Origin of the sequence: Gloeomargarita sp. SKYB120, assembly GCA_025062155.1 — a bacterium.
Classification (GTDB): domain Bacteria; phylum Cyanobacteriota; class Cyanobacteriia; order Gloeomargaritales; family Gloeomargaritaceae; genus Gloeomargarita.
This window is the reverse complement of record JANXAM010000006.1, coordinates 1-57,100: the sequence shown is the minus strand read 5'-3', so window position 1 is coordinate 57,100 and position 57,100 is coordinate 1. Positions and strand designations below refer to the sequence as shown.

The window sequence follows — 57,100 nt, the reverse complement described above, 5'->3', positions numbered from 1 at the left end:
GTAGTGTACCTGAAAACTGTCTCGCTCGTAGGCAATGAGGTGGATCGGCGGCCCAACAGAGATATTGGATTTCATTGTGGAATCAATGGATAGCAGGGCACATTTGGCGGCGGCTGCGAGCGGCGTTTCGTAGGTGAGGGTGCGGTCTAGAATGGGTTTGCCATATTTGGTTTCCCCAATTTGCAAGAAAGGGGTTTCTGGTGTGGCGTGGATGCAGTTGCCTTGGGGATAAATAAGGAATAGTTGTGGTTCATCGCCCTGAATTTGCCCCCCCACCAAAAAGTTGCATTGAAAATCAATATGGTCCCGCTCTAGCCAGGGCCGATTTTCCTCCTGTAATTTGCGAAGTTTTCTCCCGATATACGTCGCAATTTCGTACATGCAGCCAATTGTATGCAGGTTCTCTGGGTGTTGTTGATGAATATCCTGGCGCAGTTGGGCCACCACCGCCTGGGTAATGCCAAGATTACCGGACGTGCAGAGAAATAAAACGCGCTGGCCAGGTAGAGAGAAATCAAACAGTTTCCGATAGGTGGAAATGTAGTCCACACCGGCATGAGTACGGGAATCGGCAGCCATCACCAATCCGTACCGCGTCAAGATGCCTAGGCAGTAGGTCATGGTTCTGAGGTAGTCAGTTGTTGTTTGAGTTTTTGGATTTGGTCCCGGTAGATGGCCGCTTGTTCAAATTCTAAATTGCGAGCTGCTTCACGCATTTTTTGCTCGAGTTCCTGGATATAGGCGGGGATGTCGCTGGCCTCTAGGGAGGTCACCCGGTAGTCCGCCGGGCTTTCCTTGGCTTGAATCCGCCGAGAAAACTCCAGGGTTTGCAAGATGCGGTTGGCGGGTTTCCGACGAATGGGTTGCGGCGTTATACCATGCGCTTGATTGTAAGCAATCTGTTTCTGCCGGCGCCGCTGGGTTTCCTGAATTGCTCGCTGCATACTTTCGGTGATGATGTCGGCGTATAAAATGGCCTGTCCATTCACATGTCGCGCGGCTCGCCCAATGGTTTGAATCAAGGACCGCTCGGAGCGCAAGAACCCTTCCTTATCTGCGTCTAAGATGGCGACGAGCGAGACTTCTGGTAAATCCAATCCCTCCCGCAGCAAGTTCACCCCCACAATGACATCACATTCATCCGCCCGCAGTCCCTGCAGGATTTCAATGCGACCAATCGCGTCAATTTCCGAGTGCAGGTATTGCACCCGCAACCCCTGCTCTTGCCAGTAGCTAGTTAAATCCTCCGCCATGCGTTTGGTCAGGGTGGTCACCAGCACCTTTTCGCCCCGTTCGACACGCCGGTAGATTTCCCCCGTCAAATCTTCCACCTGGTTGACCGTCGGACGCACCGAAATGTCCGGGTCCAGCACCCCGGTGGGACGGATGATCAGCTCCACCACCTGCTCGGACACCTCCAGTTCCCAATCCCCCGGCGTGGCCGACACAAAAATACACTGGTTCACCTTGGCCCAAAATTCATCGGCTTTGAGGGGGCGGTTATCGGCAGCGCTCGGCAAGCGAAATCCATGTTCAATTAAGACTCGTTTGCGGGATTGATCCCCCTCATACATCCCCCGCAATTGGGGCACAGTGACGTGGGACTCGTCCACAATCAGCAGCCAATCCTCCGGGAAGTAATCCACCAGGCATTCCGGGGGCGAACCCGCTGGCCGGCCCGCTAAATGACGCGAATAATTTTCAACCCCATTGCAGTAGCCCACGGTGCGCAGGAGTTCCAGGTCGTAGCGGGTGCGTTGTTTGAGCCGCTGCGCTTCCAGGAGTTTGCCTTCCGCTTCCAACTCCGCCAAGCGTTCTTCCAGCTCTTGCTCAATCGCCCGGCAAGCTCGCTCCAATTGTTCCGCCGGTGTCACAAAGTGGCGCGCCGGATAAATGTTAATGGCCTGCACCGATTCTAAAACCGCGCCGGTGAGGGGGTCGCGCAGTTCAATTCGCTCGATTTCATCGCCCCAGAATTCCACCCGAATGACGCGGTCTTCGTAAGCGGGCCCAATTTCTAGGACATCGCCCCGCAAGCGGAATCGGCCCCGTCCCAGTTCCACATCGTTGCGGTCGTATTGGATATTGACCAGCGCCTGGGCGACTTGCACCGGTTCCGCTGTTAATCCCACCTCCAAATGCACAGCAGCATTCAAGTATTCACTGGGAATTCCTAGCCCGTAGATACAACTAATCGAAGCCACGACAATTACGTCCCGCCGTTCAAAGAGCGACCGGGTGGCCGAATGCCGCAGCATATCAATTTCGTCATTGATGGAGGCGCTTTTGGCGATGTAGGTGTCGGTGACGGGGATATAGGCCTCTGGCTGGTAGTAGTCGTAATAACTGATGAAGTATTCGACGGCGTTGTGGGGGAAAAATTCCCGCAACTCATTGCACAGTTGGGCCGCTAGGGTTTTGTTGTGGGCCAGCACCAGGGTTGGTCGTCCCACCTGGGCAATGACATTGGCCATCACAAAAGTTTTGCCCGTACCCGTAGCCCCCAGCAGGGTTTGGTAGCGGTAGCCCGCCTGCACCCCCCGCACCAGTTGTTCAATCGCCTGGGGCTGGTCCCCTGTGGGGGCAAAGGGTGCGTGCAGTTGAAAAAGGCGGCTCATGCGGGTTCAAGAGGGGCCATGGTCAGACCGGCACGTTTGAGTTGTTCATGGTAGAGTTCCGCCGGTTCCTGAGGACCGACCCACACCACTGCCTGACCTTCGTAATGCACTTGGTTGGTGAGTTCCCAGGCACGGTCGGGCGTCATGGCCGGGATGTACTGCATCAGGCAACGGGCCACGTGCTCGAAGGTGTTCACATTGTCATTGAGGACAATCACCTTGTAGTTGGGATAGTGCTTGGTGGTGGCTTGACTCCCTTTTTCCAGAAGCGTTTGCGAAGCCATAGGTAACTCCCCACTCATGCAGTAAACATTCTGGTTCTAGTATAAAAATCGGCGGCCCTGAGCGATGGGGGAACAGCCGGTCGCTAAACTAACTATAGAGTCATGACCCGATGCCAGACAGCGGTGGAGTTGGAACTGAGCTGGGAAGATTTGACCACGGGAACGCTGCAAAAGCGGCGGGTCAGGGTGCCGGTGATTTTTGGGCGAGATGAACAGGCCATGCGGGCGGCTCTCCAAGAGCCAGGAACGCTGGTGGTCCTTTCCCACAAGCAGGTCTCCCGCTGTCATGCCCTGATCCTGGCGCGGGAAGATGGCTTAGAACTCGTGGACAAAAGCACCAACGGCACCTTTTTAAATGGGCAGCATTGCTTGGGCACCAACCGGCGGGTTCAACACGGCGACCGTCTCCAGATTGGCCCCTACAAAATTTACCTCAGCGCACTGGATCAAGCGCCAACGACGCCCCCATCCCTCACCGACAGAACGGCGGTCGTACCAGGGGTGTACCACGACTCTCTAACGGGCTTACCCAACCGCAATATGCTGATGTCCCTGTTGCAGACGATGCAGGAGCGGCTGCCAGTGGAAACCTCGCTGCTGTTTGCCGTGGTGCATCTGGATATTGACCGCCTGCAACAGGTCAACGACAGCCTGGGCTACCGCATGGGGGATAAGTTACTGGCGGCGGTGGCCCGGCAATTACGGCAACGACTGGCTCCTGGCGATACTGCGGCGCGGTTGGAGGGAGATGAATTTGCCCTGATTCTGGAAAGCATTACATCGCCCGAGGAAGCGCTGGCGCGGTTAGAGGCGATTCAAAAGGACCTGCACACCCCCTTCGAGTTGGAAAACCAGGAAGTGTTTATTACGGTGAGCATGGGGGTTGCCTGGAGCTATCTGCCGGTGCAACAGCCGGAGGACTGGTTGCGGTTTGCTCGCGCGGCCACCCAGAAAGCCAAACAACTGGGGCGAGGACGTCTGGAGATTTTTCGCCCGGGGATGGAAAACTCAGGCCAGCGCCTGCGGTTGGAGACGGACCTGAGCCGTGCTATCGAACGGGGGGAATTGTCCCTGCGCTATCAACCCATCGTCGCACTGACTAGCGGGCAGATTGTCGGGTTTGAGGCGTTGGTGCGCTGGCACCACCCCCAAGCGGGTGCCGTTCCCTCCGACCAATTGATTGCCCTGGCAGAGGAAACCGGTTTGATTGCCTCGATTGGGCTGTGGGTGTTGCGGACAGCCTGTGCTCAGTTATGTCGGTGGCACCAGCAGTTTCCCGACTTGCGTCCCTTGACCGTCAGTGTGAACGTCTCCAGTAAGCAATTTCTGCAGGCGGATTTGGTGACCCAGATTACCCAGGTGTTGCAGGAAACGGGTTTGCCGGGAAATCACCTGAAGTTAGAACTCACCGAAAGCCTGATTATGGAGGACATCGAGACCGTCACCACCATGCTCTCGCAACTGCGGGACTTGGGGTTGCAGATTTTGATGGACGACTTTGGCACGGGCTATTCCAACCTGAACCGGCTACGCACCCTGCCGATTGACATGGTCAAGATTGATAAATCCTTTATCCAAGCGGCTGATGCGGACGCCTGGACTTTTGTGCAGGGCATGGTGGGGCTGGCCCATGCCATGGGGAAAGCAGTGGTGGTCGAGGGCGTGGAAACCCAGGAGCAGTTGCGTCAGTTGCGGCTCATGAATTGTGCTTTTGGGCAAGGGTATTTGTTCTCGCCGCCGCTAGAGGTTGCTCAAGTGGAAAAACTCCTGCAACAGCCGCCCCGCTGGTAGGTGGGATGGGACGTTCCTGGTGGATTGGGTTTGGCGTGGTCGCGCTGCCAACGAGTCCAACCCCGACCTGGCATGACCAAGGCAAGTTCCTGTTTTTTGGGCCGTCAACCGCCCTGTGCTGGAGTCCATCGCAACGCTACGTCGTCGTCGGAGAAACCACTGGTGAGTGCTCCCTAGCAACCATTGCCAACGGCTGGGAACAGCACGGAATTAGCCTTCTCAACTCCATCACTGCGTTTTTCGCCCTAGTCGTATGGGACCGGCAAGACCAAGTGCTGTACTTGTGTCGGGATGGGGTGGGCGGTCGGACATTGTACTACACCCACCAGGGGCGCGTAACCTGGATTGCGCCGCGCCTAAAAACCCTGCGGCCCTATCACAGCGGGGAAATCAACCTCGTGGCGTTGCGGGATTATCTATGCTGTGCGTTTGTGCCGGGTAGCCAGACGCTATGGCAAGAAGTGCAGGAGCTGCGACCGGGAACCGTTTTGCGTCTCCCCCAAAAGGAAACGAGCATCTTTTGGCAACCCGAATCGCGGGTTCCCCCGACAGCAGATGCCCGGGATGTGGAGCGTTACGGAGAGGAGTTGCTGGAGCTTTTGCAGCAGGTTGTGCAAGAAAAATTAATGGGCCACGACAAGGTGGGGATTTTTCTTTCGGGGGGAATTGATTCCAGTGCTGTCACCGCCTTAAGCGCTCAACTTCATAGCGGCAAGGTGATTTGTTATTCGATTCACTTCGGTTCGGAAGTACCCAATGAACTGTTCTTTTCTCGCCTGGTGGCGCAGCAGTACGGGCTAGAGCATCGCCCGTTGGAAATTTCTTTCCGGGAGATGTGGGACTACTTGCCGGAAACAATGGCCGAGTTAGATGACCCGATTGGCGACCCGTTAACCGTGCCCAATCTACGACTGGCCAGATTTGCCAAGTCCTCCGTTTCTTTGATTTTGAACGGTGAAGGAGGCGACCCCTGTTTTGGCGGTCCGAAAAACCAGCCCATGTTACTCAGTCAGGTTTACGGCGGTTCTCTCGTGAGTCACTACGCCCGTTCCTTCCAAAAGTGTTTTGACGACTTGTCCCAATTACTCAAACCAGATGTTTGGGCTGAAGTTAAAAATGCTCCGTTCTTTTTCGCCGATGACTTGCACAGAGATATGGAGTTGCTACAGCGTTTGTTTTTGATCAACATCAAATTCAAGGGTGCTGACCACATCCTAACCAAAGTGAATAACTTGTTGGGAGCGGTGGGGTTAGAAGGAAGGTCGCCCTTATTTGACCGGCGCGTGGTGGATTTTAGCCTGCGGATTCCGGTGGGATGTAAGGTTGCGGGCGCCGAAGAAAAAGCGGTGCTCAAACGCGCCATGCAATCCCTATTGCCACCGGAGATCATTCACCGTCCAAAAAGCGGGATGATGGTGCCGGTACAACTAGGGTTTCAGAAGTATTGGAACCGGCAGGCTAGGGATTTATTGTTGGGAAAACATGCAGCTATTTCCGCCTACCTGCAGCCCCATCTCATCCAGTCATGGTTGGACTATCAAGGCGACCCCTGGCGACGCTACGGTGTGAAGCTATGGTTACTAGCAAGCCTAGAACTCTGGCTTCAACAACATCGCTCATTTCAACCAAACGTATCAACGACATAAATCCCACTATCACCCAAAGCGATTAAGGGCTCGTCCTCCTCAACCCTGCTCACCTGCAGAGTGAGTTGGATACTGCGGCTTAGCAGGTTGATAATCTGCTCAGGTCTGAAAAACTCAAGGGGAATGTAATTGCCGGCGTAAAGCCATCGCTGCTCAGCCGGGGTTAACGTGTCTCGAATCTCTTTAGCCAAGGTCAAAAAATCCCGCTGCATCTCATCACTCGATAAACAGAAAATTGGTCGTCGCGCTGACAGAACCTGGCGGGGAGAAATCCCAGCATCAATCACCGTCACATTTTGCTGCCCAAACCAGCGGGGGTTCTGTTTAACCCGATGCACTGTGCGTATTCCCTCCGGGCTACAGTCATGCAAGACAAAGACCTTGAGATCAGGATTGCGTTTGGCCATCGTCATCACTGTATCAAAGATGCTGGACGGATAGCCTTTGATACTGACAACGCCACTGTTGTATTCAAAGTGAAAGTTATTCGCCAGAAGCATTTTGGCAATGTCGTCACTCTGGCAAACAATCAACCGGTCAAAGCTGTAGTTGGTCACATCGGCTGCTGGCAAGGCAGTGGCAAAATCATTTTTCGTAGCCCTTGGCAGTAACTTATCCAGCGGCCCATGCGCTCTTGTCCAGCGGTCAATAAGAGAGTTGAATAGTTCCTGGGTTAGGGACGGCGGTGCTTCGGGTGTATTAGGAATCCGTCTGGCTTGCCATGAACCTAAACTTATAGCACCAACACCAAAAATCATTAGAACAACCATCAAAAACCACTGTTGCATATTCGCACCGCCGGAAATAAGCAAAATAAACCCAAGGGCTATGAGACAATAGGCATAAGCCAGTCGGTCGCGACGGGAATGCTTCAGGTCCTGACTGGCAAACCACAGGCCTATGAAGTGAGAAGCTGCATATACTGGATAGATTGCATATACTAGAAAATCGAAGTTGAAATGGCCTAGAAAAGCAATTACAGATAAGATAATCAGAAGTGGTCCAAGGAGAATAAAAAATGAAATAATCCAAACAATGACAAAGAGAAATTCGGGTACCTTATCACGCCTTTCCTTTAACCGGCACAGCTCATAGTACAGTTGCTTTTTTGTGAAACACAGAGCACCATTAGCTGAGAGTTTCCCTATCACTCGCTGAAACGCCAGGTCAGTTAGCCGGAAATTCAACGGCATATCAGTTGGCTCAAAGGCAAAGGGCGTTCCGCACTGCTTGCACCGGCCCTGATTAGCCTGGCGGTCGCGCAGGTTATTGTTTGTTCCGCAGTTAATACAACGCATAAGCCTGCTCCATATTGCACTGGTTGGATAAAAGAACGCTGTAGTCTTCCCGCTCTCGAATCAAGAAATGGTGTTCACCTTTGACTAAAACTTCAGCGGGTTTTGGACGATGAAGAAAATGAGACGCCATTGCATATCCATAGGCCCCTACATCCAAAATGGCTAACCGGTCTCCAATTTCCAGGGGAGGCAATGCCATGTTTCTTCCTAAGTAATCCCGTGAGTAGGTCGTATTTCCACACACATCCGTTGGGAGAGTCACACCGTTTTTGTTCAGGGTAATGATCTGGCGATAGTCGCCATAGACACTCGGAGCAGTCAGGTTAGCAATGGTCGTATCTACCCCAACAATTTGCTTTTCTCCCTGGTATTTGACGGATACAACCGTGGTAAGTAAGACGCCGCAGCCAGCTATCACATTGCGTCCTGGCTCAAGAATAAGATGAATTCCTGTCCCGTTGAGTGCTTGTGATAGCGCCTGTCCAAACGCTTGCCAGTCAAATACCACCTTGCCGTGCCGGTAGGGGTACCCAAAACCTCCACCAAAGTCCAGGTATTTCCAGTCAGGTAAGCTTCTTCCTATCTCTAGTAGCTGATCAATGACGGCAATGAATGCTTGGGTAGCATTTGTCCCTGTACCTCGATAAAAGTGCAATCCTTGGATAGAACGGTTGTACCGACGCGCAATCGCAACGGCTTCGGGAAACTCATGGGGTTGCACACCAATGCGGCTGTCACCCGTCAGTGGGGGATGATTTAAACGTAGCCCTAATTGCAGACAGGGGACGTCTTTAGCCAATTCACAGAGCTGTTGCACCTGGGCAACGCTGTCTAAGTTGAAAGTCGTTACACCCCAGGCCAACACCTGTTGCATATCGGCGGGGCTAAGATTGCTGCCGCTATAGACAATTTGTTCAGGCAAAAAACCGGCCTTTAGTCCTAGATAAATATCACCTGGTGTATTGGCATGAATACTCCAGCCCGCCCGTCGCACCAGTTGCAAAAGTGCTAAACTACCATTGGTCACGGCAGCAAAGCAGTAGGTCGTTGGCTTATAGCCCACCTGCTGGGGAATGCGCTGGAGCATTTGCCAAAAATGTTCAGCGTCATAGACGTATAAGGGTGACCCGTAGATATCGAGCAGTTTTAGGAGTAACTCGGTGTTCATCATATGGAGTCTCTCCAGCAGCGATATAAACCTGTACGACGCCAGAACTCGTAAGGGAGCACAAAGGGATGCCACCAGCTATTTCCCTGGCGAATCTCGCCCAATTGAGAGCGCCAACATTGCCAAGCCAAAAGCAGCCATAAAATTTCCCCGATGCGTCGTTTGCGCAACTCACTTCCCAAGCCACCAAAGGCCACCCTGGCTGCTAAATCCGGTCGCCAAATTCCTTCTGCTTCTAGGCGTTTAGGATTTAACCACTGCCCCAAATCGCGCCACAAAGGTCCCAAACACCATTGAGTCAAGGGCACACCCATCCCCCGTTTTTCTCGCCAGACCACTTCTGCCGGCAACCAAGGTTCAACCGCTCGTTTCAAAATGTACTTTTCACAGGCCCCCCGCAAGAATAGTTCTGCCTTGACCGTAAAGGCCCATTTCGCCAAGTGTTCATCGCAGAAAGGAGAGCGCAAGCGCAACCCCAATGCCAGGGCAAGGTTGGTTGCACGGGGATGGATATTTTGCGCACCTTTGAGCATCAACGTTGCCCGTCGCAAGCGAGCCAAAAATGAACCCTTTCCGGCTAGGGCATCCTGTAAGCAATCGCCCGGATACCAATGTTTAACTTGTTGCCAAAAGGAAGGCGCGAAAACTGCTGGGCCGTAGCCCCACAAACGATGGAAGGTTTGGAGATACTGGTCAACAAAAGACACAGGCTGGTTCTGATAAACGTAGGCGGCAATTAGAGGTTTATTTGTCCAGCCAGCAAATAACTGGTCACCCCCTTCGCCATTGAATAAGACTTCGCACTCTTGTCGCGCCGTTTGATACAGCAACCATAGGGGAATACAAACGCCATCGCCATAGGGTAAATCGAGCGCTTTGGTTGCGGCACTGAGCGACTGCTTGACACGGCGGGGTGAGCATTCAACCTTGACCAAGGGAATCTGCAAATGCTGGGCGACTTTTTGGGCATAGGCCATTTCAGAAATGCCGTATGAACCGAAATCTAACGTGTAAGCGCGGACTTTAAGGCCGGCGCGCTTTAGCAGCACCGCAATGGTGGAGGAATCTAAGCCCCCCGATAACAAAATTCCCACCGTTTTCTGGTGGAGGTCACAGGTCTGGCGGGCAACGGCTTCTTCGAGCAGGTCTCGCAACTCCTGAACGGCAATGGCTTCATCAGCTAAAGGGTCAGCCTGCTCGTGCCAATCAGCCAACACGGGAGACGCTTTTTGGCTGGTCAACTTTCCCGCTTCCCACGTGTATTGCCAGCCGGCTTCGATGGCTCGAATGGATTTGTAAGGGGTCCACGGCGTTGGCACGTAAGAAAAGCAGGCATAGCCATAGACAGCTAAGGGGTCTATTTCAGGGGTGACCAAGGGTGTCAACCAGCGCCAGCGTGTCGCAAACCAAAGACCTTTCTCGCCCTGATACCAGTACAAGGTGACCCGTCCAAAGGGATGCCGCCCCAGTGTTAAAGTGGTGCCTGTTGCGTTTGCCCACGCCTCACCGCCGGTTTGGACGATGCCTTGGCCTGCGTCTAGACCAATGGATTGCACCTGCAGGAGCCGCCAGGCATGGTCAGGCTGCTTTGCCAGCAGGTCCTGGAGGTCGGCACCCCAAGCCCCGAGGAAGCCTGCTGGACTAACGGCCACCTGCATCACCGGACTTCAAAGGAAGTGGTCGAGACTAGCCGATCTTTGACATACATCCTGACCGTCCAGAGGCCGGTGGCATCCGCCGTGCTCAGCCGGTACCGGCAACGGGTATTCCAAAGTGGAGTGCTAATTTGTTTGGTTTGATAACGATTCTGGTGAACGACCGTGCCTTGGGGATTGACCCAATCACAAGCCATCGGGAGTTTTTGACCAACGGGCGCATTCACCAACGTGACCCGATAGACCACCTCGCTGGGGCGCATCACCACCTGCACAGGTTGCTCGGGCCGTTGCGCTAGGGTCACTTGGGCGGCTTGGCTGCGGACGTTGGCAATCAGGCTTTCCTTTCGTCGTTCAAGGTAAACATAGCCCCCAATGGCCACAGCCAAAAATAACGCAACGCCGCCCACAACCAGCCGGTTTAGCAATTGCTGCTGCTTGGCCGCCTGGCGACGTCGGATTTGGAGCAGGGCTTCTTCTAATAGGTCATCGGGCAGATTGAGTTCCCTGAGAATTTCCCTAGCCTGGGCAAGGCCAATGGTATCGAGCTGGCGGTCTGCAATACGCTGCACTTCGGCAATGAGCTGGTTCAACTGCTCGCGAGTGAGGCGCTCGGTCATACCGCGCTATCCTTGCAGACAGCCAGCTTCAGACTAGCCAGGAGCTAGGGGTTCTGTCAAGGTCAGGAACCAGGGAATTACAGCTTGCCGGCTAGGGGTTCCTGAGCGACCTTCCCTAACCCCTCGATCTGGAGCAACGATTGCCAATCCGCCATCAGTTGACCGTTTTGGGGTTGGGATTGGCGCAGGTCCAGCAGGGCCGCCAGGGTTTCGTGCCACAAACCGGCGCTGGCATAAATGTAGGGATGCTCATTGCGGGGCACACGCTGGAGTTGCTGTTGGAAGGACGCCGGTAGGGCTACCCGCTGCACCGACCCCCGCACATACAAGTCAGCAGTCCGGTCCTGCGGGTCACAGACCACCGAGAAATACCACTGGTAAAGTTCACCCACCTGCAACGCTGGGGCATTCTCCGGTAAATCCAAGCGCACAATCCCGCTTTGCTGGGCGCGACCGGTGTAGGTGAAAACTTCAGCGCCACGACTATCCATCAGGACAAACTCCACGGTGCGACCTTCGACCGGGGGCAAGTAGAAGAAGAAACTGGGACGTGCCGCCGCCGTGAGCCCTAGATGCCTGGTTGGGATCAGAGCCGTCAGGGGTTTACTGCTCACAGGACAAACGGCCCCGCGCGTCGCTCCGCCTTCCCGATTGCCAGGTAATCCCGCCGCTGGTGGCACAAATCCGGTGACGGTCACCGTGGGGGATGCCGTAGGACGCCGCCGGCTCCACTCCAACAGTCGTCCGACCCAGTCTTGTAAAGGATTGGCCAGCACCGGCGTAGCGGTCAGGGTAAGAGCACAGGTAGTCGCCAGGAACAAGGAACGGAAGCGAGCCATGATGACAAGACTCCTCTGGGACATACGGTACGAAGGAAAAGCTGGAAGAAATGTTCCGGCCTACATCCTAGGGTAGTTGAGCGCCAGAGCAGCTTGGGTGACCGCCGCAGGCGTCCAGCTGTGATCCCACGCACCGGACGCTTAGGATAGAACTGCTGTCTCGAGATGTCTCCCTGTGATTGAACGCTACACGTTGCCGGCAATGGGCCAGCTCTGGACGGATGAATACAAGTTCCACACCTGGTTGCAGGTGGAGTTGGCCGTGTGTGAAGCCCAGACAACCCTGGGACGAATTCCCCCCGAGGTCATGGACCATATCCGCGCTCACGCCCGGTTCGACCCGGCCCGCATCCGCGAAATCGAACAAACGGTGCGCCACGATGTCATCGCGTTTCTGACCAATCTCAACGAATACTTGGGGGACGCAGGGCGGTACGTGCATCTAGGGTTGACCAGTTCCGACGTGCTGGACACGGGCCTGGCGCTGCAATTGGTGGCTAGTTTGGAAGTGCTGCTAACCCAACTAGAACAACTCATCCAAGCGGTGCGCACCCAGGCGCAACACCATCGCTACACAGTCATGGTGGGCCGCTCCCACGGGATTCATGCCGAACCGATTACCTTTGGGTTTAAGTTGGCAGGGTGGCTGGCGGAACTGCTGCGGCACCGGGAACGCCTGACGCGCCTGCGCAGCCAGGTGGCCGTCGGGAAAATTTCGGGAGCAGTCGGCACCTATGCCCACCTTGACCCGCAAGTGGAGGTCCTGGCCTGCCAGCGCTTGGGGTTGACGCCCGATACCGCTGCCACCCAGGTCATCAGCCGCGACCGCCATGCGGAATACCTGCAGGTCTTGGCCCTGGTAGGGGCTTCAATTGAACGGTTTGCCGTGGAAATCCGCCACTTGCAGCGCACGGAAGTCCTGGAAGTTGAGGAATACTTCGCACCGGGACAGAAGGGGTCGTCTGCAATGCCCCACAAACGGAATCCCGTGCGCTCGGAGCGGTTGACGGGTCTGGCGCGCTTATTGCGGGGCTATGCCACCGCTGGCTTGGAAAACGTCGCTCTCTGGCATGAGCGGGACATTTCCCACAGCGCGGTGGAACGGGTAGCCCTGGCCGACGCCAGCATTGTCCTGCACTTTATGTTGGTGGAGTTGACAGACCTCGTGCAAACCTTGCAGGTGTATCCGGATAACATGCGCCGGAATCTCTACCGCTTTGGGGGTGTCATTTTCAGTCAGCCCGTGATGCTGGCTTTGGTGGACAAAGGCATGACCCGCGAAGAAGCTTACGCTCTGGTACAACGCCTGGCTCACCACGCCTGGAACCGAGAAGACGGAAACTTTCGGGCACTGGTAGAGCAAGACGAAACGGTGAAGCAGTACTTGTCACCCCAGGAAATCGCCGCCTGTTTTGACCCCACCGCCCATCTCCAGCACCTAGAGACCATCTACCAACGCTTGAACATCTAGCCTTTGGGTTTGGCTTGGTGGGGCAACCCCCAACCCAGCTTCTGCCGTAAGACATGGAAAAACTCAGGGGGACGCAGCCGCACAAACCGGGCCATGTACGGAGACCGCTGGATGGTCACATGATACCCCGGCTGGACGTAACACCCAGCGTTGCCATCGGCCACTAGCACCAGGCGGGATGCGTTGGCAGCCCAGATGTGGACCGTCTCCCGGTCGTTAAACACCAGCGCTCGCGATGCCAGGGAATGGGGACAGATAGGAATCAACAACAACGCCGCCACACCGGGCGCTAGGACGGGTCCCCCCGCCGACAGGGCGTAGGCTGTCGAACCGGTCGGGGTTGAGACGATTACACCGTCTGCCGGAATGTCCACCACTGCATGACATCCCACCTGCACCTCAAAGTGACAGAGTTTCGCCAGGGGTTCCCGGTGCAGCACCACCTCATTCAGGGCCAGGGCTTCCCAGATGCGGGTATCCCCTTCCCACACCTGCACCAACAACGTGATGCGCTCTTCGACCTGGTAATCGCCGCTCAAGACGGTCTCCAGGACGCTCGGCAACGACTCCACGTAAATCTCGGTCAAAAACCCTAGGTGTCCGGTGTTGACGGTTAACAGGGGAATCCCCAAGGGCGCGCATTGGCGGCTGGCAGCCAGCACAGTGCCGTCGCCTCCGAGCACAATCGTCAATTCCACATCCCGGTCGAAGCCCGGCGGCACCAGCCATTCCACAGGCGTATGGCACACGGGACTCCCCGGCTGGGCGTAACCTAGCAGTCCGCCAACGCCCGTAGCCACGCACACCTGTCGCCCCCGTTGCTGGAGCCACTCCTGCAGTTCCTGGGCGAATTGTGCGGCCTCCGGTTTGCCGTCGTTGTAGATAATGCCGATTTTGCCCACGCCTGCCCCTTGCCTGTAATCTGCGATTATAGGTCAACTGCCGGTTTTGGCCGAAGCCTTGAAGGGACGGCGACGCTGGCGTTTCTCCTGCTCCTGCCGCTTTTGCCGGTCCAGTTCGTAGTTGCGCTCTTTTAACTTCTGCAAAATTCGGGCGAAGTACTCGGCCAAATACTTCTCCAGGGGAGTGGTTTCTGCTGGTGAAAGACCCAATAGTTGATAGACGGGTGTCATGTCCGCGTCCAAGGCTTCCCCTCGGGCCAACAGGGCGGCAAAGGCCAGGCGGTCGGCAATGTTCCAGGTCCACTGAAATGCCCGCAAAATCTGGCGCGTGGTGGTCAACACGCTTAGGGGCACCCGCAGCACTTTGGCCGTTTTCCCGCTCAGGCGCTCGCACAGGGCAATGATGTCCTCCGAAGTCCAGGCGCGGGGGCCAACCACCGGGAGTTTTTGCCCAATCGTCGTCGGGACGTCCAAGCACCGCAGCGCTAACCGGGCAACATCCTGGGCATCCATGTAGGCTACCGCTGTGGAAGTCCCCGTTAGCCACACGGCTTGCTCCTCCAGGATGGGAATGGCAAACTGGCCGATTAACCCCTGGTAAAACCCCGCCGGGGCCAAGATGGTGTAATCTAAACCGGACTCAGCTAGGAAGGCCTCGGTCGCCGCTTTGACGCTCATCAGGGGAATTTGGGGATAGCGCTCGCAGCCCAAGATGGAAAAAAAGAGCAGCCGTCGGACGCCCGCGCGCACCATTGCTTGGATCAGACTTACCTTGCCCTGCCAGTCCACTTCCCGAATGCCGATGGCGTCGGTGGGTCGCGCCGTCGCCGCGTCAATGACGACCTCCATCCCCGCCAAGGCCGGTTCCAGGGTTTCAGGCCACCAGAGATTGCCGGGCACCAGTTCAGCGCCCCATTCCCGCAAGAAGGTCGCCTTTGCCAAACTGCGCACTAAACAGCGCACCGTATGTCCCTCCTGCAATGCCCGCCGCACGACCTGCCGCCCCAACGTCCCCGTCGCCCCAACCACCAAAATCTTCATGCGCCTGTGATAAAAGAGTTTTTTACATTTCATTAAGAGTTTATCAGAAAAGCCGCCCCGCCACCGTTGATTCGTTTTCCGTTGTGGCTTAGGGTGGGGGTATGGATTGGGCTGGGTGGATGGCGCGACCGTCCCTGCTAGTGATGGCAGGCGCAGCGCTGCTGGACTATCTCATTGGCGACCCGCCCCAGTGGCTTCATCCGGTGCAGGTGATGGGCTGGGGTATCGAACGCTACAGCCAGTGGGTATGGGCGCGCCAGTGGCCGCCATCGAGGGAAAAGCTCGCCGGGGTCGGGCTGGTGGTGCTAACGGTGGGATTGACGGTCGGGGCGACGCTAGGGTGTTTACTCATCGCCCGCCGGGTCTCTTCAGTCCTAGCGGTGGTGCTGGAAACGGTCTGGGTAGCGAGCGCGCTGGCAGGACGCAGTTTACGGCGGGCGGCACTGGAAGTGTTAGAACCACTCCAGGCAGGAGATTTGGCCCAGGCGCGGCAAGCTCTCAGCCAGTACGTGGGACGCGATACGGCCCAATTGCCTGAAGCGGAAATCCTGCGGGCGGTGCTGGAGACGGTGACCGAAAACGCCACGGATGGGGTGATGGCTCCCTTGTTTTACGCCTTGGTTGGAGCGGCGGTGGGTCCCTCACCGGCGGTGTGGGCCTTGGCCTACAAGGCAGTCAGCACGTTGGACTCGATGGTGGGGTATCGCAGCCCGCCCTACACGCACCTAGGGTGGGCCAGCGCCCGGCTCGAGGATGGTCTGACCTGGTTGCCCTGCCGGTTGGTGGTGGTCACCATCGCCCTACTGTCGGGCCGACCCCGCTACGTCTGGCGCGTTTGCTGCCGGGATGCTCCCTACGACCCAAGTCCCAATGCCGGTTGGAGCGAATGCTGCTATGCAGCGGCCCTTGGCGTTCAAATGGGCGGGGTGAATGTGTACCGGGGTGTGGTCAAGGTCAAACCCAAACTGGGCGACCCTGGCCGTCCCATCACACCCGCAGTCGTTCACCAAGCTCTCACCTTAAACCGCTGGTGTTTTCTAACGTGGCTGGCGCTGGGGCTGCTGGGGATGTTGCCACGTTGATTGGGCGATGGGCGCTTGGTCGGGATACCCCCAGACCACCTGTTCGTGCCGGTAGTGGACCGTGCCGGGGGGATAACCCTTGAGCCGTTGGACGTAACGGGCGCGGGTGTAAATCACGGGCACCTGCTGGCTCCGGCGGCTGCGGCTGTAGTAGGCGGCAATATTGGCGGCGGCTTGCACATCGGCATCCTCCAGGGGCACACCGGCGGGCAGTCGCAACAGCACATGACTCCCCGGAATTTCCTGGGCGTGGAACCACCAGTCGTAGTCGCCGGCGTAGCTAAAGGTCAGGGCTTCGTTTTGGCGATTGTTGCGCCCGACGTAGATGGGATGTCCGCCGGGGCTGGTGAAGGTTAAGAAGGGAACAGCCGTTGGTCGCGGGCGTGGCCGGTAGGTGGCTGGCTGCCAGTCATAGCCCTGCTGCGCCAATTCCTGGTAAATTTCGGCCAGGAGCGCCAGGGCGTCTTCGGTTGCCACAGCTTCCAGTTGCTCCACCTGGGTTGCGATTTGTTCCAGGTACGCCAATTGAGTTTGAACGTCCGCCAGGAGAGGCACAACGGCAGCCCCAGCCCGCTTCAGTTTTTGATAGCGCTTGTACAGGGCCTGGGCAGCCTGCAGGGCAGTTTGATCCGGGGGAATGGTTAGGGTGACCATCCTATCGGCAGCGAAATCCGGCACGTGGATTTCGGTCATCCCTGGTGCCCAGAGATGCAAGTGAGCCATGAGTAAGTCGGCCTGCTGGCGGTAGGTTTCCGCCTGAGCCATGTCCCGTAATTTCTCCTGAAACACGTGGAGTTTTTGCCGGAGTTTTTGCTGCTGCTGGTGCAGTTTTTGCTGGAGATGTTGGCGTTGATGTTGGAGCGCCTGGAGTGTCAAATGATGGTGGTAATACTGTTGCAACAGGTGGCTGACGTTGGGAACCGGTTGCGTGATACCCCAACCGAGAACGGTGTAGCCCTGGTCGGTGAAGCCGGGCGTGAATTGACCAGCCTGTAACGCCCGCAGCCAGCTTTGCCAGAGTTCCCACAGGTGCTGCCACTGGGCGGGTGTCAGGTGCGTGACAGGGGTTTCCGGGTCAAGGGCTAGTTGGGCCGCCATTTCCCGCACTAATTTCCCGCTCAGCCCCCGGTAGCTCGCCAACAGCGCGCGGCGCAACGGCAGCGGGAGAACGGTTAACCGTTGGTGCCATTGGGCGAAGGGTTCCTCCAGGCGGGGAATCGTCTGGGTCAGGGCCGGCGGCGGCTGGTAGCGGTCGCCGGTTTGCAGAGGTCGGACACGCGATTCCTGGGCGCTGACCTGGTGGGCGCAGGTGACGATTGTGCCATCAGCCTGCGTAAGAATGGCATTGCTATAGCGGCCCATGACCTCCAGGTACAAGTGCCAGTGGGGAGACTCACCCGGGCGCGGCGCAAAGGACAAGACCACCACCCGCTCCCAGGGGTCTAGCAACCGCAGGTCCGTCAAGGCCAACTGTCCCAGTTGATGCCAGAGCTGCTGGCTGAAGGTGAACGTATCGGGGAGGTCAGGGGGACCATCGCTCCGGTGCAACCGCGCCGCCTGGGGATGCCACGAGAGCAACCACCACCCCCGCCGCTCCAGGGTGCGCAATCCCAGGTACAGATGGTGTTTATCAGTTTGAATCACGCGTTCCAGGCGAGCCGGTAGCCAATCCCGGTACAACTCCTGGCAGACAGCCACCAGGGTGGTCAAATCGCAAGGCTGTAAGGTCATTTTTGCAAGTAGGCCACCAACCCCCGGGCGCGATGGTAGGCGGTGGTGTTCCCCTGTTGATGAAAAATTTGGGCGGCCTGGCGGGCATCGGCCAACGCGGCCTCCGTTTGTCCCAGCACCGAATAGGCCAAGCCCCGTTGCAACCAAGCTTCTCCGTAGTTGGGGTTCAGAGCCAACACGCGACTGAAATCCTCAATCGCCCCCCATCGGTCTCCGCTAGCAGCTCGCACACGACCACGTCCATAGTAGGCGCGGGGTTCCTCCGGCTGGCTGCGTAACCACTCGTCATACTCTGCCAGGCTGCGAGCGTAGTCTTTCATCTCCCCGTAAACCGCTGCCCTTTGGGCGTGGGCTTCGGTCAAGTCTGGCTGCAACAACAGCGCTCTGCCCCAATACTCTAAAGCCGCGTCCTTCCGTCCCAGCGCCTGATACACTAGTCCCAAATTGTAACAGATTTCCCCGCTTGCCGGCTCCAGCTTCAGGGCCTGTTGCAAATCCCGTTCCGCGTCTTGCCAGCGCTCCAAACGACTATGCACCCAGGCCCGGATGACGTAAACCGGCCACCAACGAGGACGGAGCGCTTGTACCCGGTCTAAATCCGCTAGCGCCGCCGCTGCTTTTTTGCCTCGGCAGTAGAGATAACCTCGCAAGACCAGCGCCTCCGTCAAGTGCTCATCCAGGTACAGCGCCCGTTGACAGGCGGCCAGGGCTTCCGGGAATTTTTCCTGCTGCGTGTAAATCAGCGCCTGCAACAGATGGGTTTCTGCTTGGTGAGGTTGCAGGGCGAGGGCCTGGCGTAAAGCGGCCAGAGCGGTTGCGCCTTCTCCCTGCAGCGCTTGCTGCACTCCTTCAGCAATGTACTGGCCGATTTGCTCGCGCAGTTCCATGGTCGAACCCCGCATGGCCTGTGTCCATGTTCGCACAGGTGGGGGTTCGTCGCAAGCCTAAGCTTAGTAGGGCTGGAAACGCCGCCGTTGCACTGGGGGCGGCATTTGCCGGAGCATCGCCCGCCCGGGAATGTCAATAAATCCCCGGAATCGAATACTGTCTTCCAGCTCAGTGCCCGTCAGATTTGCGCCAGTAAAATCCGCGCCTCGGATGTCCGCGCCCCGCAGGTCGGCGTAACGCAGGTTGGCGTTGCGGAAATTAGCGCCCCGCAGGTCAGTGTTGCGCAGGTTAGCCCCGCTCAAATCGGCCTCCTGCAAGTTGGCGCGGCGCAGGTCAGAACCGGCCAAGTCGGCGTTGCGCAGTTCCATCCGCTGCAGGTCGGCTTCCCGCAGGTCGCAGTCGGTGCATTTGTTGGTGCGCAGCAGTTGGCGCACGTGCTCCGGTTCAGCGCCATGGGCCGGCAACACGAACAGAGCTAGTAACCCAAGGGTGAGAAGCGGCAGTCGGATACGCATAGAATCACCACCTCTTACTGACTGGTTTCTTGATAGCTCAATCTCGTTATCTCGATGATTTCACTAACCTAGTGGACGGCGAGTGAGGGAAAAAGTTCCATTCCGGGGAAACCAGAGATTTAAGATGGAAATGAACCAGACTGGTTCCCCTATTGTCGTCAAAACGACTTCCCTGATGGTTCGCCGAGGGCTTATCGTTTACCGGGCTGCCCACGATGATTGTCGAAAATTTCTTCATCCGGGCTTTTGATAAGGCGCGACGCGGGGATTACCAGGGAGCGATTTTAGACTATACCCAGGCGTTGCAAGTCAATCCGGGAGATGCCAAGGCGTTTAACAACCGGGGGTATGCCCATTTTATGCTGGGGGATTACGAACGGGCGATTCAGGACTACACCAGCGCTCTACAAATTGACCCCCGCTTCGGCGAGGCCTATTACAACCGAGGAATTGCCCGCTTCATGGTGGGGGATTACGAAGGGGCGATTGCCGATTACACCCAGGCGATTCAACTGCGCCCCCACGACCCCAAGGCCCACGGCAATCGGGGATTTGCCCACCTGATGCTGAAGAACTACACCCAGGCGATTGCCGACTACACAGCGGCCTTGGCGTTGCAACCCGAAGATGCCAAGTCCTACTACAACCGGGGGGTGGCCTACCTGGGTTTAGAACAATATGCCGCAGCGCTGGCGGACTTGAACCAGGCGTTGCAGTACAACCCGGAATTTGCCGAAGCTTACAACAAGCGGGGGAGCGCCTACTTTGAACTCGGGCAAATCCAGGAGGCGCTGCGGGATTACAACGAGGCTATCCGCTTAAACCCCACGCTGGCGGAAGCCTACTACAACCGGGGGGTGGCCTATGGGGAACTGGGCCAGGTGCAGCGGGAAATTGAGGACTATACGGAGGCGATTCGCTTTAACCCTGATTTTGCCGAAGCCTATTACAACCGAGGGATTGCGCGGTTTATGATAGGCGACAAGGAGGGTGCGCTGGCGGATTACACCAAGGCCATTCAACTCAATCCTGACGACGCGCGGGGCTACAGCAATCGTGGGTTCGCTTACCACAGCTTGAACCGGTTGCAAGAGGCGATTGCTGACTACACCAAAGCCTTGGAACTGGACCCCAACCTCGCAGAGGTTTATAGCAAGCGGGGGAACGCCCGGTTTGACCTAGGGGATGTGGCTGGAGCCATTGAGGACTACACCGAAGCGATTCGCATCAACCCCGATTACGCGGTGGCCTATTACAACCGGGCGACAGCGCGGTTTGACCTGGGCGACGTGCTAGGCGAAATCGAGGACTACAACCGCACCCTGCGTCTCGACCCCAATTTTGCCGATGCCTACCTCAACCGCGGCCTAGCGCGACTACGGCTCGGGAACAAGCGGGAAGCGCTGGCGGACTTTCGCAAGGCAGCGTCCTTGTTTGAGCATCGGGGCGACCAGGCGATGTATCAACAGATCATGGAGCTAATCCAAAAAGTAGCCGCCAAACCCGAGGGCACTTCTATGAAGTGACTTGGAGATAACAGGGATTTTAGGATAAGCAAGAGAGGCGGAACAAATTCCCTACACCAGCTAGAGCGAAAGAGTGCTGGCAGTCGGGAGCCTATCAATGTCATTCTCCCGTTCAAAATGCTATAGCCAAGCTTTTTAAGTTTGTCATATGATGAACGTGTTGCTAGGGAGTGAGAAAATGCCCAGACAATAAGGCGGTAGAAACCATCATGGAAGTCAGTCAGTTCCTAAACGTCAGCTTATCGAACGGTACAACGCTAGCTCAGACGAGGGTCAGAAACGGGAGACATTCACCCCAAGGAAGGCTATCAAAAAGGCCATCGTCATAAGCTGAAAGACTTAGAAGAATTTCAGCAGTTTGTGGATGCCAACCCCGGCCTGACTCAGCGGGAGATGGCCGCTCACTTCGGTGTCAGCCGTGCCACGATTTGGAAGGCCCTGAAAAAGATAGGCTATACGCTATACCCACAAAAAAACGTATTTCTAAGAGCGACGGGCTTATGGTGAATACCGCCAGAGCGGGTGGTCTATATGGACCAATCTGGCGTGGATTACCGGGATATTGATGAATATAGTTGGGCGCCGAAAAACGAATTAGCATGATGGCGGCTTACCTATCAGGGCATGTGATGGAACCATTTACTTGGATAGGCTATTATCTTTTACCAGGATAAGTCCTGGGAAAGCCATGCGGCGGTGAGACAGGTCGTGGAAGCGGCTGGGTGTCGCTTGGTTTAGTTACCAAGATATTCACCTGATTTGAATCCGATTGATAAAACGGTGGGTCAACCATGCGTGGAGTTTAACCAAACGGAACCTACGTTCTCTCGTGGATGAAGCTGTCTGTCTTGTATGTCAAACTTTGTCAGCTTAGCTGTAGCTAAAAACAGTCAGTTTGTCGCGGACAGACAGGAATTAGGGCTGGCAGCTCAGGGATTTCAGCCGTCACCCATGTCAAACATTCTGTACTTAGCTATAGTACGTCTCCCCAACCGGGCGGTAGGGTTTCACCCAAGGTTCGGGTTGTGGGATAAACTGGCCCCACCCCGCACCCGTTTCCGTGATGCCGACACACTTCCACAATTGCCCGTTGTGGCCCTGGATGGTATCCCAACCCGTAAATCTCGGTAAGTATGGCACAACAGTAGGGTACCATCTGTGGTGCAGCAATCCCCGTCTTTCACACGGCCACACACTGGACAGGGATGGTGGGGGCCAGACGGGTGTAACTTGTCGGTTGTTTTTGATTCCTTAGTAAGTTTGCCCCCTTAGGATGCTGGCGGGGGGCATGTTTCTCATTAGGCGGCCGGCGCAACGCCCCTGGCGCGGCGACTTAGCCAGTAGTGGCCGAGTATTCATCAATCGCCTTCTGGTGCAGCACGGGATCGCCGCCCACGTCAATCCAATGGGCGCACAGCTCTGCGTTGTAACAGTAGCCCTGGATGCCTTTAATGAAGTCCCCTTTGCGTCGCCTGTCCCTAAGCCAGCTCCAGTGGACACCAAGCTTGTCAGCCCCTTTGTAGGCTTTTTGACTTGGGTGCTTTTGGTTGCTCATCCCCTGGCATCGGGCCTAAGCCTTAGTCCCATCTTAGGCCCAAATTTCTAGTTTCAGCTACAGTGCCGTACTAATCCCTACTTCTGCTGGTGTACTAACGGGACTTTCGGCTGGAGTGGCGACTGATGCGGCTTTTAGCGTCTTTATTGGGGGAAGCGGGCAGCGGGAATCGAACCCGCGACAACAGTTTGGAAGACTGTGGTTTTACCACTAAACTATGCCCGCACTGAGACTCTAGTATAGTCAATATGGCTCGATTTGGCACCATGCAGGTGTCTCATCAGCAGACCAATTGGACTTGGCAAATTCAGTTGTGGCAACAACAATTCCAGGAGTGGTGGGAATGGACACTGCAACAACTGGGTAAACAACTGCCGAATCTCGATGGTATTGATGTACCGCCTTTGTATTTGCAAATTCTACTGTGGCTGCTCCTGGGAGTTGTTGGGATACAGCCAGGTTTGCGTCTGATGCGGACGTTGCAGGATTATCGGCGGCGCCGGTGGCATGGGCCTACTAGGAGTCTTTTGTCATTGTCAAATGGGCGCTTTTATAGCAGAAAACATTTAGGTTATCGTCCTTGGGGAGCAAGTAACGTGGAAACATCTAGGGTTCTGGTTGCTGCCTGTGTCAAGCATTCTGTGCTTAGCCATACATAACTGTTTCAAATAAGATTGAGACATTGTGGGTAGTGCTATGTAAGTAATGATGCATTATAGTGGTGAATGAAGTTGGATATTAAGGACAGAGTTCTCCCAGTTAAGCGACTAATTCACTGTCAAAGCGTGTTGTTGAAGCACTCAATCAAGGACGTCCTACCACTCCCCTTGGCACTGGCGACGTGTTGAGATTGCGGAATTACCTTCCGATAAACCGACCAGCAATCAGTATAAGATTTTGCCTGTTTTTGTCAAATAATTGGCACTCTCTCCCATATTCTACACAGGCCGCGACAATCATCCGTGTCTTTCTCTCTAAAACTAGCCAGAGCCATTGGAGATACTTTTTCGAGCCGCAAAACAACCCTATCTCGTCGCATTCCAGCTCTATCTCTTCATCGTCGCCGAGCTGAATATCCATCATTTCTGACGTATAAATTGCCTTTGGCTTTACATATTTATACAGCCAAGATTGTGAGATGCCAGTCACCCGTGAGATGGCGGCAATTGAGAGTCGCTCTAACAACATTTTATCGACCAGTTGCCTTTGGGCTTGAGAAATGTATTTCTTCCTAGCTTCAGGTGTAAATTGCCGATGGCTGTTTTCCATTATGGATACGACCGTACTTCACAATCTTTTGAGACCGGCAACGGGGGCAAGTAACTGTACTCATGGTTTCACCCAAATCCGACTACACCTATTTTAACCATTACAATAACAGGACTACCCCTTAGAGATAGGATTGCCAATGTTGTCTGTCATATATGTCAACTATGTTAACCTTCGTCGGCCTAGCTACACGAAAGTCATCGCCAAACTGCAAACGCTCATTCGAGTAACGATTGCCACCCCGGTTGCCATAAGTTCCGGTCGCCCAATTGCCGGGCATTCACCCAAAAGCGCACCCGGGGATCGCACACCGCCGCCAGCTCCACAAAGATAAAACGCCCCTGGCGCTTGCGATTTTTCACCTGAAAGTGCCGCCATCCCCAGGTGGGCTGTTGCGCTGTCCAGGCCGACCCCACCTTTACGCTGGACAGACTGCGTCCCATAAATTCAGCAATCGCTCCAGGTTCAGATGCTGGGCAATCATCTGCTGCACGTACTGAATTTTCACCGGCTCCTGCAGCCGCACCCGCTCAAAGGCCCGCTCGATGGTTTCTACCGCCGTCAGGGTGTCCATATCTACCCGCAAAATGGGCACCTCCATTTCCTCGGCACGGGCTAGCACCATGGGTTCCGGGTCGTTGGGGCCGGTCAACACCAGGCATTGGGTGGCAGCCTCCAGCGCCGCCATTTGAATGTCCGTGCGTCCTGCACCGGTGACCACCACCATGTTGACCCCCTGGCGGAAATAGTCTAGAGCGGCATTGACGCTCATGGCTCCGATGGACAAGTGCTCCACCAGCAAGTCCAGCCGGTCTGGGCAGCAGAGTACCTGAGCCTGCAACTGCTCCGCCAGCTCGCCCACCCGCACACTGCGCAACAACCGACTACGAGGCAAAATTCCTAGCACCGGAATCCCCCGTTGTTCCAGCATCGGCACCAAGACCTCTGACACCAGCGGCTGGTCGGTTGGCACCGCATTCAACAGCACCCCTAGGAGCCGTCGGCCTAACTGCGCTTTGGCCATGAGCAATTCGTCTACCACCAGCAGCGATTCCACCCGCACCACCAGCACGACAGCGGCATCCAGGGCCTTCACCATGCCGGCAAACTCCAGCCCGAACCAATACCCTTCGTGGAAATTGGCGGGCGCCTCCAGCAGCATGACATCGGGGGTTGTCAAGTTGCGATAACTGTCCAGCGCCGACGTCAGGGGAGTTGCTTGGGCCAGGCGCTCAGGATATTTCAGCCAATCCTGCAAAAACACCAGCGTTGGCGCCAGACAGTCAGGGGGTAATCGCAAGACCCGCGCCGCCAACTGCCCATCCATGTCTAACGCCACCGGGTCGGTCGTGACTTGACTCTGGCCTACTGGCTTTCCATAACCAATCCGCCAGTGCCGGGCCTGTAACTGCTGGGCAATCCCAAGAATGGCCGTGGACTTGCCACTGTAGGCCTGCGTGGAACCAACAAACAGAAAGCGACGGGTCACTACCTCACCTGCGGAACGCCAGTCGTCAGACGCCCCTTGATCTCATCATACCAATTGCTTCCCGGACCGAAGGTGACATAGCCCCGCCCGCGCAAAAAACCTGTGTGCGCTCCCGGAAAGATATACCGCACGGGCCGGTCGCCTAACCACGCTTTCAGCGTCTCCAAGCTGCGTTGTTGCCTGGGCCAGTGGAACGTCTTGCGCGTGCGGTACAAAACCAGATCCCCCTGCGGATTCGGCAGGATATGGCGTCCGGTAAACAAAAGACCCCCCAAGCGGTCGAGATAGAGGCAACTGCTGCCGGGGCTGTAGCCAGGTGTCCAGACCAGCGTCAGTCCAGGGGCAAGGTCCGCCGTTACGTCAAATGGCCGCACCCACACCCCAGGATATAAATACGCCTCCTGCTGCTGGGTATAGACGGGACATTCAAACACCTGTTGCCAGCGGTCCACTTGGTCTGCCCCGTCCCGGTTCGTCAGTACCAGATACTGCACGCCTCCCTGCGCCTGGCACCAGTCCTGCCAGGCGATGTCCGGGCAGTCCACCAGCACATTGCCAGGTAAGTCTAGTACCTGTCCGGCTAGAAAATAACTCGTTCCTCCCAGCGTTTGCCGGTTGGGGGGAAAGGCCCAAATCCCATCGAGCAGCGCCTTGGGAATTAGCTCGCAGGTACGACGGGGGAAGGCCATGCCTGGGTGGTCGTCGTCATCGCCTGCACCACCTGCGCCGCCGTCACCGGAAACGGCAGCCGGTGAATGTCACTCTCGGGCCGGCAGATACAGGTCGCTAGGGCTTGCAACTCCGCTGGAGAGGCATTGCCCAACCCCAAATCCGCCAGGGTGCAGGGCAGGCCAATTTGTTGATACAGCGTCAGTAATTGGGTGCGGGCAACACCGGCCAACTGCTGGCCCTGCATTTCCTCCAGGCGCAATTGCACTAGAATGCCAAAGGCCACCTTTTCCCCGTGCAACCAACGGTGGGTCACCGGCCAGTGGGTCAACCCGTTGTGAACGGCATGAGCCGCCACTGTGCGACAGGGTGCGCCACCGAGACCCCCAATTAATCCCGCCATCAGCACGGTCGCGTCCACCACCTGCTCCCACACCGCCGAACCCGGTTGCGCGAGGGCCGCTGCCGCCTTCTGCAACAGCAGGTCTCGCAACACCCGCGCCTGCTGCACTGCCATGACCACCGGTGTTTCAGTGGACTGGCCCGCGCTGACCGACGCCTCATACCACTTGGCCAGGGCATCGCCAATCCCCGCCACCAGGGTGCGCACCGGCGCCGTTTGTACCAGGTCGTAATCCAGCAGCAACAGTTCTGGACAAGCCCGTAGCGGTACGTCGTACTGAAACGCGCCCTGGGGGGAATAGATATTGCTCAAGGCGGTCCAGGCAGCACAGGTTGCCCCAGAAGTGGGAATCGTGACCACCGGCAACCCCTGGTCGTGCGCGATCAACTTCCCTGCATCCAGGGCTTTGCCACCACCGCAGGCCAGGACCCCCTCCAGGCGCGCTGTGACCACCGTTTGCCCCCCTTCCTGGCGTACCGCCTCTGTACATTCCTGGACAACCGCCACCTGTACTGGTTCGACGCCCGCCGCCCGGAGCTGGGGCCACACCAACGATAGCGCTGTTGGTCCCCCAACCAGCAACCAGCGCCGCGCCAGGGCCTGCAACCGTTCGCCGTATTCAGGGATTAATCGCCGTCCCCGCACCACTGTCCGGGGAGCCACTCGTAATTCCGCCATCTACGAACCAGGACTGTTGGCGTTGACCCGCGCTAGGGCCTGAATATCTAATTCTATCACCATCGCTGGGTCTTCCCGCTGGCGCAACGACCGCCGGACATAGCCCAAATACACTGGTTCAGTGACGCCGGGTTCGGGATGCAGTAACGTCCGCGCTCGGATAGTCAGCACCGGTTCCCCCTTGGCCAATCGCCCGTAGGAAAACAAATCGTTGGCTGCCTGCTGCAAGGTGGCCCGTAACTGGGTGGGGGTGATGTCTCGGGGCACAGCAATCACCGCTTGGGTGCCGCCATTGTCATACACGGTCGTATAGCGCACCGCATCCGGCAAGACGGTACGGGTCACTGGCGTTAACCCCAGGGCAAACAATCCCCCCGTCACCACTAGGGAAAAGGCCGTGATCCCTACCAACCGGAAGCGAATTCCCCACCGGGCGGCAAACGCCACCAGCGTTAACACCATCATCACCAGGGTAAATCCCCCGACCCAGCGCGCCGCTTGGGCAAATTCAGCAGGCGTGGGAATGGTCATCCAGCGGCTTGTGCAGCGACTCCTTTTGTAGCTTAACTCAGTAGCGAATCTCCAGCCGCACTTGGGCCTGCACCATCTGTTCCCCGCCAACGATGGGGGTGCTGAAGCGCCGTTCAGCAAAGGCTACCGGTTGGGGCGCCGGCAAGCTGGCACTGAGAATTTGGACATTGACCACCTCTTTAGGCGTTAGTTGGAGCGCAGCTAACACCGTTTGGGCCTGGCGTTGGGCGTCCTGAACCGCCATCTGTAGGGCTTGCGTGCGTCCCTGTTCGAGGGCCGTATCGCTGGCGATGAATTGTAACCGAGTGATTTGATTCGCACCTTGGGCAATCAGTTCATCCACCACAGCGCCTGCTTGCGGGATGGGTAGGCGAAATTCAACGGCGCTGCGACCAAGAAACCCAACGAGTTGCTGACGTTCGCCGTAGAGCGGGCTTAAACTCAAGGCAGTGGTGTTAATTTTTTCAGCCTGGCGTTGCCGGAGTGTTTGGACCAGGCGATTCATGCGCTGGGCAATTTCGGTTTGCACCTGGTTGGCGCTGTTGCCCCGAATTTCCACTCCGACTTCCACTTCCGCCAGTTGGGTGGGCAAGGTCACCATTCCCTGGCCTGTTACTTGCAAAACCCGTTCTTTCATCTGCGCCCCGGCCACCGGTTGCCATAACCCTAGCAGCAAGACACTCAACCCTATCCACCGTTGCATAACGCGTTACCCCAAAACCACCGCCTTCAGACCCGCGTCCCTGTCCCAGAGTTCCGCCCTAGAATGGAAAGGGGAGCAGCGTCGATGGTCAATGCCCAGCAAGTCAAAGAGCAGGCGCGGCGATTGGGGTTTCATCGAGTTGGGATTGCGGCGGTCGAACCGGCGCCCCGCTCACACTTGGCCGAGTGGTTAGCGGCGGGTTACCATGCCGACATGCATTGGTTAACCGATGAGCGACGCCAGCGCATCGAGCGGGTTTTACCGGGCGTGAAGTCGGTTATCGCCGTTGCCCTGAATTACTACTGGCCAGGAGAACAACCAAAAGTTGGCAAAATTGCTCGTTACGCCTGGGGTCGGGACTATCACCGGGTTGTCGGGCGACGACTGAAAGCGCTGGCGCAATGGCTCAAAGACCAAGCTCCCGACTGTCAAACCCGTGTCTATGTTGATACGGGGCCGGTGGAAGATAAACTCTGGGCGGAATGGGCCGGTTTAGGATGGGTCGGGAAAAACGCCAATCTCATCACCCGCCAGTACGGTTCTTGGGTGGTGCTGGGGGAACTATTGACCACCCTGGCGTTAGAACCCGACCCACCCCACACGGAACACTGCGGCACCTGCACCCGCTGTATAACTGCTTGTCCGACCGGGGCCATCGTCCGTCCCTTTGTCGTGGATAGCCGTCGTTGTTTGGCCTATCACACCATCGAAAACCGGCAACCGGAATTGCCCCCGGACATCGCTGCGCGTTTAGAGGGTTGGTTGGCCGGCTGTGACATTTGCCAAGAGGTCTGTCCCTGGAACCAGCGTTTTGCCCAGCCCACCGATGTGGACGAATTCAAACCCCGGTTACCCCAACTCCCTCTGCAGGCATGGGCAGAAATGGATACTGACACGTGGGACCGGACGCTGCGGGGGTCCGCCTTGCGACGCATCAAACCCGCCATGTGGCGACGGAATGCGCGGGCTTTGTTGAATATCCCCAGAAAAAACGGCCACTCTGAAGATAGTTAACCGCCCGACAACCTGAAGATTTCCCAGTGTCGTAGGTCTCAGGAAGGATGGAGCTGCGCCCTGCGACCCAAGCGATGACCTGTCTTGCTGGGTGAACCTGTAGCCGGTCTTAAATTCCGGTGGGCAAGTGCGGTACGACCCTTACCATAGGAAGTGCAGGGCAGTGGGAGGGTCGTAAAAGCGATGGTGACAACCGAAGCGGTTATGGCTCTGCAAACCCCCAAAGAGGTTTCCATTGGTCAGATTGAATCGGAGTTAAGCCAAATTTGGCTGGGGGTGGGTGGAGATGAGGACGCAGGGCCCCAAGCGGTTCGGGCAGCAACGTTTACCCTCGTGGTCTATGAATCGCCAGATGTGGCCGCCCAGACCGCGCTATCGGTCGAGGGGTTGGCGGTGCAAAATCCCTGCCGCGTCATCCACCTACGTTCCCAGAACGACCCAGAGGAGGTACCCCTGTCGGCGCAGGTGGCGGCCTACTGTCCTCTGCAAAAGCGATACCAAAGCAATCTCATCTGCTGCGAGTACATTACATTGACGGGTTCGCGAGCGGTGCTGGAGCGTTCTCTCGGACTCATCAACGCCCTGTTGATTGGGGATTTGCCGACCTACTTGTGGTGGCAAGCCCAGCCGGACCCCGATGACCCCTTGTTACAGGGACTGTTGCACCTGCGGGAGACGGGGGGTATGCGGGTGCTGGTGGACTCGGCCACCTTTCCCGACGCCGTTCAGGGACTACTGGCGCTAGACCGGCTGGTGCGACTGAATGTGCCCCTGGCGGATCTGAACTGGAGCCGGTTGAGTAGCTGGCAGGAGTTGACAGCGGAGGCCTTTGACCCCCCCGACCGGCGCGCCGACCTACCCAAGATTGACCAAGTGCGGATTGATTACGAAAAGGGGAATCCCGCCCAGGCGTTGCTCTTTCTCGGCTGGCTGGCCAGCCGCTTGCATTGGGTGCCCCAGTCCTCCGCTATCGAGCGGGGGGACGCCGATGTGTATCGCTTTGTCTGTCACGCTCCCACGGGTCAGGAAATCAAGGCCGAACTGGTGGGGCTGCCGGTGGCAGATAGCGGCACAGTCATCGGCGACTTGCTGGGACTGCGGCTAGATTCGACTCAACCGGAAGCCAAGTGCTGCACCGTGCTCTGCTCAGAAACCAGCGGTTGTATGCGCCTAGAAGGGGGCGGCAAGGCGGAATTTTGCCGCGTGGAACAGGTAACCACCCTGCGAGATATACCGGCGGAAACCCTGCTGGGTCAACAAATCCAGCGCTGGGGCCAGCAGAGCCTGCTCTTCCAGGAAAGCCTAGCCGTGACCGTCGCCCTGCTCCAAACCCTACCGTCTTGATGTAACGATTTCGTCATAAAGCTCGACAACGGGTGGGAGATGTCTGAAAACAGAAGAGATCTCTCACACTCACATGGGGTATGCCGCGAGGCTGGCGTCGTCGGTTGTTCCTGGGAATGGGAGTAACTGCGCTGGTGGAAGGGTGGTTTCTCCCCCAGGGGCTAGCCTATGTTGAACGCCTTCGCCCGTCGTTTGCCTTTCACTTTGACGGCGCGCAGCGGTTTGTCGGTGGCCGAGCGCTGGTCAAGCAGGGAAACTGGCACGGCTACATTGACCATTCAGGAACGCTGGTGATCCCGTTGCGCTACACCGATGCCCGCTCCTTCAGCGAAGGGTTGGCGGCGGTCGAGTTGGAGGACAAGTGGGGCTACATCAACAAGAAAGGCGATGGGGTGATTCCCCTGACCTTTGAACGGGCGCTGGATTTCAGTGAGGGCCTGGCGGCGGTGAAGCAGGGCGGTAAGTGGGGCTTCATCAACAAGGCGGGTCAGGTGGTGGTCCCCTGCCAGTACGACCGGGTGTTGAACTTCAAAGAGGGCTTGGCGGCAGTCCAACGGGGTAACCGATGGGGCTACATCAACCGTTCCGGACGCCTGGTGATCCCCTGCCGGTTCGATAATGTCTTCAGCTTTTCCGATGGTTTAGCGCGGGTCAAGCAGGGCAACGCCTGGAGTTATATTGACGAAAAAGGGCGGGTGGTCATCGGCGAGTTTTTTAACTGGGCGCAGCCGTTTCATGAGGGCTTAGCGGCGGTCAACCAGGACGGCCTGTGGGGCTATATCAACACCAGCGGGCAATGGGAAATCGGCCCCCAATTCCACCAAGCCCTCAAATTTACCGAGGGGCTGGCGGCGGTACAATGGCGGTTCCGCTGGGGCTATATCAACCGCCAAGGGCAGTTGGTCATTCCCTACCGCTTTGACGAGGCGTGGTACTTTAGCGAGGGGCTGGCCCTGGTGCGCCAAAACGGCAAGTGGGGCTACATTGACAGCACAGGGACGCTGGTGATTCCCTGCCAGTTTGACAACGCCGAATCCTTTGCCGAAGGGGTAGCGCCGGTGAAGTTCCACAACGAGTGGGGCTACATCAATCGCAGCGGTCAGCCGGTGTTTCCGCCGGCGCTGCGCATTGCCATGGAACAGTCCCTCAGCGATACACCAGGGGATAAATAGTCCGCCAGGCCCATAGCCCCAAACCGGCCACCCACACCAGCAGCCAGGCTACCAGCAGCGGAGCAAAAGGTGGCCAGGCCAACGGCCAGCGCAATAGGTCCACCAGGGCCGACAGGGGTAAAAGCTGGGCCAAGACGGCCAACACCGGCGGTAGGTTGTCGCGTGGGAAATACGTCCCGCACAGGACAAACATGGGCACCACCACCAGAAACGTAGGCACGTTGATCTGGTCCACCGTGCGCACCATCCCCGCCGTCAACAGACCAATGCCCCCAAAAAGGAGCGCCCCCAGGACGAGCCACGGCAGGGAGACCAGCAACCCCACCGCCGGATAGAGCCCCAGCCCCACCACCACCAAACCGGTGGTCAGACCGGCAAAGAGTCCCCGCGTGGCCGCCCACAGCCAATCCCCTAAAAACACCTCAGTAAAGGTCAAAGGCGCCGTCAGCAGCGCGTGCCAGGTCTTTTGCATCTGCAGCCGGATGAAACTGCCGTAGGCCCCCTCAAAAAAACTCTGGAAGAGCACCCCCACAGCAATCATCCCTGGCCCAATAAATTGCATGTAGGTCACGGTTTGCCCCTGGTAGTCTAGGGTGGGGATCAAGGGCGTCAGGCCAAACCCAAAGGCAATGAGATAGAGAATGGGCTCCGACAGGGGCGGTAAGCTATTCACCAACCAGGTATTCTGATAGACTTTCAGGTGGCGTCGCCAGACGGAATAAACTCCCCAAGCGCTGATGCTCCCTTGGACCCCCTTTCTCCAACCCATGACCCGTTGACTCCGAACATTGGGATGATGGCTGCGTGCCCTGGCTTCCTAGTGTAGAGGGTGGACTGCCAATGCTGTGCAAGGGCTTTGAAATCGAACTCTACACGGGCACGCCCCAGGGAACCGTTGTTGGGCTGGCAGACCAGATTGTGCGGGCCTTGCCAGGATTTGCCTGGGAGCCGGACCGCCGCAATGTGGAGTACACCACGCCCCCCCGCCAGCGCTACGAGCAACTCCTGTGCGACCTAGTGCAACCGCGCCAGCGACTGCGGCAGTTTTTGCGCACCCTGGGGGATTATACCCTCATTCCTGGCAGCACCCTGGCGCTCGGCGATAGCAGCGTCTTTGAGCGGGCCGACCCCCGCAACCCCTACCACAGCTTCATCGAACGCACCTACGGCGCCCGGGTGGTGACCGCCAGCGTCCACATCAATATCGGGATTGACGAGCCGGAAACCCTGCTGCGGGCCTGTCGGCTGGTGCGGGTAGAAGCCCCCCTGTACCTGGCCTTGAGCGCCTCGTCCCCCTGGCTGGATGGGCACCTGACCGGTTGGCACAGCACCCGCTGGCATATCTTTCCCCATACGCCGCCGCATGTGCCCTTATTTCTCAATCACCGCCACTTCATCCGCTGGACCGAGACCCAACTCCAGGCGGGCGTGATGCAGAATGTGCGGCATCTGTGGTGCAGCGTGCGACCCAACGGCAACCGGCGCCCCTACGACCTCAACCGACTGGAACTGCGCATCTGTGACCTTATAAGTGATCCGGTGCATCTGCTGGCCGTGACCGCCCTGCTGGAGGCCCGCCTGCTGCAACTGCTGCAGGACCCACGTCTCGACCCCCTGTACGACCATCCCTGGCCGCGCGCGCGCGCCGAAGACTTGCGGGTTCAAGCCGACGCCAACGCCCAGGCCGCCGCACGCCACAGCCTCGACAGCGTGTTGACCCACTGGCAGGACGGGCGTTCTATCCGCGCTAGGGATTGGATTGCCGAGCTTCTGGAGCAGGTCACCCCGACCGCCCAGGGGTTTGCCTGTTTTTTGTCGCCGCTGCGCACCATTCTTGCCGAGGGCAACGAGGCCCAGCAGTGGTTGGCCGCCCACGCGCAGGGGCAATCGCTGCCGGCTATCTTGCAACAGGCCATCCGAACCATGCACCAGCGGGAACTCGCCCTGGCCGAGGCCCTGTGTTTGCCGCAGGCGGCGTAAAATAGAACCACACCCTGCGTTTCCGACCGCCTATGACCACCGCCCCCAACTCCGATAAGCAAAAAGCTTTGACCCTGGCCATGCAGCAGATTGAAAAGTCCTTTGGCAAGGGGGCGATCATGCGCCTGGGGGACGCCTCGCGCATCCGGGTGGAAACCGTGCCCAGCGGCGCCCTGACCCTGGATTTGGCCCTTGGCGGTGGACTGCCGAAAGGACGGGTCATCGAAATTTACGGTCCCGAGAGTTCGGGGAAAACGACGGTGGCCCTGCACGCCGTGGCGGAGGTGCAAAAGCGGGGGGGCATTGCCGCGTTTGTGGATGCAGAGCACGCCCTCGACCCCGCCTACGCGGCTGCTTTGGGGGTGGATGTCGCTAACCTGCTGGTGTCGCAACCGGACTACGGGGAAGCCGCCCTAGAAATTGTGGACTCCCTGGTGCGCTCGGCGGCGGTAGACATCGTGGTGGTAGACTCGGTGGCGGCCCTGGTGCCTAAGGCGGAAATCGAGGGGGAAATGGGGGACGCCTACATGGGGTTGCAGGCGCGCTTGATGAGCCAGGCCCTGCGCAAAATCACTGGCAACATCAGCAAAACCGGTTGCATTTTGATCTTTTTGAACCAACTGCGGCAAAAAATCGGCGTCACCTACGGCAACCCCGAAACCACCACCGGCGGCAACGCCCTGAAGTTCTATGCGTCGGTGCGGCTGGATGTGCGGCGGCTGCAAACCTTGAAACGGGGGACGGAGGAGTACGGGATTCGCGTCCGAGCGAAGGTCGCCAAAAACAAGGTGGCCCCCCCCTTCCGGCTGGCGGAATTTGACATTATTTTTGGCAAGGGCATCTCCCAGGCCGGGTGCGTGCTGGACATCGCCGAGCAGGTGGGGATTGTCAAGCGCAAGGGCGCCTGGTACAGCTATCAGGGCGAAAACCTGGCCCAGGGGCGGGAAAACGTCCTGCAATTTTTGGAGGAAAATCCGGCGGTGCGAGAGGCGATTGAACAACAGGTGCGCCAGCAACTGGAGATGGGTGCCGTGACCATTCCGACGGCGACTCCCACCCTTGAGGACCTGGAACCGGACGTGGAACCCGCTGATGAGTGACCCCCAGCACCAGTCCTGGTTGCAACAACTGCGGCGGCGCGAAGGCACCTGGGTGGAATGGGGATACCTGTGCCAGCAGTTGCAAAAAGCCGGTTGGCGCGCCGAGGCCATCTTTGAGGAGACGGGCATTGAACCCAGCACCCAAAATCGCCTGATCGTCGCCAGCCAAGTGTTCAGCTCGCTGCAAGCCCAGCCGGACCTGCAGGACTATTTCCGTCACCAGGGGAGCGACCTGCTCTACGAACTGCGGCTGTTGTCCCAGTCCCAGCGCCTAGCCTGCGCCGCCTTTGTCCGCGAAAAGCGCCTGGATGCCGCCACCACCCGCGATGTGGTCAAAGCGATGAAGGAATTGAGCCAGTACCGCGTGCCGCCCGAATTCAGTGACCATCCGGGGGATGCGGTGGCATTCCAGTGCTGGCGACTGCTGCGCCAAAAACCTACGAGCGCCGACCGGAGCCGTTTACTGGCGCGGGGGTTGCGGTTTGCCCACAGCGAAAGCGCCCGTGTCGCCCTGGAGCAACTGTTAGACCCTGGCCAGCTGGAGCCGTTACCCACGCCGCCTCGCTTGCCCTGGTACCGGTTGGAATCGGCCCTGGAGCAGCCCCTGATTTTGACGCTGGCGGGCCAGTTACCCATCAGCGAGGCCCAGTGGCGGGAGACGCCGGTGGCCCAGCCCCAGCCGCCGTTTGGCGTCGTGACGGGGATGCCCCAGGTGGTGGCTTTGCCGGGATGGCCCGTGCTCCGGGCAGCGCAAGCGCCGCTAGCTCTCCTGGCTCCGCAGTTACCGGAAATGGGGGTGCAGGAACCCGTGTTGCTGGTGGTGGACCGGGAAGCCACAGACTGGCAAAGCGATGCCTATTTTTTGGCCGTCCAGGAAGGGCGGGTGGAATTGCGTTGGTTCCCGGCGTTACCGACGGCACCGCTGTTGGGACGATTGATTCTGGCCCTGCGGGCGCCCCAAATTTTCGACCCCGAACACCTGACGGAACCCTGGCAGTACGAGGAGTAGGGGCGGCCATGTTTTTGAGTGTGGTCATTCCCACCTACAACCGGCGGCCTATCCTGGCCAAGGCCCTATACGCCCTGGCGCACCAGGATTGGGCGGGGCCGTATGAAGTGATTGTGGTAGACGACGGGTCAACGGACGATACCTTGACGTGGTTACAGGCTCACCAAGCGGAATTGCCCCGAGTGCGGTGGTACACCCAGGCGCACCAGGGACCGGCAGCCGCCCGCAACTTGGGGGTGGCCCAAGCCCAGGGCGATACGATTGTGTTTATTGATAGCGACCTGGTGGTGACGCCAGTGTTTTTGCGCGCCCATGCGGAACAACTCCAGGCGGCGTACCGGCGATTGGGGCATTGCAAATGTTTCACCTATGGGCGGGTGGTGAATACCTCCAATTTCGAGAACCCCACGCAGGAACCCTTCAAATTAACAGATATGTCGCGGGCGTTTTTTGCCACCGGTAACGTCGCGATTGCCAAAACCTGGTTAGAGGCGGCAGGCGGCTTTGACCCGGATTTTCAGTTCTACGGCTGGGAGGATTTGGAACTGGGGGTGCGCTTGAAAAAACTAGGGTTGGTGCTGGTGCCGTGCCCGCAGGCGGTGGGGTATCATTGGCGTCCGCCTTTTACCCTGGAGCAAATTCCCCGCCTGATTGACAAGGAAATCCAGCGGGCCAAAATGGGTTTGCTTTTCTACCAAAAACATCCCACCTGGGAGGTGCGGCTGATGATTCAGATGACGTGGCTACACTGGCTTTTGTGGGAGGTGTTGTCGCTTGGGGGCCTGTTGAACGAGCGCACCCTGGCGCCCTTGCTGCAGTGGCTGATTGACCAGGGACGCGGCGATTGGGCCTGGGAACTCTCCCGCCTGTTTCTCAACCGCTACCAGGTGCAGGCGGTCTATGCCGCTTACCGGCAATGGCAGCAGCAGACCCGACAGCCATGAAGATTTACTTCTACCGCGTGGATGAGCCCTACGGTTTTTTGTCGAATTTTTCACCTCACCCCATTGACCTCGACGGGCACACCTGGCCCACCGTCGAGCATTACTACCAGGCCCAGAAGTTTGTCGGGACGCCCCATGCGGACTTGGTGGAGCACATTCGGCGACTACCGACCCCTGAGCAGGCGGCGCAAACTGGCAGAAATCCCCAATATCAGCGGCGACCCGACTGGGACCACATCAAACGCGACGTGATGCTCAAAGCAGTGCGCTGTAAATTTCGCAGCCACCCTGACCTGGCCGAGAAGTTGTTGGCCACGGGCGACGCCGAACTCATCGAAAATTCCCCCACCGATGGCTACTGGGGGTGCGGTCCCGATGGCAGTGGTTGCAACCACCTAGGCCGGATTCTCATGCAGGTGCGGGCCGAATTGCGGCAGGCCCGTTAACTCAAGGTGTCCTGGATACCCGTCCCATTGGCGTAGGCGGCCAGGAGGATGTCGGTGGTCTTCCCCCAAGCGATGTTGCCGTGAACATCCAGGCCAATGGCGCCCAAGTCTCGTCCGCGTTGCGCCGCTTCTCGAAACGACCGCTCAAACGCCTCGGCCAGCGTCAACCCATCCGTTACCCGAATCACAATCCGCGCCGCTAGGCATTCGTCAATAATGTCTTCGCCGATCCCAGTACAACTGACCGCCGCCTGGTGGTTGGCATAGGTACCGGCGGGCATAGCCGAATCGCTCACCCGCCCGATGCGTTCGCCGCCCTTGCCGCCGGTGGAGGTGCCCACCGCCAGACGCCCGTGGTTATCGCGCGCCACCACGCCAATCGTGCCCATGTCTGCTACCAGGTTCATCACGGCCCCATCCCGGGTCTGGTTTACCCATTCCTGCAGGCGCTGGGGCGTTACCGGGTTGTAGGGCGGGAGCTGCAACTCGCGCGCCAGCTCGATAGCCCCCACATCGGCAATCACTCGGTCAGGTTGGGTTTGCAAAAAGTGGGCCAGTTGAATCGGGTAGCGCACCCGCTGGGCGTTGATCACGCCGCTGAAGGTCTGGGTATGGCCGTCCATCAGGGCTGCGCTCAGACGCACTTGCCCGTCGGACTGCAACACCGCCCCCGTCCCCGCGTTGAACAGAGGGTCGTCCTCGAGCATCTGACACCCCTGCACCACCACCGCAATGGCGCTGGCCCCCTGCTGCAACTGGTCATAGAGGGTACGGACAATGCGGTGGAGCGAAGCCCGAATAGGCATCACCGACTGTTGGGATTTCAACGTGGCCCCAGCGCCACCGTGGATCACCACCTGGGGGCCGTCCGTTGCCCTGATGGTCGCCACCTGATACGGCCCGTCCACAAATGCCATCCCATCGGCTACACTGACTGGTATTGATAATAGGAAAAAAGCGACCTAATTTTAATTCGGCAATGGAACGCTTTATCCCTGCGGAAACCCAGCCGTCACCCCAGTGGCTCAACGCCCTGTCCACGCAAGTGTCCCTGGAGCGGGCGATTCAGGAGGTAACAGCCCAGGTGCGGTCGGTCGGGACGGCAGACGTGGCCCTGGTGTTCATCAGCGACAGTTTTGCCAGCGAGTATGTGCGGTTGTTGCCCCTGTTGCATGAAGCACTCCCCATCCGGTGTTTGATTGGCTGTGGGGCCAGCGGCGTTGTGGGGTCGTTGCCCAGTGGCGTGGCGCAAGAGGTGGAGGGCAAACCCGCCCTGGCCCTGAGCGTGGCCCGTCTACCGGGGGTGCAGGTGCAGCCGTTTGTGCTGTATCCCCAGGATTTACCGGATTTGGATAGCCCGCCCCAGGCCTGGATAGACCTCATTGGCGTGGACCCCGCCCAAGAACCCCATTTCATCCTGTTGGCCGACCCCGCCACCAGCCGGATTCCCGATGTGCTCCAGGGGTTAGACTACGCCTATCCCCGCAGCGTCAAAGTCGGCGGGTTGGTCGGCGATGGGTTGTTCTACCAGCAGGAGGTGCTCTCCCAAGGGGTTGTGGGCGTCGCCTTGTCGGGCCTACGGGCGGAAGCGATTGTAGCCCAGGGGTGTCGTCCGATTGGCCAGCCCTACCGGGTCACCCGTGGCGAGCGCAACATCATCTTGGGGCTAGAGGACCGGCCGCCTTTGCAGGTGCTGCAAACCCTGATCCAAAACCTGGACGAGGCCGACCGGCAACTGGCGCAATCGGGGTTGCACATCGGCGTTGTGAGCGACGAGTTCAAGCAGGAGCTGGCGCCCACCGATTTTTTGATCCGCAATTTGCTGGGAATTGACCCACGGCACGGCGCGATTGCCATCGGCGACCGGGTGCGACCGGGGCAACGGGTGCAATTTCACCTGCGGGACGCCCAGGCTTCCCTGACCGACCTGCAGCAGCTCTTGGCGGCCCATGTCCGGCACCATCCTGAACCTCCTTTGGGTGCCCTGATGTTTGCCTGTTTGGGGCGGGGGCAACACCTGTACGGGCGACCCAACGTGGACTCCCACCTGTTCCAGCGCTATTTACCGGGGACCACGCTGGCGGGGTGCTTTTGCAACGGGGAAATCGGGCCGGTGGGCCACACCACGCACCTGCACGGCTACACCGCCGTCTTTGCGTTGTGGTACGTCGGGACGCCGTGATCAACCAACTGCTGGACGGGCGGTATCGCATCATCGCCACCCTGGCGGCGGGGGGGTTCGGCAAAACCTTTCTCGCCCAGGACACCAAGCGCCCTGGTCAGCCCCAGTGCGTCGTGAAGATGCTGCACGGCAGTCAGGACCCCAAGGCGATGGAGGTCGCGCGGCGCCTGTTTTATAAGGAAGCAGAAATCCTAGAAAAACTGCGCCATCCCCAAATCCCCCAACTGCTGGCTTTTTTTGAGCAAAATCAGGAGTTTTACCTAGTCGAGGAATTCATTCCGGGGCACACCCTGGCCCAGGAGCTGGTGCCGGGGCGGGTGTTTGACGAAGGCTGGGTGTTGACCTTTCTGGTGGACGTGCTGCAGATTTTGAAATTCATCCACGACCGAGGTGTCATCCACCGCGACCTGAAACCCAGCAACCTAATCCGCCGGCAAGGGGATGGGAATTTGGTGCTCATTGACTTTGGCGCGGTGAAGCAGTTGCCGATTGGCGCGACGCCCACCGAGGCCAGCCAAACGGTGGGGATTGGCACCCAAGGCTACATGCCCACGGAACAATCCAGCGGTAAACCCCGGTTTAGCAGCGACTTGTACGCCCTGGGGATGATGGCCATCCAGGCCCTGACGGGGGTGCATCCCCGCGATTTACCCGAAGACGTAGACACAGGGGAAATTCTCTGGCAAGACCGCGCCCAGGTCAGTCCCGCCCTCGCCCGTATTTTGACCAAGATGGTGCGCTATCACTTCAGCCAGCGCTACCAGCGGGCCGAGGAGGTGCTCCAGGACTTGCAACCGCTGTTGGCCCAGTTGCCGCAGATTGCGCCGCCGGTGCCAGCGGCGAACCTAGCTCTGCGCATGGCTGAACCTACCCATCGGGAGATGGCGACCCAACCCATCGAAATCGAACCCACGACGCCTGCTGACCTGGAAGCGACGGTCGTTTCTCCCCAGCAGACCACTCCCGCAACGGAGGCCACGCGCCCGGCTCCGACCGTTTTGACACCCTCCACCCGTCACCGGTGGCCCTGGCTGGTCAGCAGCGGCGCTGCTCTGGTGCTGGCGGTCTGCGGCGGCTGGTGGCTCTGGCAACGGTGGGCGCCCCGACCCGTACCAGCGGAATTCGCGCAAGCCCAAGCGCTGGTTGCCCAGGCCAGCCAACAGACCACCCAAGCCAAAACCCTCGAACAGTTGCAAGTCGCCAAGGCCCAGTGGGAAAAGGCCCTCGCCCTGCTGCAGCAAATTGAACGGCCCGGCGCCATTGCCGAGCAGGTCCACCAACTGCAACAGCAGTGTACGCAGGAAATTCGCCAGTTAGAAACTCGGATCCAAGCCTGCCAGAACGTCCTGTGGGGCGAATGTCCCTAAAGAAAGAGCCGGCCACCTTACCGGCTGAAACCAAACCAAGCCTTCTCAGGAGCGAATAACCTCAGTCCAGCCTCAGCGTGATAACTGTGACTCGACTGAAATTCTTCTTATCTCCATCTTAAGTAACGATTGTTACAACCGCTTTATTTATAAAACTTTACACATGGGCGAGTAGGGAGTGATAAGCAAAACTTTTCGTCAGGGGGCGGCCAATTCGGTGCGGGCGAGAGCGGTGAAATGGGCAACCAGCTCCGGAAGCGGCGGGGTTGCCACAGGCGGCGGCGGTTCCGTGCCGAAAACCCGACGCCATAGCTCAGGGTCGGGATGGAGCTGGATAGACCCATGCTGCAACAAGCTGCGTCCCCGGCGCAGTTGGGCGCTGCCAATGAACTTGTGGCCGGCGGGGGTCACGAGGTCGGTGATGGCCGCTTGGGCAAAACAATGGGCAACGCCTGGTTGCGGTTTTTCCGTCCCCGGTTGGAGGGAAATCCCCAGTTCGCGCCAGCCCTGAATTAACCAGTTTTGCAAGCGTTGTATCTGCTGGCGGTAAGTGCCCGGTGGGACCCCTATCACCACCGCGTAGCACAGGTCTCCCTGGTGCAGCACGGCGCTTCCCCCTGACGGACGGCGCACCAAGTGCAGGGGTTGACCCCGATAGGTGAGCTGTGCCCAATGCTCAGGCCAGTGGTACTGGTGATAGCCCAGGGAAATCGCCGCCGGTTGCCATTGGTAAAACCGTACCGCGCCGGCCAGTTCGCCCCGCTGGTGAGCCGCCAAGAGCGCCAGGTCCCTTTGCATCTGGGTGTGACCGTCAGCGACCTGCAGCGGTTCAAACCGCCAGGGGCCAGAGAATGCTAAGCTAGTGCCTGTGCAGGTCATGACGGGATGTAGCGCAGCTTGGTAGCGCACTTCGTTCGGGACGAAGGGGTCGTGGGTTCGAATCCCGCCATCCCGATAGACCCCCTTGCCCCACAATGGCTAATGTAACAGAGTGGTTGCTGTGGGGGGCCGGATATGGACTGGCGGTGGGACGGGGCGATTCGCGCGTTACTCCGGGAATGTGGCGCGCAGGCTCGACAGATGAGCGAAACCGGGTTTTCGGTCATGGAAAAAGGCCCGGCGGACTACGTCACCACGGTGGACCAGGCGTTGGATGCTCGGCTGACACAGCAGTTTCGCCAGTGGTTTCCCAGTGACGGCCTGATTAGCGAAGAAAATCCCGACTCCCGTCACGCCTATCACGCCGGTCGTTCTCGGCTCTGGTGCATTGACCCAATTGACGGCACGGACGATTTTGTGCATCAGCGTCCCTACTACGCCCTGATGGTGGGGTTGTTGGAGCAGTACCAGCCGACCGCTGGCTGGGTCTACGCGCCCGTGCTGGAGCGGCTGTACTGGGGAGGACCTCACTACGGCGTCTATCAGCAATTGCCGGACCAGCGGGTGACCCCCCTTCCCCAAAAACGTCCGGAACCCCCGTCGGTCTGGTATTGCCCGTTGATGATTGGGGACAAGGACCGCCAGCGCTATGGCCCTGCGTTGACCCAACTGATTCCGGGTGCTGACTTGCAGACGATGGGGAGTTTTGGGCTGAAGGTGGTGCAGGTCATCCGGGGACGGGCTTTGGCCTATGTGTACTTCAACCGGCGGGTGAAGCTGTGGGATACGGTTGGCCCCATCGCCCTAGCGCGGGGCGCGGGATTGACCTGCTGCGACCTCAACGGCGAACCCCTGCGGTTTGACCCCCAGGCGATAGAAAGCGACACCCTGTGCCATCGCCAGCGGATTGTCATTGGCTGGCCGGAATTTCTCCCTAAACTCCTGCCGCTGATGCAGGAGGCGGTGTATGTGACGGAAATTCAGGCCAAATCCGGCGGTGGCCCCGACAGTTGCAGCAGGTAGTTTTGGATGCAGGCCTGCAGTTCGCTGCGGCGAAGCTGGGTTCCTAAGCGCGGCCCTGGCTCTTCCCAAAAAACCACACCCGTGACCGGTTCCAGCGCCAGCAGTTGAAAAATAATATGCACCACGGGCACAGGTAGAGCGATGAGCCAGGGGTCTTTAGGTAGGGGGATACTGTTGGTGGCGTCTTCGAGACTGCAGTAGGCATACACCAGCGTCTGCTCCGGGCCGGGTTGACCCACAGGGGTGTAGGTGGTCGTCTGCCAGCGTTTGTCTAGCGTTTGGACGATGTAGTACTGCCGATGGCGAAAGTTCCTGGCGACCTCCAGCAGCAGGGGACCAATGACCTGGACCAGTTGAGCCGTGTTGTCCGTTTTGGGGGCCTCGTCAATGAGTTGTTGCAACTGCTGTTCCAGTTCCATCGGCCGCTCCCCCGTTTCTTTCATCATAGCGCCCTAGGGAGCGCTGCCAGTGCTGGTGGAGCATCGCCAGCGTCACCGTCCCCGTCAAGTGTTGCCAGGGAAGGGGCGCGTCGGGCGGCCAGTCTTGATGCACGTAGAAATCCAAAGGCGGCAACTGGTCCTGCAACGCCTTGAAGGCGCGCCGGATGCCCCCCAGGGAAACGCCGTACTCGCGGGTTAACAGCAGCAACGGCCCCAACCGCCGGTCGCCGCGCGAGAGCAACGCCTGCACCAGCGAATCCTTGTAGGGTTCTGGGCGAAAGTCCACCCCCAGTTTCCCCAGTTGCTTGGCCAGCAATTGCAGCCGCTTTTCCGCTTGGGGGTTGACACCGCACCATTGCCAGGGAGTCTGGGCCTTGGGGACAAAGGTGCTGCACCCAAAACTCAAGCGCAGGCGGGGGGTGAGTTTCCGCAGCTCCCGGCCCAGTTGCACTGTCGCCTCCAGGTCCGCTTCGGTTTCAGTGGGCACCCCCACCATCGTGTAAAGTTTCAGGCCCTTGAGACCCCCCTGCTGGGCCACCTGGGCCGCCCGGTAAATCTCCGCCTGGTCCAGTTTTTTGTTCATCACCTGGCGCAGGCGCTCCGACCCGCTTTCGACGGCAATCGTCAGAGACTGGGTGTGATGGCGCGCCAGCGTTTCCACCAGCAACGCATCCACCGTCGCCGCCCGCACCGACGCAATACTTATCCGCACCTGGTCAAATTCCGGTTGGTTCAAGGCGGTCAGCAGGGCGGGGAATTCCGGGTGTTGGGTCACCGACGGCCCCAGCAGGCCAATCCGGTTTGTCACCGTCAACCCCTGCAAGATGGCGGGTAGCAATCCTTCCCCCACATCGGCTTTGCGAAATGGCAAGGTGAGGTAGCTGGCCAGGCAAAACCGGCACATCTCCGGGCAACTGCGCACCACCTCCACCAGGTAGATGTTTTCCCAGGCGGCGCGGGGGGTCACCACCGTGGATACAGCCAGGCGCTGGCCCTGATAGACCTGGCGCTGGACCTGCGCTGGGACGTCGGGATGAGGACAAACGGTTTCCAGAAACCCCGTCGGCGTGGTGTATCGCGGCTGATAGAACTGGGGGACATACACCCCGGGAACCTGCGCCAGGTGCCCCAGTTGGTCCTGCCGCGGGGCAGAACGCACCGCTAGGTAGGCCTCTAAAAAGCGCGGGATGAGTTCCTCCGCATCCCCCAGCAAAATCACATCGAAAATCTCGGCAAAGGGTTCGGGGTTGGCGCTCAGCACGGGCCCGCCCCCAAACACCAGGGGGTCTCCCGCCTGGCGGTCGCGGCTCCACAGGGGCGTGTCAAGTTGTTCCAAGATATCGAAAAGATGCGGATAGTCCAGCTCCCAAGCGAAGGAAAACCCAACCAGTTCCGGCAGGGTCGCAAGCGGTTCCCGTTCATCAATAAACCAGCGACTCACCCGCACCTGGGGCTGCTGCACCAGCAACCCCCAAATCAACTGGTAGCCCAGGCTGGTAATCCCCACGCTGTAGGTATTCGGATAAGCCCACACCAACGGCACCGCCGTTGCCTCAGGCACGACCGGCGTCACCAGCCACCGCTCCTCTGGCCAAACCTTAGGCACCGCCAATCTGAAAGCTCATGTTAAGTACTATTGCGAACTGGCGGGGATAGCCCCCGATCTTCTTAGTAAAATGTAACTCAAGTTTCGTGTCCGTCGGGGAGGGGGAAAGTGTCGGTTTGGCCGGTCAACCTCGCCCTTACAATCGAAGCTGTAGGTGTAAAAGCGGTTTGAGACAAAGGAGGCATGTAGTCAATGGGACTACCCTGGTACCGAGTCCATACAGTCGTCATTAACGACCCAGGGCGGCTGATTTCTGTTCACTTAATGCACACGTCGCTGGTGGCGGGCTGGGCTGGCTCCATGGCCCTGTACGAGCTGGCGGTGTTTGACCATACTGACCCGGTGCTCAATCCCATGTGGCGGCAAGGGATGTTTGTGTTGCCGTTTATGGTGCGCCTGGGAGTGACCAATTCCTGGGGCGGTTGGAATATCTACGGGGAAGCGATTACCGACCCGGGTCTGTGGTCGTTTGAAGGGGTGGCGGCGGCCCATATCATCCTGTCGGGGCTGTTGTTCCTGGCGGCGATTTGGCACTGGGTGTATTGGGACCTGGAATTGTTCCGCGACCCCCGCACCGGCGAACCGGCGCTGGATTTGCCCAAGATATTCGGCATTCACCTGTTTTTAGCAGGTCTGCTGTGCTTTGGGTTTGGGGCGTTTCACCTGACTGGCCTGTTTGGGCCGGGGATGTGGGTTTCCGACCCCTACGGGTTAACCGGCCATGTGCAACCAGTGGCCCCCGCCTGGGGACCCGAAGGCTTCAACCCCTTTAATCCGGGGGGTGTGGTGGCGCACCACATTGCCGCAGGGATTGTCGGGATCATCGCCGGGTTGTTCCATTTGACGGTGCGACCGCCCCAGCGACTCTACCGCGCCCTGCGCATGGGGAATATTGAAGGGGTGCTCTCCAGCAGTATCGCCGCCGTGTTCTTCGCCGCGTTTGTGGTGGCCGGGACGATGTGGTATGGTTCGGCAACGACGCCGGTGGAACTGTTCGGCCCTACGCGCTACCAGTGGGACAAGGGCTATTTCCAAAAGGAAATTCAGCGGCGAGTGCAGGAAGGTCTAGCGGCGGGTTTGAGCAAGCAGGAGGCCTGGTCGCGGATTCCCGAAAAGCTGGCTTTTTACGACTACGTGGGCAACAGTCCAGCTAAAGGAGGCCTTTTCCGGGCGGGTCCGATGAACAAGGGGGACGGCCTGGCCATCGCCTGGTTGGGGCACCCTGAGTTCAAAGACGCTGAAGGTCGGATTTTGACCGTGCGGCGCTTGCCCAACTTCTTCGAGACCTTCCCGGTGATCCTGGTGGATGAGGAAGGTATCGTGCGGGCCGATATTCCCTTCCGGCGGGCCGACTCCAAGTACAGCATCGAGCAGACGGGGGTAACGGTCACCTTCTATGGCGGCAAGCTCAACGGCCAAACCTTCACTGACCCGGCAACGGTCAAGTACTACGCCCGCAAGGCCCAGTTGGGCGAACCCTTTGAGTTTGACCGGGAGATTTTCAAATCGGACGGGGTATTCCGCACCAGCCCGCGCGGGTGGTTTACCTTTGCCCACGCCTCCTTTGCCCTGCTGTTTTTCTTTGGGCATATCTGGCACGGGGCGCGCACCCTGTTCCGAGATGTGTTCGCCGGAATTGATGAAAGCATCGGCGAGCAGGTGGAATTCGGGGCGTTCCTGAAGGTAGGCGACAAGACCACACGGCGCACCGAGCAAACAGCAGTCTAGTTTGCCGACCCAGGGGGTCAGGGGTCAAGCGCCTGGCCCCTTGGTTTTAGGCCACAAACTGCGCAATCCCAGCCAGAAAAACCCTAGCGCCGCCAACAGTTGCAGGTTCTCCAGGGGCAGCATTCGGCAGAGCCACTCGCCCCCAAACACCCCCAAAAAACTCGAAGTGAGCAAAGCGGCGGCGGTTCCCAGGAACACCCAGCGCGGCGCACCGGAACCACTGCTGAGGGCAATCGTTGCCAGTTGACTTTTATCCCCCACCTCCGCCAAGAAAACGCTGATAAAGGTGACCACCAGCAGTTGCCAATTCATGCCTGCCACCAATCCCAGCCCAACCACAGGGCAACCAGCAGAAAAAACAACCCCGAAACCATCTCCACGCGCCTAGGGGGCAACCGTTGACTCAGCCAATGCCCCACCCACACCCCTAGGCTGCTGGTCACGAGCAGAGCCAGCGCGGCACCTGCAAACACCACGCCCGGTTGGTGGGAAGACCCCGTCATCAGCAGCGTGGTCACCTGGGTCTTATCCCCCAATTCCGCAAGCAACACCGTACCAAAACTCCCCAGGACAATCTTTAGCCGTGAAGCGTCGGGATGCGTGGCCATGACCGCATGCTTGTCACCCGCTCTTCATCCTATCACGGCCCCCAATAGACCGGCGTGAACGACCCGTGTAACCCGTAGGGCACATGGTGCCGCAGGTGCAGCGTCGCCACCGGTCCAGCAGCCACTTCCGCCGCATCTAGAATGACAATATCTGTGCATTGGCGGGCGGCGTTATAGACAAACGTGAGTAACCAGCCGTCCGTTTCCCCATCGCTGCGGGGCACAAACACCGGTTCGCCGACAAAGCCGCGCGGTCCTGCCAGCCAAAGACTTTGTTGACCCGTTTCCACCTCCAGCGCCATGATCCCCTGCAACGGCGCGTTCGCCACGGGGTCCGCCGCAACTCCCAGGTAGACCCACCGGTAGGGCCGTCCCACCCGCTGGGGATGCACCTGGGGAAATTCGCAGCAACGGGGCAGGAGCATTTCGGTACGCACTTGGTGCGTCGTCAAATTTACCCGAAAGCGCTTGAGTTGCCCCGCCGGCAGCGACGCAAAATCCACAAACCGGTAGTCCGTCTGCTGGTCAATCGTGGGGAAGTGGCTGTAGCAGATGGAGTCCAGGACCAGCTCCTCCCCCTGCTCGTAGCCGTTGGCGTGGTGAAAGACAAAGCAGGGTTCCGTCAGAAACACGCGGACCGGACCACCGGCGCGGGGAATCACCAGGATGCGTGTGGGTTGCTCCCGGTTAAAGTGCAGGCATTGGGCCGCCCCTGTCCACCCCAACAGGTAGGGCAGCGGGAAAAAGGTGACCGGATTTTGGAAAAACACGTAGTAGTGCTCTGTCAGGATGAAGTCGTGCAGAAAGGCAAACCCGCTGATGGTGTATTGATGCTGCCGCACGACCCCCCAGCGGTCATCAAATTCATAAAGCCGCAGGTCGCTGTTGAAGCCCGTTTTGACCCCGAAATTCACCAGTAATCCCTGGGGATCAATGCGGGGGTGAGCCGAAAACCCATGACCGTCGGGAATCAGGCCCCCAAGATTATCTAACCCCAGCGTGGCTAAGGTTTTAGGGTCCAGGCGATACGGGTGAGCTGCTTCCCACAGGGCGAGTAACCGGTCGCCCCAGTACACCACGTTGGTGTTGGCGATATTTTTCAAGCGCAAATCGAGAAAATTATTCCACCAACCTCCCGGTTTTTGGGTGCCAAAGACCCCCCGGTAGAGAATCTGGTTGGCCCGTTCTTCGGCCAGCAATTCCGGAGTTTGCACATAGCGATTGCGATAGAAGGCGCGTCCGTCCCGAAAACACACCTGGTTCACCATGCCATCTCCATCGAACGGGTGATGATAGCGCTGTCCTCCCCGGTCCAACCGTCCCGGCCCGTTGCGGTAGAGCGTCCCCGTTAACCCCGCTGGTATCTGCCCCGTGACCTCCTCCACCCAGTAGGCAAATTCCTGGGGCTGGGTGCGATGACCTCCCCGCCAGTCCTCCAGCCGATAGGCAGCCGTCGCAGTGGTCATGGCCCGTCACAAATCTTAAAGAAACTTAATAGCTCGATTTTAACCCAGGGGTAGGGATGTTGGGTGGCACAATCGAAAGGAAGGAGTAGCGTCACAGGTGCTAGCGATGCGTTGGGTCTGGTTGGGGTTGTTGTGGCTGGTGGTTGGGTTAACCGGTTGCAGCGTGGGCACAGCGGGCTTGAATCCCTATGTGGACGCAGCAGGGCGCTATCAATTTCTTTATCCCAACGGCTGGGTGCAGGTGCCAGCGCCGCCACAGAAGTACGCCGTGGTGTTTCACGACCTAATTGACCCGAGTGAGACCTTGAGTTTGGTCATCAGTCCTGTGAAATCCGGGAAAACCCTGGCGGAGTTAGGGTCGCCGGCGGAACTAGGGGAACGATTGATGCAGACTGCCCTGGCCCAAGCCGCCGTGGACCGTAAACCCCAGCTTCTCAGCGCTGAAAGTCGCCAAACCACTGACCAGCAACTCTACTACACCTTGGAGTACGTCGTGAACACCGCTACTGGGACGCGCCACAACTTGGCTGCTATTACTACCCGCCACGGCCAGCTCTATACGTTAAATGTCTCTATTCCTGAACAGCGTTGGCCGAAGGTCATGACGCTAGCGCGAAAGGTGGTCAACTCCTTCCAAGTGAACTAAGAAGCTAAGGACAAAACTGCAACCCAAGCGCAGGGACGAGCCAGCAAGTGAGAGGTCAGTGGTGTATCCCGTCAAACAATTTACACCCATCCCGCCTCTGGATCAGCCCTCGTCGTACAAGGGAAACCAGGTATTGCGTTTTAGGGCTTAGGTTTTCGACGCGCCCTGAGGGACTCGAACCCCCGACTTTCGGTTTTGGAGACCATACCAGCAGACCAGGAAGAACCGTTGTAGTCGTCATTCTGGCCATAGCCCCCCGAAGCTTGACTAAATCTTGACTAAAACAACCGTCTGGGGATTGCTTCAGAAAGTATAACGTCGCTCTTTAACACCGATGCTGAACCAAAGCTTTGGCATCTGGTGGCCATTAGGCATCTACTCCTTTACCAACTTGGCATCTACCCAATGTACGTACCAGGGTTCGCCATTTGGCTGCTGAAGCTTCAGCAAATTGAACGTAGACACCACACCCACTACAGGCAACGGCCTCGACTGTCTAGGTGCCAACACCAGCGAACCAAGTGGAAATCGCTCCAGGATTTCTTCCTTCGTCAGGGTCGGTGGCTGCTCTTCAGGTACATCGTCAGGTACATCAGGTACATCAGGTACAATTTCCGGAAAGCCCGACAGGTAGAGACTTTCCGGTGTACCTGCATCAGGTACATTCCCAGGTACATCAGGTACATTCCCAGGTACATCATCCAGTATCTCCCATGGGGCATGTACCGGATGTACCTGCGATGTACCTGGTGATGTACCTGACGATGTACCTGCTGGAACATCGTCATAGTCGGCATTTGGGCGATTTTGTACCTGTGATGTACCTGATGTACCTAAAACCAGCACGGTGTAATCAGGTTGGTCAGGGGTTCCCTTAACGGGCTGGGCATATCCCAGGTTGACCAAGTTGGCCAACCAATTCCGGGCATCCTTAGCGCTTGGTTTCTTTCCACCTGTCCACCAGGTCACAACCCGCCGACCGTTCACTTGCTTCCCTTGGAAGCGTTGCACAAAACGGGCGACTCGTTGGGCTTCAGGTGATTCGGCATAGCCACAATCACCATAAACAGCCCTGGCTTGCTGAAGTGTCCACCGGGTAAAGGCAATTGCCCACTTCAGGGTTTCGACTGGGATGGTTTCCCCTGGTGGGGTATTGGCAACTGCACAGTTCACGCAATGAGCAACCAGAGCAATCCGTCCAGCCCGTTCCAACAATTTGGGATACAGGGCACGGATGAACGGATTTAGTTCATCGTCTTTCAAGGTCTCAATCTCATCCCACCATTGTCGCCAGACTTGCTTTCCTTTGGCGTCTAGTTCAAATGTGGTGGAAACGCTTGCCCTGCGATCTAAAACCTGGTAAACCGATTCCAGGACAGAGAGCAGGTTTGATTTGGGCATATCCAGTGGGCAGGGGACTTTTCTATGTGGCATTTCTACCCACATAAACCGTGCCCAAAACCCATCTACCACTTCGCCATCACTCTTGATGAGTTTATGCAAGACACTGGGCTGGATACCACCCAAAATGCTTAGGTGTACACTAGGGATATGGTGGGACTCATCAACCCTGAGAATGTCAATTGAACCACCGTTATATGCTGTCAACCAGCGTTGTCGGTCATTCCCAGCCCTTGGTTTGTATTGGCCTAAGCCATTGACAAAACCAGCTAACTCGTCCGAATAAACTAAGCAATGGCTACGGGCTTCCATTGCTTTTTTGATGGCTTCCCAAGTCAAATCGGAAATGTAGTAAAACCGTCGTTTGGGCTTAAGGTCTTCGTCTCTATCTTCTGTATTTTCCCACTCTTTCAGTTCTTGCTTATAGCTTTCAAACGCTTCTAGTTGCAGATTCTGCAATGGCGATGTAAATAAGTCTAAGACAGGGCTTTTCCCAGTGCCACTGTCTCCCACCAGACCGAGCCAAAGCAAACCAGGTATCAAGTAGTCTTCTCCTAGTTGCAATTTGTGGGGAACCAAGGATGATGCCACCACCAGAAACACACTCAGCAATATCTCTGGCGGCAAATTGAACGACTGGGCTTTTGAGCTGATGGCTTTTGCCAGGGTGGGGTGAACTAGTTTGTGGATGTCAAAACGGGCTTGGGTTTGTGCCAATAACTGACCCACCAGTTCATGGGTAACTTCAGTTTCGCCATCGCCACGGGATGAAACCGGAACAGCGATTTCTCTCTTTTGGCCAATAGCGCCCAGGATGAATTGACGGATGGCCGTATCATCAAGTCCCTGCTGGCGTAGTTCGGCAATCCAGTCCGCCAGGTCATAGCCATCGCTGGGGTCTTGCCAATGGGCCTTATCCCCGGCATAAACCCACCCCTTGACGTTGCCATTGAAGGCAGCAGCCACCTGGCGAGCATACTCCAACCCCTTCTGATCACGGTCAGGGGCAATCACCAAGACAGCCCCTTCTAGGTCGTGGTAATACTCGCCGTAGGACGTAAACCCCTGGCTACCCCCAATGGATGTGGTGGCCGGAATACCAACCTCCCAAAGTGCATCTGCGGTTTTCTCCCCTTCCACCCAAACCACCAGGGGTTTCCCGTCCAGCTTGGGGCCATTCCCCAATTCGATTGCCCGCCGGACATCGGTATACCGGTAAACCGGGATTAAGCGCCGGTTCAGGTCACCCAGACCAGCCACCCACCGGTGGCCATCCCACCGTTCCTGGATGAAGCGCTTGCGCCCTTGACCATCATCAATCCGCTTGACCCGTACCAGTGGCTTTCCATCCCGTCCAGGGTACTGGTAGTAGGTTTCCTGTTTCGGTCGTGCGGGTTTCACCCACTGGCGGGGTTGATGCAGCTTAAAGATACCCCATCCTGCACCCTTGGCCGTCTTACTAACACACGCCCAGGTCTGGCCATCATGGCCCTTGAGCGTCTCCCCTGGCCGGATATGCTGGTGCGTATGGCAAAACACACTATCAGCCGTTATCCGACAGTCACCATCCTTGGTGCGACCGCAAACAGGACAAGGATGTGACATACTAGAGTGGGAGAATTTTTCTGTTACATTCATGATCAAACCTCCTTTGGAGTGTTAATGTTTACAGTTGCAGAATTGCCCCAGACGACCAATCTCTGGGGCGATTTTTTATGGGCTAAAGACCCCATCCAAACCAATGCCATGTTGAAGTACGTCTTCATCTCTAAATCTCCATCAGAACGACAATGTAAACAAAAGCAGTACATTGTTTACAGAGTTTCGACCGATGAATTTTTGCCGTGGAATTTCACATACAGCCGGATAGCTTCCCGAACAGCAAGTGCCAGGGGTATTTCCCGTTCATCAGCAATCTGCTGTAACGCTTGGCGTAGGTCATCGCTTAGCTTAATGGGCGACAATTGGCTTGAAAAGCGTCGGGTCATAGTGGTATCCTAATAGAGACTACCTAAATACTAAAACAAAACCATGAACATTGGCAAGGCAATACAGTTGATTCTTTCTCGGTGGAACCTGACGGCCTACCGGCTGGCTAAGTTATCTGGGGTCAGTAAAGCCAACCTGAGCAAGGTGATAACGGGACGGCAAGCGTCCTTGATGTGGGATGACATTGAGAAGCTGGCCGATGGGTTACGCCAGGTTGACCCTGTGGCCACGTTGACCTTCTACGAAGTGCTGAAGTACCCCGACGAGTTTTACGACCTAGCCCGGTCGGTCTCTCAACCTGAGATACTCGAACGGGAAAAACCAGAAAATATCCAAGCTGTGCTGGACACGCTGCTCAAGCTGGGGATAACCACCCCAGACCTACTAGAGCAGGCCAAGCAAACGATTCCCAAATTTAAGGATGGCACTCCAGCTATGAAGCTGACCGAATGGATCAGCGTCAATATGCAGCAAGAAAGAAAAGCAATGGAGAGTGAAGACAATGACCAAGAAAACTAACCCCAAGTCGGAAAAGATGTGGGTATCAACAACAGAGATGACCCATCTCCTGGGGGTCTCTCGTGAGCATCTCTACCGCCTGATACATGGCAATAAACTGGTTAAGGGTTTTCATTATTATGCCCTTGATCCGGATGCTTACCGACCAACTTATCGCTGGCATAAAACACGTATTGCCGAAGCATTTGGTATTAAACTATGAAAAACCAGTATCACCAAATAGCCATATATCCGGTAAAATAAGGTCATAGTACCGGATGCATGGGTAACAATTTTTTTTCACTTGATTTGGCTGCAAAAGTCCAACCAATGCGATGTTGTAAACATTAGCAGTACAACGTAATATGACCAAACCTGATCGGGTTAAGCAGTTAATTGACCAAGCTAACCAAAGGCTCAAAGCTGGTGGCATCAGTATCCGTATAGAACGGATTGGTAGTGCCTTGTATTTGCGGGGAATGTTCCCAATCCGTAATAGGGAAAACAGTCCCATTAGGAAGCAACAACGCATACCGTTATCGCGATTGTATATTGAAGCAAATCCAGCCGGAGTTAAAGAAGCAGAAAAGGAAGCCCATAAAGTATCAGGATTACTTGCCCGTAAAGAATTTAGCTGGGAAATCTATCTAAGAGATGAGAAGAAACCGACAACTGTGGCCGATTGGGTTAGCCGTTTTGAGCAGGATTATTTCACCCGTAGGGGATGCACAGATAAAACTCAAACGACCTGGAAAACGGACTATCTAGCCGTATTCAAACACTTGCCAGGGCATCTCCCCCTGACCAGTGACTTGCTAGAGCAAGCAGTCAAGCAAACCCCGCCCAATACCCGTACCCGACGGCGATGGGTTCAAGCTTGTCAGGCTTTGGCCAATTTTGCCGGTTTGTCCTCGATTGACCTGAAACCCCTGCGGGGTAACTACTCCCACCGGTCTGTTGGGGAACGGGAACTACCCACCGATGAACAAATTGTCATCACTCGGGAGCAGATAAAAAATCCCCATTGGCGATGGGTTTATGGTGTTTTAGCTGCTTACGGGTTACGCCCACACGAAGTATTCCACCTGGAGTGGTCAGACTTTCCCCAGTTGCGGGTCACAGATGGTAAGACAGGTAGCCGCCTGGTGTATCCCCTGTACCCGGAATGGGCAACCCAGTGGTGCTTAGACCAGGAAATGCTCCCCCCTTGCAGTGGGGCTACTAACCGAGACCTTGGTCAACGGGTCACCCAAGCCTTTCGACGGGCTAATGTTCCTTTCACGCCCTATGCACTTCGCCACTGTTGGGCTATCCGGGCTATCCAGTTCAACCTACCCATTGCCCTGGCTGCTCGGATGATGGGCCATTCGGTGGAAGTCCACACCCAAACCTACCACCGTTGGATCACTGCTGACCTGTACCAGCAGGAGTACAACCGCGTATGCCGTGCCCCTGACCGGCCTACCCCACCCCTGGCCAACCTAGCCTTGACTAAATCTTGACTAGAAAATGGCCAGCAACCAGTCGGAATCAGTCCCATTTGGACAACATCCCCCAGACCCGCTAACGGCTAGAAACGGCCCAGGTATTGCGTTTTAGGGCTTAGGTTTTCGACGCGCCCTGAGGGACTCGAACCCCCGACTTTCGGTTTTGGAGACCGACGTTCTACCAACTGAACTAAGGACGCACGGCCATTGATCCTACCATCTTCTAGTCTATAGCGAAGCCACCTGCATTGGTCAGAGTGAGAATAACGGGACTTGGCCCTGGACGCCTAGATGACTCGGAGCACCATCCCCCTGTGATCTGACTTACACAGATTGCTACCGTTTTCCGGTCTAATAAAAGTTAAGGAAACAGGCATTCCATCGGGCAAGGTCGCCTACGTAAATCTACGTAAATGCGTAAACAATGTACTGCGATTTATCCGTATTGTTACTGAAGTCGATGCTGGGGTTGGTCGCCGTAGGTCGGGAGGTGGAGGAATGGCGGACTATTTAATGGACATTCTCTACAACCCGGACGAGGAGGTCATCTACAGCGGTGTGTACCGGTGGGTGCGGCAGGAAACACCCGAGGCGGTACTGGCCCGATTTTGGGAGTTATTTACCGAGTTGCGAGGTGAACCAGATGTCGTCGCAGCTTTGGAACGGGCGGTTTTGCGCACCGATGCCTCCAAGCGATTTCGCTACATCCTGAACCGCTGCTGTTACATCCTGGTTAATCACTGGCGCAACCAGTCCCAGTACCGGGGGGCGATGCAGCAGTTGTTAGAGATGTTCACTCGACCGACGCCAGTGCGGGGGATCGACCGAGGCCGGGCAGTCGGAACCTTGCGGCGCTTATTTCAAGGCTTTGCCCAGACCGATTTGTACCTGCGGTTGTACCAAACCATCACCCTCATAGACGCCAGCGACGAACCAGCCGATGACCGCCCCTTAGCGAGCTTATTGCGCCGTTATCCCTATCTCTACGAAGCCCAACTGACGGGTACAGAAGACCGCCAGCAGTTCCGGGAGCAGTTGGAAGTGGTCCAGCAGCTCCAAACCGAAGCCCAACGCCAGTTTGAACACCAGTTGGCGCGCTATGTCACCTACGAATACCGGCGGGCGCTCGGGGCCGATAAAAATTGCCAACCCGTGAAAAACCCCACCATTCTAACCAATCAAGAACTGTACCTGGCACTCAAATTATTCGGCGGCAAGGTGGACAACGGCATGACCTATCAAGAGCGGGCGGAAAAGTTTTTGCGGGAGAATTCCGAAGGCCAAAATTATCGGTTGTTCAAACAAAACTTGGCTAATTACATCATTACGTCCATGCCGGCGGGGGTAGATCGGGATATTTTTGCACGCAAGTTGTATAAGTTTTTAGATGAGCTATTCCCCCAGTTCGACCACCAGGGCGTCAATGATTTTCTCCTGACTCGCACCTGCAGCCGCTTGTTAAATTTTCTCGTGATTGACAATGCCCAAAACGGTAATCACAAGACCTTTATCGATTTGCTGTGCCAATTGGGGCCAACGAAAGTAGTGGGTTTACTCTTAAAAATTGTGTTGATTTGCCGCAAGGTCAAGGGGTATTTGGAACGGCTGCTCTGCCACCTATTCAATTACTACGCCGAAAAATTGCAGGGAGAAGTGCGCTGGCTGATTAAAGTGTTGGAGAATTTTAAGTTAGCCTTCAGCTTGCACTTTGGAGTGGTGGACCTGCGTTTCATCCGACAACTGATTGTGTAGTTCGTTGCATAAACGCACCCAGTCCGTAGCGCTAATTGCTTCCGCTCGCACAGTATCAGGATAACCGAGTTGTTCCAAGATAGGAATTAAAATTGTTCGGTCTATAGGCAACGTATTGCGCAACATCTTGCGGCGCTGGCTAAATCCTTGACGTACCCACTGCTCAAACCGGCGGGGATGAGTCGCTGCTGGTTCCGGCTGGCGGGGCGTAAGACAAATGACGGCGGAATCTACTTGCGGTCGCGGATAAAAGGCGTCAGATGGGACATCACAGACCCACTCACAGTGCGCAACATACTGAAGAAGGACTGACAAAGAACCAAAGATTTTACTTCCAGGCTGAGCGGTGAGACGTTGCGCGACTTCCTTTTGCACGAGGAGCACCACGCGCTGGAAAGGCCAGGGCCAGGGACGAGCCGGCGAACCCACCAGATATTTCAGCAAAGGGCCGGTGATGTGATAAGGGATATTCGCGACGACCTTATTGGGTGGAGGAAAGTCGGGATTTTGGTCCAGCGTTGCCCGTAAATTAAAGGTTAAGATGTCTGCTTGCACAAGCCAGAAATGGGAGTAATGGCCATATTTTTTCTGGAGAAATTGCACCAGTTGTCCATCCAGTTCGACGGCCAGTAAACCCTGAACGCGGG

53 protein-coding genes, 3 tRNA genes and 1 pseudogene (1 of these 57 cut by a window edge) are annotated in these 57,100 nt (G+C 57.4%); 23 read left to right on the top strand and 34 right to left on the bottom strand.

The window, feature by feature from the left end:
* The 3 genes and pseudogenes from NZ705_03955 to clpS all read right to left on the bottom strand — a co-directional run.
* Nucleotides 1-621, bottom strand: the 5' portion of a protein-coding gene (locus NZ705_03955) for a proteasome-type protease (GenBank protein ID MCS7292110.1). It extends 153 nt beyond the left edge of the window; only the first 621 of its 774 coding nucleotides appear in the window; its start codon is at nt 619-621; its stop codon lies beyond the left edge, outside the window.
* On the bottom strand, nt 618-2,618 hold the full coding sequence (uvrB, locus tag NZ705_03950) for an excinuclease ABC subunit UvrB (protein MCS7292109.1): 2,001 nt from the start codon (nt 2,616-2,618) through the stop codon (nt 618-620). Before uvrB ends, NZ705_03955 begins: the two co-directional genes overlap by 4 nt.
* Nucleotides 2,615-2,851: pseudogene (gene clpS / locus NZ705_03945) on the bottom strand (ATP-dependent Clp protease adapter ClpS). The gene uvrB and the pseudogene clpS overlap by 4 nt, the downstream one beginning before the upstream one ends.
* A gap of 153 nt (nt 2,852-3,004) precedes the next feature.
* Here clpS and NZ705_03940 point away from each other — a divergent pair.
* Together NZ705_03940 and NZ705_03935 are read left to right on the top strand one after the other, a co-directional pair.
* On the top strand, nt 3,005-4,693 hold the full coding sequence (locus tag NZ705_03940) for an EAL domain-containing protein (protein MCS7292108.1): 1,689 nt from the start codon (nt 3,005-3,007) through the stop codon (nt 4,691-4,693).
* 5 nt (nt 4,694-4,698) lie between these two features.
* Nucleotides 4,699-6,339: an asparagine synthetase B family protein gene (locus tag NZ705_03935; GenBank protein ID MCS7292107.1), complete on the top strand. Its 1,641-nt coding sequence runs from the start codon at nt 4,699-4,701 to the stop codon at nt 6,337-6,339.
* Here NZ705_03935 and NZ705_03930 read toward each other — a convergent pair.
* The 5 genes from NZ705_03930 to NZ705_03910 form a co-directional block, all read right to left on the bottom strand.
* Entirely contained in the window at nt 6,315-7,637 is a 1,323-nt protein-coding gene (locus tag NZ705_03930; protein MCS7292106.1) for a hypothetical protein, read from the bottom strand. The genes NZ705_03935 and NZ705_03930 overlap by 25 nt on opposite strands.
* On the bottom strand, nt 7,624-8,808 hold the full coding sequence (locus NZ705_03925) for a hypothetical protein (protein MCS7292105.1): 1,185 nt from the start codon (nt 8,806-8,808) through the stop codon (nt 7,624-7,626). The genes NZ705_03930 and NZ705_03925 overlap by 14 nt, the downstream gene beginning before the upstream one ends.
* On the bottom strand, nt 8,805-10,463 hold the full coding sequence (locus NZ705_03920) for an asparagine synthetase B family protein (GenBank protein MCS7292104.1): 1,659 nt from the start codon (nt 10,461-10,463) through the stop codon (nt 8,805-8,807). Before NZ705_03920 ends, NZ705_03925 begins: the two co-directional genes overlap by 4 nt.
* Nucleotides 10,463-11,080: a hypothetical protein gene (locus tag NZ705_03915; GenBank protein MCS7292103.1), complete on the bottom strand. Its 618-nt coding sequence runs from the start codon at nt 11,078-11,080 to the stop codon at nt 10,463-10,465. The genes NZ705_03920 and NZ705_03915 overlap by 1 nt, the downstream gene beginning before the upstream one ends.
* A gap of 77 nt (nt 11,081-11,157) precedes the next feature.
* A complete protein-coding gene (locus tag NZ705_03910; GenBank protein ID MCS7292102.1) occupies nt 11,158-11,919 on the bottom strand; it encodes a DUF928 domain-containing protein in 762 nt (253 codons plus the stop codon).
* 175 nt (nt 11,920-12,094) lie between these two features.
* Here NZ705_03910 and purB point away from each other — a divergent pair, with 175 nt between their 5' ends.
* Complete coding sequence (purB, locus tag NZ705_03905) at nt 12,095-13,390, top strand: adenylosuccinate lyase (protein ID MCS7292101.1); 1,296 nt, start codon at nt 12,095-12,097, stop codon at nt 13,388-13,390.
* On the opposite strand, the gene NZ705_03900 is transcribed toward purB, so the two are convergent.
* A complete protein-coding gene (locus tag NZ705_03900; protein MCS7292100.1) occupies nt 13,387-14,292 on the bottom strand; it encodes an NAD(+) kinase in 906 nt (301 codons plus the stop codon). The two genes, purB and NZ705_03900, sit on opposite strands and share 4 nt — an antisense overlap.
* 33 nt (nt 14,293-14,325) lie before the next feature.
* Entirely contained in the window at nt 14,326-15,333 is a 1,008-nt protein-coding gene (locus NZ705_03895) for an NAD(P)H-binding protein (protein MCS7292099.1), read from the bottom strand.
* Between the two features lie 119 nt (nt 15,334-15,452).
* On the opposite strand from NZ705_03895, the gene cbiB reads away from it, so the two are divergent.
* The gene (gene cbiB, locus NZ705_03890) at nt 15,453-16,415 is read left to right on the top strand and encodes an adenosylcobinamide-phosphate synthase CbiB (protein ID MCS7292098.1); all 963 of its coding nucleotides are present in this window, start codon (nt 15,453-15,455) and stop codon (nt 16,413-16,415) included.
* Here the strand turns inward: cbiB and NZ705_03885 are convergent.
* The 3 genes from NZ705_03885 to NZ705_03875 are packed head-to-tail and all read right to left on the bottom strand — an operon-like array spanning nt 16,371 to nt 19,549.
* Nucleotides 16,371-18,146: an NFACT family protein gene (locus tag NZ705_03885; GenBank protein ID MCS7292097.1), complete on the bottom strand. Its 1,776-nt coding sequence runs from the start codon at nt 18,144-18,146 to the stop codon at nt 16,371-16,373. The genes cbiB and NZ705_03885 overlap by 45 nt on opposite strands.
* On the bottom strand, nt 18,143-19,069 hold the full coding sequence (locus NZ705_03880; GenBank protein MCS7292096.1) for a tetratricopeptide repeat protein: 927 nt from the start codon (nt 19,067-19,069) through the stop codon (nt 18,143-18,145). The genes NZ705_03885 and NZ705_03880 overlap by 4 nt, the downstream gene beginning before the upstream one ends.
* A gap of 27 nt (nt 19,070-19,096) precedes the next feature.
* Nucleotides 19,097-19,549 carry a pentapeptide repeat-containing protein gene (locus tag NZ705_03875; GenBank protein ID MCS7292095.1) on the bottom strand — a complete coding sequence of 151 codons (453 nt, stop codon included), beginning with the start codon at nt 19,547-19,549 and terminating at the stop codon, nt 19,097-19,099.
* 215 nt (nt 19,550-19,764) lie between these two features.
* Between NZ705_03875 and NZ705_03870 the strand changes: the two genes are divergently transcribed.
* A complete protein-coding gene (locus NZ705_03870) occupies nt 19,765-21,075 on the top strand; it encodes a tetratricopeptide repeat protein (GenBank protein MCS7292094.1) in 1,311 nt (436 codons plus the stop codon).
* Nucleotides 21,076-22,408: 1,333 nt separating this feature from the next.
* Here the strand turns inward: NZ705_03870 and NZ705_03865 are convergent.
* From NZ705_03865 to NZ705_03825, 9 genes are all read right to left on the bottom strand, one after another.
* Nucleotides 22,409-22,630: a hypothetical protein gene (locus tag NZ705_03865; protein ID MCS7292093.1), complete on the bottom strand. Its 222-nt coding sequence runs from the start codon at nt 22,628-22,630 to the stop codon at nt 22,409-22,411.
* 154 nt (nt 22,631-22,784) lie between these two features.
* Nucleotides 22,785-22,855 (bottom strand) — tRNA-Gly (locus tag NZ705_03860).
* A 633-nt stretch (nt 22,856-23,488) separates the two neighbouring features.
* Nucleotides 23,489-23,899 carry a hypothetical protein gene (locus tag NZ705_03855; GenBank protein MCS7292092.1) on the bottom strand — a complete coding sequence of 137 codons (411 nt, stop codon included), beginning with the start codon at nt 23,897-23,899 and terminating at the stop codon, nt 23,489-23,491.
* A gap of 218 nt (nt 23,900-24,117) precedes the next feature.
* On the bottom strand, nt 24,118-24,342 hold the full coding sequence (locus tag NZ705_03850) for a TIGR02450 family Trp-rich protein (protein MCS7292091.1): 225 nt from the start codon (nt 24,340-24,342) through the stop codon (nt 24,118-24,120).
* Nucleotides 24,318-25,388 carry a phosphotransacetylase family protein gene (locus NZ705_03845; protein MCS7292090.1) on the bottom strand — a complete coding sequence of 357 codons (1,071 nt, stop codon included), beginning with the start codon at nt 25,386-25,388 and terminating at the stop codon, nt 24,318-24,320. The genes NZ705_03850 and NZ705_03845 overlap by 25 nt, the downstream gene beginning before the upstream one ends.
* Entirely contained in the window at nt 25,388-26,077 is a 690-nt protein-coding gene (locus NZ705_03840; GenBank protein MCS7292089.1) for a hypothetical protein, read from the bottom strand. Before NZ705_03840 ends, NZ705_03845 begins: the two co-directional genes overlap by 1 nt.
* The gene (locus NZ705_03835) at nt 26,047-27,138 is read right to left on the bottom strand and encodes an iron-containing alcohol dehydrogenase (protein MCS7292088.1); all 1,092 of its coding nucleotides are present in this window, start codon (nt 27,136-27,138) and stop codon (nt 26,047-26,049) included. The genes NZ705_03840 and NZ705_03835 overlap by 31 nt, the downstream gene beginning before the upstream one ends.
* The gene (locus NZ705_03830) at nt 27,139-27,669 is read right to left on the bottom strand and encodes a Ycf51 family protein (protein MCS7292087.1); all 531 of its coding nucleotides are present in this window, start codon (nt 27,667-27,669) and stop codon (nt 27,139-27,141) included.
* A 37-nt stretch (nt 27,670-27,706) separates the two neighbouring features.
* Nucleotides 27,707-28,372 (bottom strand): SIMPL domain-containing protein, encoded by a 666-nt coding sequence (locus tag NZ705_03825; protein ID MCS7292086.1) that lies wholly within the window; start codon nt 28,370-28,372, stop codon nt 27,707-27,709.
* Between the two features lie 84 nt (nt 28,373-28,456).
* Here NZ705_03825 and queG point away from each other — a divergent pair, with 84 nt between their 5' ends.
* From queG to NZ705_03810, 3 genes are all read left to right on the top strand, one after another.
* A complete protein-coding gene (queG, locus tag NZ705_03820) occupies nt 28,457-29,386 on the top strand; it encodes a tRNA epoxyqueuosine(34) reductase QueG (protein ID MCS7292085.1) in 930 nt (309 codons plus the stop codon).
* A 183-nt stretch (nt 29,387-29,569) separates the two neighbouring features.
* Nucleotides 29,570-30,730, top strand: a complete 1,161-nt coding sequence (locus tag NZ705_03815) for a glucose-6-phosphate dehydrogenase assembly protein OpcA (GenBank protein MCS7292084.1) — start codon at nt 29,570-29,572, stop codon at nt 30,728-30,730.
* A gap of 80 nt (nt 30,731-30,810) precedes the next feature.
* The gene (locus NZ705_03810) at nt 30,811-31,902 is read left to right on the top strand and encodes a WG repeat-containing protein (protein MCS7292083.1); all 1,092 of its coding nucleotides are present in this window, start codon (nt 30,811-30,813) and stop codon (nt 31,900-31,902) included.
* Here the strand turns inward: NZ705_03810 and NZ705_03805 are convergent.
* A complete protein-coding gene (locus tag NZ705_03805; protein ID MCS7292082.1) occupies nt 31,877-32,671 on the bottom strand; it encodes an ABC transporter permease in 795 nt (264 codons plus the stop codon). The two genes, NZ705_03810 and NZ705_03805, sit on opposite strands and share 26 nt — an antisense overlap.
* Before the next feature lie 35 nt (nt 32,672-32,706).
* Here NZ705_03805 and gshA point away from each other — a divergent pair, with 35 nt between their 5' ends.
* From gshA to NZ705_03780, 5 genes are read left to right on the top strand one after another with little or no spacing between them, the layout of a single operon-like run.
* A complete protein-coding gene (gene gshA, locus NZ705_03800; protein ID MCS7292081.1) occupies nt 32,707-33,882 on the top strand; it encodes a glutamate--cysteine ligase in 1,176 nt (391 codons plus the stop codon).
* Between the two features lie 32 nt (nt 33,883-33,914).
* Nucleotides 33,915-34,982: a recombinase RecA gene (recA, locus tag NZ705_03795; protein MCS7292080.1), complete on the top strand. Its 1,068-nt coding sequence runs from the start codon at nt 33,915-33,917 to the stop codon at nt 34,980-34,982.
* On the top strand, nt 34,975-35,991 hold the full coding sequence (locus NZ705_03790; protein MCS7292079.1) for a hypothetical protein: 1,017 nt from the start codon (nt 34,975-34,977) through the stop codon (nt 35,989-35,991). Before recA ends, NZ705_03790 begins: the two co-directional genes overlap by 8 nt.
* Nucleotides 35,992-35,999: 8 nt before the next feature.
* Complete coding sequence (locus tag NZ705_03785; GenBank protein ID MCS7292078.1) at nt 36,000-36,935, top strand: glycosyltransferase; 936 nt, start codon at nt 36,000-36,002, stop codon at nt 36,933-36,935.
* Complete coding sequence (locus NZ705_03780; protein MCS7292077.1) at nt 36,908-37,381, top strand: NADAR family protein; 474 nt, start codon at nt 36,908-36,910, stop codon at nt 37,379-37,381. Before NZ705_03785 ends, NZ705_03780 begins: the two co-directional genes overlap by 28 nt.
* Here the strand turns inward: NZ705_03780 and NZ705_03775 are convergent.
* Complete coding sequence (locus tag NZ705_03775) at nt 37,378-38,298, bottom strand: isoaspartyl peptidase/L-asparaginase (GenBank protein MCS7292076.1); 921 nt, start codon at nt 38,296-38,298, stop codon at nt 37,378-37,380. The genes NZ705_03780 and NZ705_03775 overlap by 4 nt on opposite strands.
* Before the next feature lie 62 nt (nt 38,299-38,360).
* Between NZ705_03775 and NZ705_03770 the strand changes: the two genes are divergently transcribed.
* Entirely contained in the window at nt 38,361-39,563 is a 1,203-nt protein-coding gene (locus NZ705_03770) for an FIST C-terminal domain-containing protein (GenBank protein MCS7292075.1), read from the top strand.
* Entirely contained in the window at nt 39,542-40,930 is a 1,389-nt protein-coding gene (locus NZ705_03765; protein MCS7292074.1) for a serine/threonine protein kinase, read from the top strand. The genes NZ705_03770 and NZ705_03765 overlap by 22 nt, the downstream gene beginning before the upstream one ends.
* A gap of 198 nt (nt 40,931-41,128) precedes the next feature.
* Here NZ705_03765 and NZ705_03760 read toward each other — a convergent pair whose 3' ends face one another.
* Complete coding sequence (locus NZ705_03760; GenBank protein ID MCS7292073.1) at nt 41,129-41,809, bottom strand: lipoate--protein ligase family protein; 681 nt, start codon at nt 41,807-41,809, stop codon at nt 41,129-41,131.
* Between the two features lie 2 nt (nt 41,810-41,811).
* On the opposite strand from NZ705_03760, the gene NZ705_03755 reads away from it, so the two are divergent.
* Nucleotides 41,812-41,885, top strand: a tRNA-Pro gene (locus NZ705_03755).
* A 59-nt stretch (nt 41,886-41,944) separates the two neighbouring features.
* A complete protein-coding gene (locus tag NZ705_03750) occupies nt 41,945-42,832 on the top strand; it encodes an inositol monophosphatase family protein (GenBank protein ID MCS7292072.1) in 888 nt (295 codons plus the stop codon).
* On the opposite strand, the gene NZ705_03745 is transcribed toward NZ705_03750, so the two are convergent.
* Together NZ705_03745 and NZ705_03740 are read right to left on the bottom strand one after the other, a co-directional pair.
* Complete coding sequence (locus NZ705_03745; protein MCS7292071.1) at nt 42,790-43,251, bottom strand: hypothetical protein; 462 nt, start codon at nt 43,249-43,251, stop codon at nt 42,790-42,792. The two genes, NZ705_03750 and NZ705_03745, sit on opposite strands and share 43 nt — an antisense overlap.
* Nucleotides 43,217-44,878 carry a B12-binding domain-containing radical SAM protein gene (locus NZ705_03740; GenBank protein ID MCS7292070.1) on the bottom strand — a complete coding sequence of 554 codons (1,662 nt, stop codon included), beginning with the start codon at nt 44,876-44,878 and terminating at the stop codon, nt 43,217-43,219. Before NZ705_03740 ends, NZ705_03745 begins: the two co-directional genes overlap by 35 nt.
* 192 nt (nt 44,879-45,070) lie before the next feature.
* Between NZ705_03740 and psbB the strand changes: the two genes are divergently transcribed.
* Nucleotides 45,071-46,606 (top strand): photosystem II chlorophyll-binding protein CP47, encoded by a 1,536-nt coding sequence (psbB, locus tag NZ705_03735; protein ID MCS7292069.1) that lies wholly within the window; start codon nt 45,071-45,073, stop codon nt 46,604-46,606.
* 24 nt (nt 46,607-46,630) lie between these two features.
* On the opposite strand, the gene NZ705_03730 is transcribed toward psbB, so the two are convergent.
* The 3 genes from NZ705_03730 to NZ705_03720 are packed head-to-tail and all read right to left on the bottom strand — an operon-like array spanning nt 46,631 to nt 48,680.
* Entirely contained in the window at nt 46,631-46,918 is a 288-nt protein-coding gene (locus NZ705_03730) for a TMEM165/GDT1 family protein (GenBank protein MCS7292068.1), read from the bottom strand.
* A complete protein-coding gene (locus NZ705_03725) occupies nt 46,915-47,214 on the bottom strand; it encodes a TMEM165/GDT1 family protein (GenBank protein MCS7292067.1) in 300 nt (99 codons plus the stop codon). The genes NZ705_03730 and NZ705_03725 overlap by 4 nt, the downstream gene beginning before the upstream one ends.
* 32 nt (nt 47,215-47,246) lie before the next feature.
* A complete protein-coding gene (locus NZ705_03720; protein ID MCS7292066.1) occupies nt 47,247-48,680 on the bottom strand; it encodes a carotenoid oxygenase family protein in 1,434 nt (477 codons plus the stop codon).
* Between the two features lie 106 nt (nt 48,681-48,786).
* On the opposite strand from NZ705_03720, the gene psbP reads away from it, so the two are divergent.
* Complete coding sequence (gene psbP / locus NZ705_03715) at nt 48,787-49,326, top strand: photosystem II reaction center PsbP (protein MCS7292065.1); 540 nt, start codon at nt 48,787-48,789, stop codon at nt 49,324-49,326.
* A gap of 375 nt (nt 49,327-49,701) precedes the next feature.
* Here the strand turns inward: psbP and NZ705_03710 are convergent, their stop codons facing one another.
* Both NZ705_03710 and NZ705_03705 read right to left on the bottom strand, forming a co-directional pair.
* Nucleotides 49,702-51,741 carry a DUF3987 domain-containing protein gene (locus tag NZ705_03710; GenBank protein ID MCS7292064.1) on the bottom strand — a complete coding sequence of 680 codons (2,040 nt, stop codon included), beginning with the start codon at nt 51,739-51,741 and terminating at the stop codon, nt 49,702-49,704.
* 800 nt (nt 51,742-52,541) lie between these two features.
* On the bottom strand, nt 52,542-52,715 hold the full coding sequence (locus tag NZ705_03705) for a hypothetical protein (GenBank protein ID MCS7292063.1): 174 nt from the start codon (nt 52,713-52,715) through the stop codon (nt 52,542-52,544).
* 43 nt (nt 52,716-52,758) lie between these two features.
* Between NZ705_03705 and NZ705_03700 the strand changes: the two genes are divergently transcribed.
* From NZ705_03700 to NZ705_03690, 3 genes are all read left to right on the top strand, one after another.
* Nucleotides 52,759-53,235: a helix-turn-helix domain-containing protein gene (locus NZ705_03700; GenBank protein ID MCS7292062.1), complete on the top strand. Its 477-nt coding sequence runs from the start codon at nt 52,759-52,761 to the stop codon at nt 53,233-53,235.
* The gene (locus NZ705_03695) at nt 53,219-53,437 is read left to right on the top strand and encodes a helix-turn-helix domain-containing protein (GenBank protein MCS7292061.1); all 219 of its coding nucleotides are present in this window, start codon (nt 53,219-53,221) and stop codon (nt 53,435-53,437) included. The genes NZ705_03700 and NZ705_03695 overlap by 17 nt, the downstream gene beginning before the upstream one ends.
* Nucleotides 53,438-53,888: 451 nt before the next feature.
* Complete coding sequence (locus NZ705_03690; GenBank protein ID MCS7292060.1) at nt 53,889-54,716, top strand: site-specific integrase; 828 nt, start codon at nt 53,889-53,891, stop codon at nt 54,714-54,716.
* 112 nt (nt 54,717-54,828) lie between these two features.
* On the opposite strand, the gene NZ705_03685 is transcribed toward NZ705_03690, so the two are convergent.
* Nucleotides 54,829-54,901, bottom strand: a tRNA-Trp gene (locus tag NZ705_03685).
* Nucleotides 54,902-55,199: 298 nt separating this feature from the next.
* On the opposite strand from NZ705_03685, the gene NZ705_03680 reads away from it, so the two are divergent.
* The gene (locus NZ705_03680; GenBank protein MCS7292059.1) at nt 55,200-56,453 is read left to right on the top strand and encodes a hypothetical protein; all 1,254 of its coding nucleotides are present in this window, start codon (nt 55,200-55,202) and stop codon (nt 56,451-56,453) included.
* Here NZ705_03680 and rsmA read toward each other — a convergent pair.
* Nucleotides 56,391-57,100 (bottom strand): 16S rRNA (adenine(1518)-N(6)/adenine(1519)-N(6))-dimethyltransferase RsmA (gene rsmA / locus NZ705_03675; protein MCS7292058.1); only part of this gene is annotated, 710 nt, incomplete at its 5' end. The two genes, NZ705_03680 and rsmA, sit on opposite strands and share 63 nt — an antisense overlap.

Excerpts from the sequence above, each read along its gene's own strand:
- recA (MCS7292080.1), top strand. The coding sequence starts at position 33,915 with ATGACCACCGCCCCCAACTCCGATAAGCAAAAAGCTTTGACCCTGGCC.
- uvrB (MCS7292109.1), bottom strand. The coding sequence starts at position 2,618 with ATGAGCCGCCTTTTTCAACTGCACGCACCCTTTGCCCCCACAGGGGAC.
- NZ705_03835 (MCS7292088.1), bottom strand. The coding sequence starts at position 27,138 with ATGGCGGAATTACGAGTGGCTCCCCGGACAGTGGTGCGGGGACGGCGA.
- NZ705_03930 (MCS7292106.1), bottom strand. The coding sequence starts at position 7,637 with ATGCGTTGTATTAACTGCGGAACAAACAATAACCTGCGCGACCGCCAG.
- NZ705_03830 (MCS7292087.1), bottom strand. The coding sequence starts at position 27,669 with ATGACCATTCCCACGCCTGCTGAATTTGCCCAAGCGGCGCGCTGGGTC.
- NZ705_03815 (MCS7292084.1), top strand. The coding sequence starts at position 29,570 with ATGGTGACAACCGAAGCGGTTATGGCTCTGCAAACCCCCAAAGAGGTT.
- NZ705_03770 (MCS7292075.1), top strand. The coding sequence starts at position 38,361 with ATGGAACGCTTTATCCCTGCGGAAACCCAGCCGTCACCCCAGTGGCTC.
- NZ705_03870 (MCS7292094.1), top strand. The coding sequence starts at position 19,765 with ATGATTGTCGAAAATTTCTTCATCCGGGCTTTTGATAAGGCGCGACGC.
- NZ705_03885 (MCS7292097.1), bottom strand. The coding sequence starts at position 18,146 with ATGACCTTACAGCCTTGCGATTTGACCACCCTGGTGGCTGTCTGCCAG.
- NZ705_03915 (MCS7292103.1), bottom strand. The coding sequence starts at position 11,080 with ATGACCGAGCGCCTCACTCGCGAGCAGTTGAACCAGCTCATTGCCGAA.
- NZ705_03760 (MCS7292073.1), bottom strand. The coding sequence starts at position 41,809 with ATGACCTGCACAGGCACTAGCTTAGCATTCTCTGGCCCCTGGCGGTTT.
- NZ705_03840 (MCS7292089.1), bottom strand. The coding sequence starts at position 26,077 with ATGGCCTTCCCCCGTCGTACCTGCGAGCTAATTCCCAAGGCGCTGCTC.
- NZ705_03805 (MCS7292082.1), bottom strand. The coding sequence starts at position 32,671 with ATGGGTTGGAGAAAGGGGGTCCAAGGGAGCATCAGCGCTTGGGGAGTT.
- NZ705_03705 (MCS7292063.1), bottom strand. The coding sequence starts at position 52,715 with ATGACCCGACGCTTTTCAAGCCAATTGTCGCCCATTAAGCTAAGCGAT.
- NZ705_03725 (MCS7292067.1), bottom strand. The coding sequence starts at position 47,214 with ATGGCCACGCATCCCGACGCTTCACGGCTAAAGATTGTCCTGGGGAGT.
- psbB (MCS7292069.1), top strand. The coding sequence starts at position 45,071 with ATGGGACTACCCTGGTACCGAGTCCATACAGTCGTCATTAACGACCCA.
- NZ705_03785 (MCS7292078.1), top strand. The coding sequence starts at position 36,000 with ATGTTTTTGAGTGTGGTCATTCCCACCTACAACCGGCGGCCTATCCTG.
- NZ705_03780 (MCS7292077.1), top strand. The coding sequence starts at position 36,908 with ATGGCAGCAGCAGACCCGACAGCCATGAAGATTTACTTCTACCGCGTG.
- NZ705_03875 (MCS7292095.1), bottom strand. The coding sequence starts at position 19,549 with ATGCGTATCCGACTGCCGCTTCTCACCCTTGGGTTACTAGCTCTGTTC.
- NZ705_03745 (MCS7292071.1), bottom strand. The coding sequence starts at position 43,251 with ATGGAACTGGAACAGCAGTTGCAACAACTCATTGACGAGGCCCCCAAA.
- NZ705_03730 (MCS7292068.1), bottom strand. The coding sequence starts at position 46,918 with ATGAATTGGCAACTGCTGGTGGTCACCTTTATCAGCGTTTTCTTGGCG.
- NZ705_03855 (MCS7292092.1), bottom strand. The coding sequence starts at position 23,899 with ATGGAAAACAGCCATCGGCAATTTACACCTGAAGCTAGGAAGAAATAC.
- NZ705_03790 (MCS7292079.1), top strand. The coding sequence starts at position 34,975 with ATGAGTGACCCCCAGCACCAGTCCTGGTTGCAACAACTGCGGCGGCGC.
- NZ705_03825 (MCS7292086.1), bottom strand. The coding sequence starts at position 28,372 with ATGCAACGGTGGATAGGGTTGAGTGTCTTGCTGCTAGGGTTATGGCAA.
- cbiB (MCS7292098.1), top strand. The coding sequence starts at position 15,453 with ATGGCGCGACCGTCCCTGCTAGTGATGGCAGGCGCAGCGCTGCTGGAC.
- NZ705_03695 (MCS7292061.1), top strand. The coding sequence starts at position 53,219 with ATGACCAAGAAAACTAACCCCAAGTCGGAAAAGATGTGGGTATCAACA.
- NZ705_03940 (MCS7292108.1), top strand. The coding sequence starts at position 3,005 with ATGACCCGATGCCAGACAGCGGTGGAGTTGGAACTGAGCTGGGAAGAT.
- NZ705_03935 (MCS7292107.1), top strand. The coding sequence starts at position 4,699 with ATGGGACGTTCCTGGTGGATTGGGTTTGGCGTGGTCGCGCTGCCAACG.
- NZ705_03925 (MCS7292105.1), bottom strand. The coding sequence starts at position 8,808 with ATGATGAACACCGAGTTACTCCTAAAACTGCTCGATATCTACGGGTCA.
- NZ705_03920 (MCS7292104.1), bottom strand. The coding sequence starts at position 10,463 with ATGCAGGTGGCCGTTAGTCCAGCAGGCTTCCTCGGGGCTTGGGGTGCC.
- NZ705_03680 (MCS7292059.1), top strand. The coding sequence starts at position 55,200 with ATGGCGGACTATTTAATGGACATTCTCTACAACCCGGACGAGGAGGTC.
- psbP (MCS7292065.1), top strand. The coding sequence starts at position 48,787 with ATGCGTTGGGTCTGGTTGGGGTTGTTGTGGCTGGTGGTTGGGTTAACC.
- NZ705_03910 (MCS7292102.1), bottom strand. The coding sequence starts at position 11,919 with ATGGCTCGCTTCCGTTCCTTGTTCCTGGCGACTACCTGTGCTCTTACC.
- NZ705_03865 (MCS7292093.1), bottom strand. The coding sequence starts at position 22,630 with ATGAGCAACCAAAAGCACCCAAGTCAAAAAGCCTACAAAGGGGCTGAC.
- NZ705_03700 (MCS7292062.1), top strand. The coding sequence starts at position 52,759 with ATGAACATTGGCAAGGCAATACAGTTGATTCTTTCTCGGTGGAACCTG.
- NZ705_03810 (MCS7292083.1), top strand. The coding sequence starts at position 30,811 with ATGCCGCGAGGCTGGCGTCGTCGGTTGTTCCTGGGAATGGGAGTAACT.
- NZ705_03720 (MCS7292066.1), bottom strand. The coding sequence starts at position 48,680 with ATGACCACTGCGACGGCTGCCTATCGGCTGGAGGACTGGCGGGGAGGT.
- NZ705_03895 (MCS7292099.1), bottom strand. The coding sequence starts at position 15,333 with ATGAAGATTTTGGTGGTTGGGGCGACGGGGACGTTGGGGCGGCAGGTC.
- NZ705_03850 (MCS7292091.1), bottom strand. The coding sequence starts at position 24,342 with ATGGGACGCAGTCTGTCCAGCGTAAAGGTGGGGTCGGCCTGGACAGCG.
- NZ705_03750 (MCS7292072.1), top strand. The coding sequence starts at position 41,945 with ATGGACTGGCGGTGGGACGGGGCGATTCGCGCGTTACTCCGGGAATGT.
- queG (MCS7292085.1), top strand. The coding sequence starts at position 28,457 with ATGGTCAATGCCCAGCAAGTCAAAGAGCAGGCGCGGCGATTGGGGTTT.
- NZ705_03775 (MCS7292076.1), bottom strand. The coding sequence starts at position 38,298 with ATGGCATTTGTGGACGGGCCGTATCAGGTGGCGACCATCAGGGCAACG.